We start from the raw sequence: 57,671 nt of genomic DNA, 5'->3' as shown, positions 1-57,671 counted from the left end.
TCTCGAGCGGCGTCGGCGCGCCCTTGGTGGCGGGCCGTTGGGCGGCCATCGGCGTGGCCACGAGGGTGGTCACGAGGGTGGACACACAAAGCGCCGGGAGCAGGGCCCCGGCGCGGTGCGACGTGCGGAAGGAACGCATGCAGGTCAGGAAGTGATCGTGAGCGTGCCGGCCGTGGCGTCGAAGGTAACCGCGAACTCGCGCAGGTTCGTCGTACGCTCGCCGCCCGTCCAGGTGCCGGAGCTATTGAAGGTGGCACCATGCTTCGAGCAGAGGAAGCCCGCCCCGTTGATCCCGACGCTCCCGGCCTCGTGGGGGCAGATGAGCGAAAAGGCCCGATAGCTGCTCGCGGCCGTCCGCACGACCGCGATGGGGGTGCTGGTCCCGCTCAGTCGGGCGATTCCGCCCACCGTCCCGAGCGCCGAGTAGTCCGTGAGCTTCACCGAGACGTTCACATTGCTCGGCCCGGTGGAGTCCGCGCTGGAGCACCCGGCGAGAAAGGCCGAGACGGCCAGCAGCGTACTGTTGGCGACGAAGGCACGACGGGACAGGCAGTGGGCGCAGTCGGACATGGGCGCGTTGGGGTGCGGGGGCAGACGAACAGCGCGAGCGGACGCGAACTCAGACTTTCACGACGGCGGCGGCCCACTTGGCCGGATCGACGTCACTCTCGAAGGCGACGTTCGGATCGACCACCACCAGGTTGCCTTCGCGGCTGATCTGCAGGCGGTCCATGTTGCGCGTCGCGCGGCCGCTCACGAAGGTGCCGTTGGGCTGGTACTTGGACTTGTGCCGCGGGCACTGAAAGCCCCCGTTCTTGGGAAGCGTCCGGAGCGCGGTGTTCTGATGCGGGCAGGAGAGCGCGAACGCGTACACTTCGGCGCCGTTGCGGCAGAGAATGACTTCGTTCGTCGCATCGATGGAGACGCCGTCGGCCGCCGGCAGCGGGTACTTCACGGCAGCGCCGGCGCGCCGCGGCTCGAGGGCCGCGAGCGCCTGCACCGGCCCAAGGGTGCTCAGGCCCGCGAGCACGGTGGCGGTGACGGCAGTGCGCAAGAACTCACGACGGGCACTGCACGACACGCAGGCCGGCGAGGGAGACTCGGAAGACATGACGATTCAGGGGCGAATGGAAATGGGCAACCGGCGACGCGCGGTCAGTTGTTGGTCAGCAGCACGCCCAGAAAGACCGTGACGATCCAGCCGGCTATGCTGATCCAGGCGGAGCGCCGCAGCGCGCCCCACGGCAGCGTGAGATCCGGCCCGACGACGGAAAATTCCATCGTGTTCTTCGCGGCGGTCACGACGCGGCCTTCGGTGCGGCGCATGAGCAGCCCGTTCACCATCAGCATGAGAAACGCGGCCATCTTCCCCCAGAACACCAGGGAGATCGCGAAGGTCCCGAGATCCGCCGCGGCGAGCAGCAGCCCGCTGATCACGATGAGCGCCAGGGAGCCAATCACGATCGCGTGCTGCGCCTTCAGGTCTTCTGCGACCGCACGGTGCGCTTCGGCCGTCCCCGGCGCGGCCTGCAGCACGCGACGGTCAGCGGCGACGGCAATCCCGCCACCGATGAACATCGACAACACGTGGGCGGCCACGATGCCCGTGGACAGCACGTGGCTGTCCCCGTATAGATCCGCCCACGGCTTGAACAGTGTCGTCAACGTCTCGAGCATCGGGATCAGCGACCCACGAGCATGATGAGCCAGCTCACCGTGGAGACGCCCATCGAGATCACCGCGCCGTTGCGGTGCACGTTCCGCTGCGATTGCCGCTCTTGCGCGTCCTCGGCGAGCTTGGTGCCCGTATAGGCGAAACCGCTGCTGGCGGCGATGAAGAGCGCACTGTGCAGATAGCGACGCACACGACCATTCGGATCATGACGGCTGTCCCAGAGATTCCAGCCGCCGGTGATGGTGTTGGCGCCGAAGAGCACCGCGGTGGCGCTGGCGGCCACCGGGTGAATGTTGCGCGCCCAATCGGGCGCCTCGCCGCCCTTCTTGATCAGCTGGTCCCCAGACACATACGAGACCGCGAACAACGGCAGCATGGCCCAGCTCAGCGTCTTGTGAATCGTGAGACGCGTGCCGTACGCATCGGAGTAGACGATGGCTTTGGGGCGCCTCCGCGGCACCGTATCGGACGTGACGGTCAACCCGGCCGGCCGGCTCTCGAGCAACGTGGCGGGCAAGACGGTATCGAGCGCGGGCGCCACGCGCGACGGCGTCGACCGTGTTGCCGCCAGCGAATCCGGCGTGATGCCCGTCACGGGCACGTCCCGCTGGGGCAGGGTATCCACTGGAAGCGGGCGCACGGCGCTGGTCGACGAGACCAGCAGCAGGGCCGCCGTCAGTCCGGGGAGCAACATCATGGAAGATCGGTCCGGGATCGGGTGAGCCAACGGGCAGCAATCTACCGGCTGCACATGAACTGCACGTAAACGGGACACGCGATACGGCGCGGCCCCCATGTCCCGGACGGTACGGCGCGGAGCGATTATTCCCTTGTGAAAACAGCGAATCGTGGTGCCGGCGCTGCGTTCGGATGCGGGAGGGGCGTTAAATTCGCCGCAATGCCCCGGGTCCCGATGTCGCTCCGCGTGGTCGTGCACCTGCTGCTGGCCATTGTGGTTGGCGGCGGGGCGACGCGTGCCGATGCCCAGCGTGTCGCCCGCTGCGGGCCGCCGGAGCGGGTTCGCGCCGTACGCTTCCGCGGCAGCCCGGCGTTCGACGAGCTCACTATGGCTGCCGCCATCGTGACGGCCGCGCCAGGGCTGGCCACCCGCTGGTTCCATATCGGCACGCCGCCCTGTCTTGATTCCCTCGAGGTTCGTCGCGACGCGTTGCGGCTGTCGATTCTCCATCGGCAGGCGGGATGGTTTCAGGCGTCGGTCGTACCGCGGCTGGAACGCCGTCGCGACGGCGTACGGGTGCGATTCGAGATCGCGCCGGGACCGGAACTCGCGATTGACACCATCCAGATCCGGGGGCTGCCGGTCGCGCCCGAGGGCCGCCGCGCCTTCGATGCGCCGTTGCGCAGCCTGCAAGGACACCGCCTCGATCGGACGCGGCTTGATACCACTGTCACGGCGGTGCTCGCGCGCCTGCGCGACGCCGGCTACGCCCGCGCGCGACTCGCGGACAGTCGCATCCGGATTGATACCCTCGCGGCCCGGGCCACGGTCGATCTGGCGATCGACGCCGGCCACGTCACCACCATCGGCGCCGTCCATGTGCGCGTGCAGTCACTCAACGCGGCGCGCCCGCAGGTCGACTCTGCCGATGTGGCCACGCTGCTCGATCTCGATCCTGGCGATCGCTTTCGGGCGTCCCGGCTCCTCGAGGCTCAGCAGACGCTCTATCGCTCCGAAGCCTTCCGGCTGGTGCTGCTGGATACGCTGACGCCAGCGCGCGGTGCCGACAGCACGCTCGATCTGCGCGTGTCGGTGGCCGAAGCGAAGACGCGCAGCGCGCGGGTTGGACTCGGCTGGGCCACCCAGGATTGCATCCGGGCGCAGGGGCGGATCAGTGACCGCGGTTTTCTGGGGGTCGGGCGCCGGGTGGAGCTGTCGGTGCGCGCGTCCAAGCTGGGACTGGGCGCCCCCGCGGATTTCGCACCGAGCCTCTGCTCGCCGGTGCTGCGCCGCGATTCGCTGAGTGCCAAGGTCAATTACTACGTGGGCACCACGTTCACCACGGCGCGACTCTTCCGCCGCGACATCGTGCCGCTGGTGTCCGTCTACAGTGAGCGGCGCAGCGAGGCGTTCGCCTATCTCCGCGAAACCGAGATCGGCTCGCTCGCCGAACTGTCGCAGCGGCTCACCGCGCGCACCACGCTCACCGCGGGCTTCCAGTACGAGAACGGCAAGACGATCACCGATCCGGCGGTCTCCTGCACGCGCTTCGGGCTCTGTCGCCCGGAAGACGTGGCACTCTCGCTCTTCGGGCGCGGCATCGGCATCGCCAGCGTCTCGGCCACGCACGATCAGTCCGACGATGCCGTGAACCCCACGCACGGCTGGCGCGTGCGGGCCGAGCAACGGTTCGGCAAGACGTCGTCGTCGTTCGACAACTTCGCCTTCTACCGGTCCACCGGTGAGGCGTCGGCGTACGGCAAGCTCTTTCGGGGCGTGGTGGCGGTGCGCGTGCAGAGCGCCGGGGTGTTCGCGCCGAGTGCATCGCTCGTGGATGGCACGCCGCTGATTCCGCAGCAGGAGCGCCTGTTCGTCGGTGGGCAGAACTCCGTGCGCGGCTATCAGCAGAATCTGCTGGGCCCGGTCATTTACGTCGTCTCCGATGTGCGGACCACCGTGAATCCGGATGGCAGTGCCGGCGTGGTCGTGAACGACGGCGCTCGTCCGCTCCGCCAGGTCCCGCGTGGCGGTACGGCGATGCTCGTTGGCAATCTCGAGTGGCGTCGCAGCTTCCGGGTGGTGTCGTCGCAAGCGCAGCTGGTGGCCTTTCTCGACGCCGGCACGCTGTGGGAGTCGCGCGGTCAGGCCTTTCACATGGGCGACCTGCGCACGACCCCTGGGGTGGGCGTGCGCGTCATCACGCCGCTCGGCCCCTTCCGCGTGGATGTGGGCTATCGCCCCTATGCGTCGCTCACCGGGCGTGCCCTGTACTTCGGACCGTCGGGGAGCGCGTTTGCGGGGGACATCCTCTGTGCAAGTCCGCGTACCATGGCGGGGGCTGACTACTCCGATCCGTTGACCTGTCCGGCGACCTATCGTCCGCCGGAGACGCGCAGCGTGCTCTCGCGTCTCGTCTTTCACTTCGGCCTGGGGCAGGCGTTCTGATGGTGCGCGTCATGACGCCGCGTCAGCGCCGCTTCTGGTGGGCGGTGGCGATCCTGCTGGGGGCCGGGGCGGGGCTGAGCTTCGCGTATCTGGTCGCCACGGGGACCGACGCCGGTCGCTCCTGGTTGCTCACAGCGCTCGTGCGCCGTGCGAACGGCGTCTTCAAGGGGCGCGGGTCGCTGCGCATTGGACGCCTTCGCTCGATCACGCCCGATCGTGTGGTGGCGGAAAATGTGGCGTTGGTGGATACCGCCGGGGTGCCGGTCGTGACGGCACAGCGGATCGAAGGGGCACTCAGCGTGAGCGGGCTGTTCAGCAAGGCTATTCGTATCCGCCGCCTCGCCGCGGAGGGGGTGACGCTCGAGCTGCAGCAGGACACCACCGGCCGGAAGTGGAACCTCGCCTACATCATCGCCGGCGATACCGCGAGCAAGACGCCACATGCCCCGGGCTTCGGCGACGATGTGCGCATCGATACGCTGGTGATTCGTGGCGGCGAGGTCCGCACGCGGGCCCCGTGGGCGCCACATCCGATGTTCACCGGGAGGCAGCGCGACAGCGTCATCGCGGTGCGCGACAGCGTGCACGATCTGGTGCGCACACCCACCGGGTTGCTGTTCGAGCGGCGTCGGATCGCGATCGGGGTCGCCCGGGCGCACGATGTGGTGGTGGTGGATGTGCAACGCCGCCCGGCGTCGCTGCAGCTCGATTCACTCTCCGGGGTCCTGTCGGATCCGCCGGTGACGATTCGCCACGCGCAGGGGCAGGTCGTCTGGACCTCGGATTCGCTGCAGCTCGCGCTCACGCACGTGGAGTTGCCGCACTCGCAGGGCTCGGCGGTCGGCACGGTGGCGTGGAATCAGCCTGGTCCGGTGCACTACGACGTGCAGGTGCGAGCCGACGCGGGGCTGGCCGACCTCGGGTGGATCTGGGATGTCCTGCCCACGGAAGGGCGGGGGCGCGCCCTCGTGCGTCTGCGCACGCTCGCCGACGCGTGGAACACGGAGTACACCCTCGATTCGCTCGACGTGGCCAGCGGGCCGTCGCGCGTGCGCGGACAGATTGCCATCACGTCGCGTCCCGCCGATCTGTTGCTGCATCGGGTCGATCTGACGTTCACGCCGCTGCACAGCGATCTCCTGCGGCGTCTGAGCTACGGCGCGGTGCCGGCGGCGGTGCAGGGCACGCTGGCGGGGCGTCTGGTGGCGCGGAGCGGCGGGCCGCTGACGGCGTTCAAGATCGATTTGCTCGACGCCTGCTTCGTGGACGCGACGGTCTCAACGCGTGGTGGGGCCGAGCCGGCCATCTCGAGCCTCACACTGCGCGGCATGGTGGCCATGGGTGCGCGGCCCCGCGCATGGGATCTCGTGGCGCAGGATGCGCGGCTCGATCTGCGCTCCGTGCGCGCGTTAGCGCCGGCCGCGCCCGCCGTCGACGGTCTGCTCACCGGTGGCCTCACGGTGCGCGCGGCGGACCTCGCGAGCGCTGACCTGTCGGCCATCGGCCTTACGTGGACCGACGCCGGCGGGAACGTCTCCACCGTGCGTGGGGCGGTGCGCATGCGCTATGACCGGACACCGCTTGCGCTCACGGCCGACCTGCAACTCGATCCGCTGTCGATGCGGGCGCTCGCGCGCATCGACACCACGCTCCCGGTGCGGGCGTCGCTGGCCGGTCGCGTGACGCTCGACGGCCGCCTGGACTCGCTGCAGTGGCGGGGGGTGTTGCATCCCGTGCTCCTGGGCGACTCGGCGGCGGTTGGCGGCACGCTGGCGTTGGAGGGCATCGCGGGGCTCACGGCCAGCGCGTGGCACGGCACGGCCGCGGGCACCCTCGACGCCTTCGATCTCGCCCAGTGGCTCGGGCGTCGCGACGTACCGGCGACGGCCCTCACTGGTACCGTGCGTCTGGCGGCGCAGGGGCCGCGCGAACCGACCCGCGACACGCTCCGCGGGCCGGCGGACTCCCTGGCGCGGCGGGCCATCGAAGGCGGTGGCGAGGTGGTCCTGCACCAGCTCGCGGCGGGAGAACGGCCGGCGTTCGATGTGGTGGCCAGCGCCACGCTCGGCCGAGATCGTCTGGTGGTGGATTCCGCCTCGGTGCTGCTCGGCGGTATCAGCGCCACCGCCCACGGTGCGCTCGGGCGCGACACTCGGCACGTGGATACGCTCGAGGTGGCCATTCGCGCCGACAGCATCGAGGCGGCGCGCCCCGAGCTGCGCCGTCTGGCCGCGATGCTTCAGCCAGTGGACTCGGCGTTGGCTGGCTCGCTGCGCCGCCTGGTGAGCGACACGTTGCGTGGCGATGCGTCGCTCTCCGGCTATCTCACGGGCAGCGTCGATCAGCTCGATGCCACCGCGGCGCTCGGCGCCCGCGAGGTGCAGGTGGGCGCGATCCGCATCGGCCGGATCGTGGGTTCGGCGCTGGCGCGCGACGTGACGCATCGCGCGGCCTTCGAGGGCGCGGCGTCGCTCGACGACGTGCGCGGGGTCGGCGCGGTCCGCATTCAGACCGCCGCCTTCCGGGTGGCCGACGCCAGCACCGACAGTGGCCGCCTCGTGCTCGATGTGAGCACCGATGAGGACGCGCATCTCGTCGTGCGTGGTGGCTACACCGCGGCCGGCGCGCGCACCGTCGTGCAGCTCGACTCGATCGGCCTCACCTACGATCAGGCCGCGTGGCGCGCGCCGCAGCCGCTGCGGCTGGTGACGGACGCCGGCAGTGTGCACCTCGATCCGGTGACGCTGCGCTCGAATCAGGGCGGGGAGCTCGCCGTCGAGGCGGATATCCCGAAGACCGGGGCCGTCACCGGCGCGGTGCGCCTCGTGCGCTTCCCGGTGGGCGAAGTCGCGGCACTGCTCGCCGGGACCGCGCCGTTCGAGGGCACCTTGAGTGGCACCGCGTCGCTCGCCGGCGTGCGCGACGCCCCGGTCATCGGCTGGAACATCACCGGCGATTCACTTGGTGTCATTGGCTACCGCTTGCCACCGGTGGTCACGACCGGGCAGTACGCGGATCGGCGCTTGGTGGCCAACGCGCTGCTGCGCGATTCCCTGGGCGGCGCGGTGCGTGCGCAGGGGCAGTTGCCGATGGATCTGCGACTCGCCACCGTCGAGAAGCGGTTGCTCTCCGATGTGATCACCGGCGAGGTCATTGCGGACTCGCTCCGTTTGCAGGCACTCCCGCTGCAGATCGACGGCGTGAGTCGCCTGCGCGGCGTGCTCACCGGTCGGCTCGGCCTGTCCGGGACGGTGGACCGCCCGGTGGCCGATGGCACCATGCAGCTCGACGGCGCGGGCGCCTCGCTCGATGCGCTGGGCATCACGCCAACCGACGGCCGTGTGATCGTGCGCGCGCGCGCGGATTCGCTGGTGCTGGAGTCGCTGCGCCTGCGGAGCGGCGGCGTCGCAGACACCCTCGGGGCGCAGGGCGTGTTGCGCTTCACGGCGAACCAGCCGATGCGCATCCAGATGGACGTCGCGGCCAACAACTTTGCCGCGGCGCGCCAGCGCGACGGCACCGAACTCACCATCGGTGGGCGCATGAGCGTTCGCGGCGAGCTGCAGCGTCCGGTGGTCAGCGGCGCGCTGGTCGTGCCGCGCGCCAACCTGGTGGTGAATCCTTTGGGCGCCCGCACGGCGCTCGATCTCAACACCGACGCGGCGCGCGCGCTGCTCGGCGCTGATGAGGTACCGGTCGCCGAGACGGCCGCCCAGTCCCTCTCGCGTTTGGGGGCGCTGGTGACCGTTGAGAATGCGCGGGTCGATCTCGGCCAGGAAGTCTGGGTGCAGACGCCCGAGGCGCGGGTGCGGCTGACCGGCGGGCTGGGGATCGCGATGAGTGGCGACCGCCTCGCCCTCGAAGGGGAGATCCTCACCAATCGCGGGCAGTATCGGCTCGATCTCGGCGTCGTCAACCGCAGCTTCAGTATCGACTCGGGGCGGGTGCGCTTCTACGGACAGGCGGCCATTCCCCCGACGCTTGACATCAACGCCACGAACGTGGTGCGCGCGACGGGCGGCAGCGAGATCCCGGTGCGGGTCCACATCGGCGGCACCTACGACGTGCCGGTGCTGACGCTCTCGAGCACCGATCCGCTGTATGCCAGTGCGCCCGAATCGGAGATCATCTCGCTGCTGGTCTTCGGCGCGCCGACGTTCGCGCTCGATGGGCAGCGCCAGAGCACGGTGCAGGCGGTGAGTGGCGTCCTGCTCCCCACGGTGGGCGGGCTGGCCGAAGGGAAGCTGCAGCAGTGGCTCCCGAAGCTGAGCACCCTCCAGATCCAGACGGGCAACGGCCAGGACCAGGCCCAGCTCTCGGCGACGCGGCTGCTCGACAATCTGAGCATCACCGCCGGGAAGCAGATCGGCGACAAGACGTTCCTGCGGGTGAATACGGGCGTCTGCCGCGGTACCGGCGATGTCACCGGGGGGAATCGGTTGTGGGCGGGTCTGGCGGCGGAGTACCGCGTCGGGCCCACCGTCTTTGCTCAGATCGGCGTGGACCCCGGGGCCGCGCCGTGTACCCGACTCGGCGGGGATCAGCTCCCGCGACGGCAGTTTGGCTTCGACCTGTTCAAGGAATGGATCTGGTGAGGCGTCGCCGCAACTGTGTGATGGACGCTACATGATATTTGAAGTTCGCCGCGACGAACTCACGCCTATCAAAGCGAGCGGGACTATTGCAAAGGCTTATTGAGTAAACACTTACGCGTTTGCCGCCAGAGTATGAAGGGGGATTAATTTTCTGGCATTGCGATTGCTTCATGGACGAGCGAGATGATGCAGCCTCTTCCCTAAATCTCCTCCCCGATGCGTAAGACACTCCTCCTCGCCTTTTCCCTCGTCGCCGCGGCATCGACGGCATCGGCGCAAGCCAAGGCCCCGGTACTCGGGAACGTCAAGTATGTCGGCGATGTGTCTGGAAATGGCACGGTCAATGGCTCGCAGGTCGGTCCCTACAAGGCCGACGTGAAGGACTTCCTGCCGCTGCTGGGCAATAACAACGAGCAGATCATCTGGTGCGTGGACTTCAATCACTTCGCACCCTCCAAGACGACCTACGACTCGTACTACGCCACCGCGTTCACCACCAACTCGGATCCGGTTCGCGGCGACGGGAACTGGACGCGGACGCGTGCTGGCGCCGAAGACAAGTACCTCAAGGCCGCGTGGCTCATCGAGCGCTACGATGCGTCGAAGGGAACGTCCACCGCCGCCGGCGTCTACAGCGCGGTGAACATTCAGGGCACGATCTGGAAGCTCTTCGACAGCAACTTTACCACGAGCGGCTACTCCAGCCTGCTGGGTTTCGTGCCGACGACGATTACCACCAAGGACTTGGCCAATAATTGGTTTGTTCTTTCGGATGATGTGTTGTCCTGTGGTCGTTACGACTACAACTGCGAATCGAATCAGGAGTTTCTGACGTCCGGCCCGGGCAAGGCGGTCGTGACTCCCGAGCCGTCGACCTACGCGCTCATGACGGCGGGCCTCCTCGGTATGGGTCTCGTGGCCCGTCGCCGTCGCAAGGCGTCGATCTAAGCACGCTCGCGACATAACGATCGGCCCCGTCCTCCTTCGGGAGGGCGGGGCCGTTTCGTAATGCGTTGGCATCACCCGCTCAGTTGAGCGACGGATCTCCCGGTGGCGCCGACCATCGCGCCTGGAGTTGTCGGCCGGCGCGTGAGAGCCACTGGGCGGCGGTGCCCGCCAGGGCACCGAGCGTCGCCGCGAAGGTCACGAGCGGCTCCCGCTTGCCATCGTCGCCCAGGAGCGCCGCCAGCAATTCGTTGCGCAGCCGCATGACGATGGGCGACGCGACGCGAATGCTGTTGAAATGCCGGTCGTACCGTGCGCCCACGCCTTCGATCAGGGCGGCGGTGCGCGCAAAGTAGACGAGTTCACCGGGGAGCACGATCGGCCAGTCGAAGAGTTCGCGCATGACGCGATCGGCGAGTACACGCGCGCGCTCCACCGTGCTCGTCTCGGCGTACGCAATCCCCAGCAGCACGTCCACGAGTTGATGCATGGTCTCCGGCGGCGTGCCCGGCGCCACCAACCCGAGGGCAAAGAACCCCGCCGACGTGCCCTCGGCATCGCGACGGATCGCGGCCACGATCGTGTCGAACAGCGCCTTGCGCGTGGCCACCGGCACATCGATCACCATGCCGAAGTCGAGCAGGATGAGACGCCCCTGCGCATCGACGAGCAGGTTGCCGGGATGGGGATCGGCGTGAAAGACGCCGTCGCGCAACATCATGCGCGCGTAGCTCTCGATGAGCGTTTCGACGAGCGTGCGCGGGGAGACGAGACCGCTCGCGATCTGCGCGTCGAGCTGATCGATGCGCGTGCCCTCGAGGTACTCCATGACGAGCACCTCGCGGCGGGTGAGCGCTGTCTCGATGCGCGGAATGCGGAGCCGTGGCTCATCGGCAAACCGCTCGCGCATGCGCATGCATTGCAGCGCCTCACGCTCGAAATCCATCTCCTCGCCTACGTGTCGGCCAAACTCATCGAGCACGACGCGGAAGCCCAACACGTGGTGGTGCGGCCAGCGCGCGTACATCCAATCCACGATCCGGCGCGCCAACCGGACATCGCGCGTCACGATCGCTTCGACCTGCGGGCGCAGCACCTTCACCACCACCTCGCGCCCCTGATACCGGGCGCGATGGACCTGGCCCAGCGAGCCGGCGGCCAGCGGCACCGGATCGAGCGCCTCCACCACCGACTCGGGGGCTGCCTGCCACGCCTGCGCCATCACCGGGCGCAACGCACTCCACGGCACCGGCGGCACGCGATCCGTGAGCGACACCAGCGCCGTGAGGTAGGGCTCGGGGATCAGATCCGCGCGGGTCGCAAAGATCTGGGCGAGTTTCACAAACGCCGGTCCGAGCGTGGCGATCTGCTCCACCAACCGCCGCGCGCGTCGCTCGTGAAAGGCCATGCTGCGCGGGACCGCCGGGCCGCGCGTGACCCAGCGATGCTGATCGCGCAGGAACGACACCACCAGCGGGACCGTGCGCCAGAGAATGACGGCCAACCGCGGGAGGTCTCGCCAGAGCGGCGGCGTCCGGTCGTTCGCGCGGCTCATCGGGTCACGGCAGCCGAGGCGTCGCGGATCATGGCGTCAGCGTCGATCTGCAGCAGCGCGGCCGTGCGCGTCCACAGCGCCTCGCGGCGCGCGGCGTCCTGCGCCACGCGCGACGGCGTCGTGCGCGTCCGCCGCACCCAGTAGGCGCCGGGGTGCGCCAGCGGTTCGAGGGCGCTGGCCAGCCACACGATCGTATCGGCCCCTTGCTCCGGCGTGACACTGCGAAGATCCATCAGGCGCCGCAGCACGCGCCCCAGGCGACCGTTGTTCGTCGCAAAGCGGGTGCGGACCACGCCGGGGTGCATGGCGTGCACCGACACGCGCGCGGCGTCCACGCGCGCGGCGAGCGCCTGCGTGAACCAGAGATTGAACAGCTTGGAGTTGGCGTACACGCGCCATCCACCGTAGCCCCGCGCGCTCTGCAAGTCGTCGAGGTCCGGGCGCGCGTTCCGATGCGCGCGGCTCGCCACGTTGATCACGCGCGCCGGCGCACCGGCTTCGGCGGCCGCCACGAGCGACGGCAGCAGGCGGAGGGCGAGCTGCACATAGCTCAGATGATTCAGCGCGAAGGTGCGCTCGAACCCGCCGCGCGTGACGCCCCGCTCGAGGAACATCGCCCCGGCGTTGTTCACGAGCACGTGCACGACCGGGTGACGCGCGCGCAGTCGATCCGCCAGCTCGCGCACCGCGTCGGGATCGGACAGATCGGCGATGTCCCACGTCACCGTGCGTGATCCGCTCTCCGACATGATCGCCCGTGCCGCCGCCGCGGTCTTCGCCTCGTTGCGCCCCACCATGACCACGTGCGCGCCCTGCTGCGCGAACGCGCGGGCCGCCGCTTTGCCGACGCCATCGCTGGCGCCCGTCACGACGACGACGCGGCCGGTCAGCGTCGTCGCGGGTGTGGGAGCGTCAGCAGCGGGGGGCATGGGCATCGATACGAAGGAAAAGCACCGCGCGTGTCAGCGCGCCATGGGAAAGACAAAACGGCCCGCGCGTACGCGGACCGTTTCGCCTCCTCCTCTACACACGGGAACCGGAGGTCTGTTCCCGCGGACTGCAGACATCGTGATGCGTGAACGCGCTTACTGCGCGACCGCCGAGATGATCACCGGGGCGATGTTGCCCGTCGTCGCCATGGCCACCTGCTGACCGGCGGTCGGGCCGAGCGTCCAGCGCACGGTTACCTCACCGAGGGCGTTCGTGACCGCGCTCTGGGGCGAGAGGGACCCGCCACCCGAGGTGATCGAGAACGCCACGGTCTGGTTCGGAATGGGCACGTTGTTCGTGCCGGTCACCCGAAGCACCAGCTGGACCGGCAGCGCCGTGCTCGGCTTGGCCACCTGGTTGTTGCCCTGGGCGATGATCATGTCCGAGGGGAGGATCCCCAGCGCGCTGATCGTGACGGGCTCGGCGCCGGCCGCGCTCCCGAGGACCGTCTGGACCTGTGAGCTCGGGCCGAGCGTCCACTTGGCCTTGACCTCACCATTGGCATCGGAGGTGCCGGTCGCGGGGTCCACCGTGCCGCCGCCGGCCACCACGCTGAAGCTGATCGGGATGCCGGAGACCGGCTTTCCATCGGTATCCAGCGCGCGCAGGATCAGCGGCGTGGGCAGCAGCGTACCTACCGCGGCCGTCTGGAGATGTCCCTGAACAATCGTCAGGCGCGACGCGCCGGCCGTTTCGGTGGCTTTGGTGCAGCCAGGAAAGGCAAGCAGCGTCGGGATCGCTACGAAGAGAGCAGCGAGCTGAATTGGACGTCGGGAACGCATACGGGTTTCGGTCGGGGTGCTCCTCTCCGAATGGGAGTGTCGGCGTTACACGGCGGGAACTTGAGCGCCGCTTTTCTCCCCCCTCTAGATTGGTAGGGCCATGACCGTCACTCCTCTGCACGCCCCCCGGCCCATCCGCCCCGCCGACGGGGCCGACCGGCCCACTGTCCGCTGGCCGTCCGGCCTCGCCCCTGACGAGCATCCGGCCCGGAATCCGGGCACGGCGCTCGACCTCGCGCTGGTGCGCGGCACCCGGGTGAACCGGAGTGCCGTCGAGCGCCGGGTGGCCGCCCTGCCGGCGCGCCGCACGGTCAAGAAAGAGTGGCAGGCCGCCTGGCTATTGCGGGCCATCAGCTGCATGGATCTGACCACCCTCGCCGGTGATGACACGGCGGGCAACGTCCGCCGCCTGTGCGCCAAGGCCCGCCATCCCCTGCGCGCCGATCTGGTCGAGGCGCTGGGTATCGGCGACCTCGGGCTCACCACCGGGGCGGTCTGCGTATACCACCAGTACGTCGCCACGGCGGTGGAGGCGCTCAAGGGCTCCGGCATTCCGGTCGCGGCCGTCTCCACGGGCTTCCCGGCCGGCCTCTCGCCGTTCGAGCAGCGTCTCGCCGAGATCCACGCCAGTGTGGCGGCCGGTGCGACGGAGATCGACATCGTCATCACCCGCGCCCACGTCCTCACCGGCAACTGGCAGGCGCTCTATGACGAGGTGAAGGCCTTCCGCGAGGCGTGCGGCGACGCGCATCTCAAGACCATTCTGGGCGTCGGCGAACTGGCCACGCTGACCAATGTCGCGCGCGCGAGCCTCGTGGCCATGATGGCCGGGTCCGATTTCATCAAGACGAGCACCGGCAAGGAGACGTCGAACGCGACGCTCCCCGTGGGGCTCGTCATGACGCGCATGATCCGCGAGTACGGCAGCCGCACCGGCCATGAAGTGGGCTTCAAGCCGGCCGGCGGGATCCGCACCGCCAAGCAGGCGCTCGACTGGCTCATCCTCATGAAGGAAGAACTCGGCGATCGCTGGTTGCGTCCGCATCTCTTCCGGTTCGGCGCCAGCGGATTGCTCACTGACGTCGAGCGACAGCTCGAACACTTTGTGACGGGTCGCTATGCCGCGGCCCATCGCCAACCGATGGTCTGACGCGAGGCACCATGGCAACCACCACTCCTCCTGTGTCCACGGTGCGCGCGCTGTACGACGAGATGAGCTACGGGCCGGCGCCGGAGGGCGATGCCCCGGTGCGGCAGTGGATCGCGCAACACGGCGGCACGTTCGGGCACTACATCAACGGCCAGTGGGTCGCCGGCGCATCGACGTTCGATGTGCACGAGCCGGCCACTGGCGCGGCGCTTGCCAAGGTCGCGCAAGGCACCAGCGCCGATGTCGACGCGGCCGTGGCGGCCGCCCGCGCCGCATTGCCCGCCTGGCAGGCGCTCGACGATCACGCGCGCGCACGCTGGTTGTACGCGTTGGCGCGCGGCATCCAGAAGCACGCGCGGCACTTCGCGGTGCTCGAAACGCTCGACAACGGCAAGCCGATTCGCGAGACGCGCGATATCGATATCCCGCTCGTGGCGCGGCACTTCTACCACCACGCCGGATGGGCGCAACTGCTGGAGCGCGAGTTCGCCGGCTACCACGCGTATGGCGTCGTGGGGCAGGTGATCCCGTGGAACTTCCCGCTGCTCATGCTGGCGTGGAAGGTCGCGCCGGCGCTCGCCGCGGGAAACACGGTGGTGCTCAAGCCCGCCGAGTACACGCCGCTCACGGCGCTGCGCTTCGCGGAACTCGTGCACGAAGTCGGATTGCCGCCCGGCGTCTTCAACCTCGTCACGGGAGACGGCGCAACCGGCGCCGCCATCGTGGATCATCCCGGCGTGGACAAGATCGCCTTCACCGGCAGCACCGAAGTCGGGCGCGCGATCCGGAAGGCCACGGCCGGGACCGGCAAGGGGCTCTCGCTCGAACTCGGCGGCAAGAGTCCGTTCGTCGTCTTCGAAGATGCCGATCTCGACTCCGTGGTCGAAGGCGTCGTCGATGCGATCTGGTTCAATCAGGGGCAGGTGTGCTGCGCCGGCTCGCGCTTGCTCGTGCAGGAGGGCGTCGCCGATCGACTCCTCGCCAAGCTGCGCGATCGCATGGAGACGCTGCGGGTCGGTGCGCCGCTCGACAAGGCCGTGGACATGGGCGCCATCGTGGCGCCGGTTCAGTTGGAGCGCATTCGCGCGCTCTGTCAGCAGGGCATCGACGAAGGCGCCACCTGCTGGCAGCCGTCGTGGGCCGCCCCGAAGGACGGGTGGTTCCATCCGCCCACGCTGTTCACGAACGTCGCGCCGAGTGCCACGATCGCACAGGTCGAGATCTTCGGCCCCGTGCTCGTCAGCATGACGTTCCGCACTCCCGAAGAGGCGGTGGCACTGGCGAACAACACGCCGTTTGGCCTCGCCGCGAGCGTCTGGAGCGAGAACATCAACCTCGCGCTCGATATCGCGCCCAAGCTCAAGTGCGGCGTGGTGTGGATCAACAGCACGAACCTCTTCGATGCCGCGGCCGGGTTTGGTGGCTATCGCGAATCCGGCTTCGGGCGGGAAGGCGGCCGCGAAGGGATGTGGGAGTACCTCAAGCCGGTGCACGCGCATGACGCGGCGCCGCTGCCCGTGATGCCGGCGCCGAAGGCGGCGGCGAGTGCAACCGGTGGGACCCCGGCGCTGCCGGCCATCGATCGCACCCCGAAGCTCTTCATCGGCGGCAAGCAGGCACGCCCCGATTCTGGCTACACGATCACGGTTCGCTCGCTGAGCGGTCACGCCGTGGGTGAGGTCGGCGACGGCAATCGCAAGGACCTGCGCAACGCCGTGGAAGCCGCGCGCGGGGCGTCGGGCTGGTCAAAGCTGTCGGGACATCAGCGCGCGCAGATTCTTTACTATCTGGCCGAGAACCTGGCGGTGCGCGCCGGGGAGTTTGCTGCGCGCATCGTCTCGCTCACTGGCGATCCGCTGAGTGCGGGCGAGGCCGAGGTCAACGCCGCGATCTCGCGCCTGTTTACCTACGCGGCCTGGGCCGACAAGCACGATGGGGCGGTGCACGACGTACCGCTGCGGGGCGTCGCATTGGCGATGCACGAACCGATCGGTGTCGTTGGCGTGGCCTGTCCGGACCCGTATCCGTTGCTGGGGCTCGTGTCGCTCGTCGGTCCGCTACTGGCCACGGGCAACCGGGTCGTCGCCGTCCCCTCGGAGCGCTTCCCGCTTCTTGGAACGGATTTCTACAGCGTGCTCGAGACGTCCGATGTGCCGGCCGGGGTCGTCAATCTGGTCACCGGCCAGCGCGATGCCCTGAGCAAAGTGCTCGCCGAGCACGACGATGTTGAGGCAGTGTGGTACTTTGGATCACAATCGGGGGCGGCTGCGGTGGAGAAGGCCTCGGCGGCCAACCTCAAGCGGACGTGGACCGAATGGACCGGCCGTGAGTGGCTCGACCCGCGCGTCGGCGAGGGGAGGGATTTCCTGCGCCGGGCCGTCCAGGTCAAGAACATCTGGATCCCCTATGGGGAGTAGCACCCGGTTCCGACGCCAGCGGTCGCGTCTGGGACGAGACGAATGACACTGCGGCGACGCGTGTGCCCAATCCTGTAGCATGTCCGACACTCCCAACTCGATGATCGATCTCCCGGCCTCTCCCGAGGCTTTTCGCGACGCTGCGTGGGACGACGTTCTCCCGTGGTACGACGCCCTTGCGGCGGCTCCTCTCCCGGGGCCGCACGGGGTCGAAGGATGGCTCGCCACCTGGTCCCGCCTCGATACGCTCGTAGGCGAGGCCGGGACCTTGGCGATGATCGCCTATACCGGTAACACCGCCGATGCCGCGGCCGAGCAGGCGTATCTCCGCTTCTCGATGGAGATCTTCCCGAAGCTCGAGGAGCAGCAGGTGCGGCTGGCCAAGCGCCTCCTCGATCTCGGGTGGACCCGTGACGATCTCGAAACTACGCTGCGGCGCTTCCGCACCGATATCGAGATTTTCCGCGAGGCCAACGTCGAGCGCTTTGCGCAGATCGAGGAGCTCTCCGCTGGCTATCAGAAGCTGACCGGTGGGCTCAGCGTGCAGTGGGATGGCGAAGCCAAGACCATTCCGCAGCTCCAGCCGTATCTCAAGGCCAACGATCGCGCGACGCGGGAACGCGCCTTCCGGCTCGGCGCCGACGCGTACATGACGAAGCGCGACGAGCTCGCGGATCTGTTCGACAAGATGTACGCGCTGCGCGTGGCCGTGGCGAAGGAAGCCGGCTTTGCCGACTACCAGCAGTACTGCTTCGCCGCCAAGCACCGCTTCGACTATACGCCCGCCGACACGGCCCGCTTTCACGAGGCGGTCCGGGCGACGGTCACGCCGGCGGTCGAGCGCCTGATGCAGCACCGCCAGCGGGTCCTCGGCGTGGATACGCTGCGCCCGTGGGACGTGAGTGTCGATCTCGACATCACCGAGCCGCTCAAGCCGTTCGATACGGTGGAGACGTTTGTCGCGCGTGCGCGTACGGTGTTCTCGCGCGTCGACCGCGAGTTGGGCGCGCAGTTCGACCTGATGGCAAACGAGCAGCTGCTCGATCTCGAGAGCCGGCCCGGCAAGGCGCCCGGTGGCTATTGTACCGATCTCGCCTTCCGCGGCCGTCCGTTCATCTTCATGAACGCGGTGGGCGTACCCGACGACGTGCAGACGCTCGTGCACGAGGCGGGCCACTGCTTTCACGACTTTGCCACGCACGGCCTGCCGTTCACCTGGCAGCGTCGCACTGGGCATGAGGCCGCCGAGCTCGCGTCGATGAGCATGGAGCTGCTGGCCATGCCGTACCTCGTGCAGCCCGATGGCTATTACAGCCGCGAGGATGCCCGCGTCGCGTGGCTCGAGCATCTCGAAGACGTGCTGGGTGCGCTGTCGCACATCGCAAGCGTCGATGCCTTCCAGGCCTGGATCTACACCGACCCGGCCGGCGCGGATCGCGATGCCCGTGATGCGAAGTGGCTCCAGCTGCGCGCGGACTTCGAGCGGGGCGTGGATTGGTCCGGACTCGATCGCGAGCGCAAGGCGCGGTGGTACCGCCAGCTGCACATCTTCGAGCTGCCGTTCTACTACATCGAGTACGGCATCGCCCAGCTGGGGGCGTTGCAGGTATTCCGCAATGCGGTGCGCGATCCGCAGGAGGCGGTCGCGAACTACAAGCGCTTCCTGGCGCTGGGTGGCACGCGCTCGCTCCCGGAATTGTACGCGGCGGCGGGGGTGAAGCTGGTATTCGATGCCGAGACGATGGCTGAGCTGGTCGCGTTTACCGAAGAGCGCATCGACGCGCTGCGGGCTGGCGCGGATGCACCATTCCACGGCGTGGTACCGAACACGGCCGCGCTGGCCTCGTGACCGTGAGCGCTATGCGCGACACCCGATCGTGAACTTCCGCCGCGGGGCGGTGTCCGAAACCGGGCATCGCCCCGTCGCGTAGTTCGCGGTGGAGCTGAAGGTGCAGGTGCAGGCCCGTAGTATCCCGCAGGTCCCAACGCGAAGGACTCAACCCAACCGGAGTTGCAATGCGTCGAGTGATGCAGGCGGCAGTCGCCGCTGTGATGGTGATGGGCGCAGTGCGCGCGGAGGCGCAGTTGCCGACCGCGCAGCAGGTGTACGACAAGTACGCGCAGGCCGTGGGTGGCCGTGAGGCGTGGGCGAAGGTCACCGGCCGCACGGAGAAGGGCACGGCGGACATCACGTTCGCCGGCATCTCGGGCTCGTACGAGCGGCACGCCGCGCTCCCGAACAAGATGCGCATGATCATCGACCTGCAGATGGCCAAGATCGACCAGGGCTTTGACGGCGAGAAGGGGTGGATGGACCAGGGGATGGGCCCGCAGCGCATGCCGGCCGAGCAGGAGAAGTCGCTGGCGGAGCCGAGCGCCAACGGCGCGGCCTTCCTGGATGTCTCGCGCTATGCCAAGGCGACGGTCGAGGCCAAGGAAACGGCCAATGGCGTCGAGTGCTACAAGCTGGCTATCACCACCAAGGGTGGTCAGGAGTCGCTGGAGTATTTCGAAGTCGCGACGGGGCTGCGCATCATGACCATCGGCAAGACGCCGATGGGCGAACAGAAGATCATGTACCAGAACTACAAGGATTTCGAAGGCAAGAAGATCGCCACCAAGGTGGTGCAGGCCACGCCGCAGGGTGATGTGGTCATCAACATCCAGACGGTGACCTTCGGCGCGCCCGACGCCGCGCTGTTCAAGGCGCCGGACTCGCTCAAGTAAATCCGGTCAGTCGTCGCGTCCGGTGTGCGAACCGGACGCGAGCAACGCCTCGATGCGCGCCTCGAACCGGCGCACATCGAGGCGTTTGGCATGGTCGGCGGTGGAGCGCGGGCGCACCGTGCCGATCACCGGCTGTTCGGGCTGGAACGGGCGATCGAACTGCCCCAGGCACCAGAGCAGCCCGCCGTAACTCGCCGGGTCGCGGCCGTCGAGCGCGTAGCGATGGTTGAGATCCACGAGCTTGTCCCACGCATCGGCGGCATTCGCCGACCAGTGCAGAATCGCCTTGCCCCACGTCATGCGCACATTGTTGTGCAGCTCCCCCGCCTCGCGGAGTGATCGCTGCGCCGCGTCCCAGAGCCGGTCGCCCGTCTCGCCACGCGCGAGCACCTCCAGCGGCAGGACACGGCGCGGATCGCGCTCGTGGGCGCGCAGGGTCTCGAGTGCCCAGCGTGGTACGGCGTCGAGCGTGGTCGGCGCCTCGTGCCAATAGCAGAAGGCGTAGGCCACCTCACGCCACACCAGCAATTCGTCGAGATACTTCTCCGGCCCCTCGCCCGGGCGCGACGCGCAGTCGCGCGCGAGGCGCAGCGGTGACACCATGCCGTAGTGCAGGTACGCCGACATGCGGCTCACGGCATCGAGCGTGGCATCGTTCCGCTTCGCCGCGTAGCGGGCCAGTCCGCCGGTGGCGATGAACGTCTCCCACCGCGCATAGCCGGCGCGCGTGCCACCGCGTGAATGGTGGACGGCTGGCACCGTATGGTCGATGGCACAGCTGGCCACCAGCGCCGGAATGTCGGCGTGCGCGAGGTCCACCGGTTCGAAGGGCAGGCGATCGGGCACGAACGGCGCGTGCGCGGGCGCCACGTCCACCCACGGGCGTTCGAGGCGATCCCGGCGGAGTCGCGCCGTGGCGTCGCGAAAGCCATACGCTCGCGTATGCGCCTCACCCACGAGCGGCATCGGCACGACGCACGCCGTATCCACGCTCCACACCGGACACGGCGCCTGCTCGGCCAGGCTGTCCGTGAGCCAATCGAGCGGCGGCACCGGCATCGTTTCGGTGACCACCACGGCGGCACGCGCACTCAGCGCGGCCAGCGCCTTGGCGCGGTGCCCGGGGCGCTCGAGATGGAAGGCATACCCGATACCGCGGGCCGCACACTCCGCCTGGACATCCACGGCGCCCTGGAGAATGAACGTGTGGTGCCGGTCGTTCGCGTAGGGATACCGCTCGGAGAGCGCGTGATACACGAACACCGGTAACCCCAGCGCGCGCCCCACGGTCAGCGCGACGTCGAGCGCGGGGTTTTCGTGGGCACGCACCGCGGTGCGCATCCAGTACAGGACGAACTCGCCACGCACGGTGGTGGCGTCGTCGGTGGCCGAGTGATCGGTGACGCGCTCGGCGAGGGGCTCGGGAAGGTGGTCGATAGCAAACACGCGGCGTCAACGTCTGACGCCGCGTGCTGGATCCCGACGTGGGGAGAATCGTGGAACCGCGCTTACCGCCGGACGACCGTCCCCCCCTTCATCACGAACTTCACGGTGCGCAGCGCGCCAATTGAGGCCGTGGGATCGCCCTGTACCGCCACGAGATCGGCCAGCAGCCCCGGGGCGACGCGGCCGAACTCATTCTCGCGGTGCAGGATCCTGGCGTTCACGCTGGTCGCGGCTTTGAGCGCGTCGATCGGCTTCATGCCGTACTCCACCATGAGCTCGAGTTCGATGGCGTTCGTGCCGTGCGAGAACACCCCCACATCACTGCCGTTGCAGATCGTCACGCCACTCGACAGGGCGAGTTTGAACATCGCCTTCTTGTTGGTGATGCCGGCCGGATCGGGATCGACCCCCTTCTTCCACCCGCGATAGCGCGTGGTGCTTTCGGTCGCGGCGAGCGTGGGGCAGAAGGCCACGCCCCGTTCCTTCATGAGGGCGAAGGTTTCGGCCGTCGCGGCATCGCCGTGCTCGATGGTTTCCACACCCGCGAGCACCGCCCGCCGCACGCCTTCGTCGGTACTGGCGTGCGCCACCACCGGCCGGCCGCTCGAGGTCGCGGTTCGCACGATGGCCGTCCACTCCTCGGTCGTGAAGGTGGGGCGGGCCTCGCCGCGCGGCCCCCAGCGATAGTCGGCGTAGATCTTGATCCAATCGGCACCGTGGCCGATCTGGTCGCGCACCACGCGCGTCACCCCTTCGACGCCATCGGCCTCTTCGGCGCCCTGCGGTACGCCGATCTCCGCGCCGAAGCCCTTCGGACCGTAGGAACCCGTCGCGACGATCGCCTTGGTCGTGACGAACAAACGGGGGCCCGGCACGATCCCCTGATCCACCGCCTCCTTGAGCCCCACATCGGCGTAACCGGCGCCTTCGGTGCCCAGATCGCGCAGGGTCGTGAAGCCGGCGTCGAGCGTGGCCTTGAGATGATTCACGGCGCGCGCCGTGCGCAGGGCCAGCGACTCACGGAGCACCTGATCGTTCCAGGGCGTCTCGTCATAGGGATGCAACAGCACATGGCTGTGCAGGTCACTCAGCCCGGGCAGCAGCGTCGTGCCGGGCAGGGCAATCCGCTCAGCATCCGCAGGCACCTGCAGCGAGGCCAGTGGCCCCGCCGACACGATGCGCGCCCCGCGCACGAGTACGGCCCATCCCTTCTGGGCGGGCGCGCCGGTGCCGTCGAACACGGCATCGGGGACGAGGAGCATCGGCCGCGCGGCCGGCGTGGTGCGCGGCGCGGCGGGCGCCTGCGCCCCCGCCGAGAACGCGAGCATCGGCAGCGTGAACGCGGCGCAGCAGGAGAGGGCGAAAAGTCGGCGCATCGGGAGGGAAGGGAGGAGGGAGAACACGTCAGCTGCGCGGGAGGCGTACGGCGGCAAACTCGCCCGTGGACTGCGACGCCGGTACGAGCCCGGACACGCCACCGGAGACCACGAACGCCATCGCATCTGCGCTCGTCACGTCGATCGGCTCGACGTGCGCCGATGGGACCACGTACAGCTGGCCCGAAAAGTTGTAGGAATGCGGACAGTACACGGCCACGTGCGAGGAGAGGCCGAGGTGGACCAGCGACTCCTGCGTCAGGAAGCCGACCAGCCGCACGCTGCCGTCGGTGCTCACCTTCACCAGCACCGGCTTGTCAAAGCGGCGCTTCTCCCCGACGAACGCGTTCAACAGATCCTTCGTCGAGCCGTAAAGCAGGCGGACGAACGGCAGGCGGGCCATGATGGCCTCGAGCGCGCCCACGGCCGATCGGGTCAGCAGGTTCGAGCCGAGAAAGCCGACCAGCGTGATCAGGACGATCGTGGCGAGGAATCCCGCGCCGGGAATCGGGAGCCCCAGCCACCCATCCACGCGGGTAAAGACCAGCCAGCAGATCCAGATGGTCACCGCCAGGGGGGCGAGCAGGACCAGCCCCCTCGCGAAGTAGCCAACCAACCGTCGCATCGCACTCCTTGGGCATCTGTTTGGCCGGCGCACTGCGTCGGCCCCTCCACGAAGCTCGCGGAATCAATAGCATTCTACCGCAGACGCGGGGCTCCCGGCGACGGGCGCGGCCGGGTCGTCACTTTCTCCCTCCTTCTCCCCGTCATGCGAACTCCCTCGTTGCGCACCGCCCTCCGCGTCTGGTTGTCGTGCGCCGCGGCCGGTTCGGTCGCCGCCTCCGCCCTTGGCGCGCAGGGTACGCCCGCCAATCCGTACACGGCGGTGTCCCGTTGGACGCCACCGGCTCTGCCGGCCGGCAAGAAGCCGATCACGCAGGACACCTACGACGAGTGGCGCAGCATCGCCGGCGGTGCCACGCTCTCCAACGACGGCAAGTGGGCCGTCTACACGGTGAGCCCGGTGGTGGGCGAAGGGGAACTGGTCGTGCGCGCGACGGCCGGCAACACCGAGTACCGCGCCGCGCGCGGCTACACCGGCCGGCCGCAGCTCCAGCCCGCCGCCGACTCGGCGGCCCGGTTCAGCGCCGCGCCGGCGCAGGTGAGTGCCGACTCGCGCTTCGTGGTCTTCGTGACGTATCCGCCCAAGGCCGATGTGGAGCGCGCCCGCATGCGGCGCGGCACGCCCCAGCCGCGCAACGGGATGGGCATCCTGAATCTCGCCGACGGCACCGTGACCCGCGTGCCAAACGTGCGGAGCTTCCGCCTCGCCCGGAATGGCGGGCGCTTTCTGGCCTATCAGCTGGAAGACACCACGGCCGCGGCTGGGCGTGGCGCGGGTGGGGCCAACGGTGCCGGCGCGGCCGGAGCGAACGCCGCCCCCGCCGGGCCGCGCCGCGACTACGGCACCACGCTCGTGCTGCGTGATCTGGCTGCTGGCACCGACACGCGCATCGAGGGCGTAACCAACTTCACCTTCGACGAGAACGAGAAGGTGCTCGCCTACACGGTGACCACGCGCGACGGGGCCAACAACGGCGCATTCGTGCGTACCCTCGCGTCGGGCGCGGTCACCACGCTGCTCGCGGGGACCGGGACCTACCGGAGCCTCACAATCGATCGCGCCGGTGCGCAGGTGGCGTTCCTCTCGGACAATGGCGATACCACGCGCACGCCCAAGATGTCGGTGTACTACGCGTCGCTCACGCCCGCCAAGGGCAAGACGGTCGCCGCCCGCACCCTCGTCGCGGCCAAGGACGCGCCGGCCGGCCTGATGATTGCCGATCGGGGCGCGCTGAGCTTCACCCGCGAAGGGACGGCGGTGCTCTTTTCGCTCGGGAACCCGCCCCTGGACTCCATTCCGGCCGACTCGCTCATCGACAAGGCCGTGTATGACCTGTGGCACTGGAAGGACGCGGCCATCATGCCGCAGCAGAAGCTGACCGCGGCGCGCGATCGCAACCGCACCTACACCGCGATCTACACGCTCGCCGCCAACAAGTGGACGCAGCTCTCGAATGACTCGCTGCGCGTAACTGTGAGCCCCGACGGCAAGCGCGTGCTCGCGGTGAACGCCTTGGAGTACGCCATCCCGCAGTTCTGGGGCGAAGGCGCGAGCGATGTGTTCCTGATCGATCCGCTCACCGGCGCGCGGACGCCGGTCGTCAAGAAGATCGACGGCAATGCGCAGCTCTCACCGACCGGGGCGTACGTCACCTGGTTCGCGGACGGGCACTGGCAGTCGTACAACGTGGCGACGGGCAAGACCGTGAATCTCACGGCCAAGCTGCCGGTCAAGCTGATGGAGGAGGACTTCGATTCTCCCGACATTCCGCCCCCCTACGGCGTCGGGGGCTGGACGAATGGGGATAAGCGCTTCCTCGTCTACGATCGCTTCGATGTCTGGGAGCTCGATCCGGCGGGCGTCGTGGCGCCGCGCAATCTCACCGAGGGCGAGGGCCGTCGCGCCGGGATGACCTTCCGGGTCGTCGACCTCGATCGCGAGGAGCCCGGGCTCGATCCGGCGCAGCCGCTCTATCTGCGCGCCGTGGATACGCTCACCAAGGCCAGCGGCTACTGGCGCGACAAGCTCGGCGTGGAGAGCAAGCCCGAGAAGATTGTCATGGCCGACAAGGCGCTCAACGGGCTGCAGAAGGCGCGCAACGCCGAGCAGTACCTCCTCACGCAGAGCACCTATCGCGAGTTCCCGGATCTCTGGACGGGGACGGCGATTGCGAGCACGACGAAGATCTCCAACGTGAACCCACAGGAGTCCCAGTATCCGCGCGGCACGGTGGAACTCATGAGTTGGACCAACGGCGACGGCATCCCACTGCGCGGCATGCTCTACAAGCCCGAGAACTTCGATCCGTCGAAGCAGTGGCCCATGGTCGTCTACTACTACGAGAAGCTCACCGACGGGCTGCATGGCTACGTGGCGCCGACCGGGCGCAATGTCGTGAACCCGATGGTCTACAACAGCCTCGGGTATCTCGTCTTCGAGCCGGACATCATCTACACCGAAGGGCAGCCCGGACTGAGCGCCGCGAAGGCGATCATTCCCGGGGTGCAGGCGCTCGTGGCGAAGGGCTTCGTGGATCCCAAGCGCATCGGCATCACCGGCCAGTCGTGGGGCGGCTACCAGACGGCGTACCTCATCACGGTGACCAACCTGTTCGCCGCCGCCGTGCCCAATGCGACCGTGGTGAACATGACCAGCGCCTACGGTGGCATCCGGTGGGAGTCGGGGCTCGCGCGGACCTTCCAGTACGAGCACACGCAGAGCCGCATTGGCGGGTCGCTCTGGCAGTATCCGGAGCGGTATATGGAAAACTCGCCGCTCTTCCACCTCGACCGGGTCACGACGCCCGTGCTGTTCATGGCGAACGACAATGACGGGGCGGTACCATGGTACCAGGGGATCGAGTTCTACGTCGCCATGCGCCGCCTGCAGAAGGAGGCCTACATGGTGTCGTACAACGGCGACGGGCATAATCCCACGAAGACCGCCAATCAGAAGGACATCGACAAGAAGATGCAGGAGTTCTTCGGGGTGAAACTCCTCGGGCAGGATCCCCCGTCATGGATGGTGCGCGGCATCCCGTTCCTCGAGAAGGGCCGCGATCAGGTGAAGATGACCACACCGGCTCCGCGCGGCACGACGCCCGCGGGCCCTACCGGAGGCAAGTGATGGCGGCTGACGAAATCGACTACCAGATCATTGGCGATGACCTGCAGGCGGTAATCGTGACCCTCGACCCCGGCGAGGCGGTATTCGCCGAGGCCGGCGCGATGATGTTCATGCGCGAAGGGATCACGATGGCCACCACGCTCGATCCGAACGCGCGCAGCGGCTCGCTGTTCGACAAGCTGGTGGGCGCCGGCAAGCGCGTCCTGGCCGGTGACTCGTTCTTCGTCACGCTCTTCGGCAACAGCGGTGCCCGCCGCGCCGATGTGGCCTTCGCCGCCCCGTATCCGGGCAAGATCGTGCCCCTCAACCTCCGGGATTGGGGTGGCACCGTGATGGCCCAGAAGGACAGCTTCCTCTGCGCCGCCCGCGGCATCGACATCTCGGTGGCCTTCACCCGGAAGATCGGCGCCGGCTTCTTTGGCGGCGAAGGCTTCATCCTGCAGAAGCTCACCGGCGATGGCCTGGCCTTCCTGCACGCCTCGGGGACGCTCCATGCGATCGATCTGGCGCCGGGGGAGACGTTGCGGGTGGACACCGGTTGCCTGGTGGCCTTCCAGCCGACGGTGGACTACGACATCCAGCGCGTGCCGGGGATCAAGACGGCATTGTTCGGGGGCGAAGGATTGTTCTTCGTCCAGCTCACCGGCCCGGGCCGCGTGATCCTCCAGACGCTGCCGTTCTCGCGCCTGGCGGACCGGATCATCGCCGCCGCCCCCCGCGCCGGCGGGCGCTCGCGCGAGGAAGGGTCGGTGCTGGGCGGGCTGGGCGCGCTCCTGGACGGCGACAACTAGCCCGGCGGCCGGGCGCCACCGTCACAATTTCGGACAAATCCAGACGGTTCGCGCCGGCGGCTATCTCCGCCGGCGCGAACCGTCTAGCTTTTTCTCCCTTATGGCTACCCGTATCCAGCCCATCGTCGCGCCGCCTGTGAGCGAGCCCTGGTCCGTTGAGTCCGCCCGCACTCTCTACAACGTGGAGGGGTGGGGCGCCGGCTATTTCGACGTCAACGACCGCGGGCATGTCATTGTGCGCCCCGATCCGGATCATCCGGAGCGCACGATGGATCTGCGCGTCCTCGCCGAAGATCTCGAAGGGCAGGGCATCCAGTTGCCGGTGCTGCTGCGCTTCTCCGACATCCTCAAGTCGCGCATCGAAACGCTCAGCGAGCGCTTCGCGCAGGCGATCAAGGAGTTCGACTACACGGGCGGGTATACCGCCGTGTATCCGATCAAGGTGAACCAGCAGCGGCATGTCGTCGAAGAGATCGTGCGCTTCGGCAAGACGCACGGCGTGGGGCTCGAGTGCGGCTCCAAGCCGGAATTGCAGGCGGTGCTGGGGCTCTCCGAAAGCACCGAGCACCTGATCGTCTGCAACGGCTACAAGGACCACGAGTTCATGCGCCTGGCCCTCATGGGGCAGAAGCTCGGGCACAAGGTCTTCATCGTGCTCGAGCAGGTCAGCGAACTCGATGTGCTGCTCGAGGTGGCCGACGAACTGGGCGTGCAGCCGTGCGCGGGCGTGCGCATCAAGCTCGCGAGTGAGGGCGCCGGTCGCTGGGCCCAGAGCGGCGGCGAGAAGAGCAAGTTCGGCCTCAGCTCGGCCGAACTGATCAAGCTGATCGACAAGCTGCAGGCCGCGAATCGCCTCGACATCCTCAAGCTGATCCACTTCCATCTCGGCAGCCAGATCACCGACATCCGCTTCATCAAGTCGGGGCTGCAGGAAGTGGCGCGCTTCTATCTCGAGTTGCGCTCGCTCGGCGTGGACATCTCCCACGTGGACGTGGGCGGTGGCCTCGGTATCGACTACGACGGCACCAACTCCACGAACAATGCGAGCGTGAACTACACGCTGCAGGAGTACGCCAACGACGTGATCTATACGATCGCCGAGGCGTGCCGTGAAGCCGAGCTCCCGATGCCGCACATCATCAGCGAATCGGGGCGCGCGCTCACGGCGCATCACGCGCTGCTGTTGCTCAAGGTGATCGATGTGGAGTCGCTCGCCGAGCAGCCCGTGCCGGCGCTGCACGACGACGATCACTCGCTGTTGCACGAAATGCACGAAGACTGGCGCACGCTCACCGAGCGGGAGCCCAAGACCCGCAAGGTGCTGGAAGTCTTCCACGATGTGTCGTACGACAAGGAGCGGGCGCGGCAGTACTTCAACTCCGGCGTGCTCAACTTGCGCGGTCTCGCGAAGGCGGAGGTGCTCTGGCTCGCCAGTATGAATGCGATCTATCGCATCGCCAAGGCGGACCCGGACACCTACGAAGACATTCTCCCCGAGCTCGAGTCGAGCCTCGTGGACCGATACTTCTGCAACTTCTCGCTCTTCCAGTCGCTCCCCGACAGCTGGGCCATCGACCAGCTCTTCCCGATCATGCCGATTCACCGGCTGCTCGAAGAGCCGGTCCGGCGCGGCACGCTGCAGGATGTGACCTGTGACTCCGACGGCAAGATCGATCGCTTCGTCGGGGACAAGAACGGTCGCCCGAGCCTGGAACTGCACGAATTCCGGGACGGGGAAGACTATATCCTCGGCATCTTCCTGACCGGCGCGTACCAGGAAATCCTTGGTGACCTCCACAACCTGTTCGGTGATACGAACGCGGTGCACATTCGCCTGAACGACAAGGGCGGCTACGACATCACCGACCTCGTGGAAGGGGACACGGTCACCGAAGTCCTCAACTACGTCCAGTTCGGGGCCTCGCAACTCCTGGCCACGTTCCGCCGTAAGGTGAACGGCACGAACACCATTTCGCGCGAGGAGGCCAACACCTTCATCGCCGAGTTCGTGGCGGGTCTGGAAGGGTACACCTATCTCGAAGGAGAGGCTGCGCGATGAACCGACCGACGATGACGCCCCCGAGCTTGGGCAACGTGTTCGAAGACATGCTCGAAGTCCTCTGGGCGCCATCGACGGTATTCGAGCGGTCGCAGTATCGGACGTTCGGGAAGTACATGCTGGTGATCTTTCTGGTGTGCGCGGTGGTCACGGTCATCGCCGCCAGGCTGACCGGACCATGGCTCGACGCCATGTTCGACTTGTCGATGCAGCAGGCGGCGGCGAGTGGCCGGAGCATTCCGCCGGAGGCGATGGCCTCGGCGCGGAAGTTCGGCAGTATCGGCTTCTATTTTTCGCCGCTCTTTGTCGTGGTGTTGGGTGGTTTCTTCAGCGGCCTGATGCTGCTGCTCGGCAGCAAGATCGTGCAGGCGCCGGTGGCGTATGGTCAGGCGGTCCTCATCGCCGTGCTCGGTTCGATGCCGCGCATCCTCGGGCTGCTCTCCTCGGCGGTCATGGGCCTCGTGCTCGATGGCGACAAGGCGCGGTCGTTGTACGACCTGTCCATCGGGCCGGCGCGCTTCCTCGATCCGACGAAGGTCTCCCCCGTCCTGATGCAGCTGCTGGCCGGCGTGGATCTCTTCAACCTGTGGCAGCTGGTGATCTTTGGCGTGGGCATCTCCGTCGCCGCGCGGGTGGCACGGTCGACCGGTTTCGTCGCCGCCCTGGTGGCCTGGGTGCTCGGAACGGCCCTGCCGATCCTGCCGACCTTGCTGACTCGCTGACCGCGCGCGATTCTCTGCGGCGTCCATAACGCCGCCGGCTGTTCCCACCTCCCCCATCCCCGCGCATGCAACTCGACGCCAAGCAGTGGCTGCTTGGAGGGCTCGCTTTGATGACCCTCTACCACATCGCGACGCTCTGGGCGGGGCTCAAGGGGAAGGCTGATGCCCGGCCCACGCCGCTGCTCATCGGCATCGGCTTCGTGACGAACTTCTTCGACACGCTTGGCATCGGATCCTTCGCCACGACCACGGCACTCTTCCGCGCCACGAAGACGGTGCCGGATGACGAGATCCCGGGCACGCTGAATGCCGGCCACACCATGGCCACGCTGGTGCAGGCGCTGATCTTCACGCAGGCGGTGGATGTCGAGCCGGTCACCCTCATCGGCATGATCGCCGCCGCGGCCGCCGGCGCGTGGGTGGGAGCCTCGTTCGTCGGTCGGTGGCCCATCCAGCGCATCCGCCTCGGCATGGGCATCTGTCTCCTCGGCGCGGCCGCGATGTTCCTCGCGCAGGCCCTGGCCATCCTCCCAGGCGGCGGCGTCGCCACTGGGGTCACCGGCCTCAAGCTCGCCATCGCGCTCGGCGTGAACTTCGGGCTCGGTGTGCTCATGACCATCGGCATCGGCCTCTACGGCCCCTGCATGCTGCTCGTCAGCCTGCTCGGCATGGACCCCAAGGTCGCCTTCCCGGTCATGATGGGGAGCTGCGCCTTCCTCATGCCCACCGCGGCCACGCAGTTCATCAAGCTCGGGCGCATTCACCGCCCGGCCGTCCTCAGCATGATCGTCGGCGGCCTGCCGGCCGTGCTCATCGCGGTCTACGTGGTGAAGTCCATGGACATCTCCACGGTGCGCTGGCTGGTGGCGGCCGTGGTGACGTATACGGCCATCACGCTCCTGCGCAGTGCGAGGACACCCGCACCGGAGGCGGCAATAGCGTGAGGGAAAGATCGCTCGACTAGTGGTCGAGCGTCACTCGCGAATTGGTGCCGGTCACCGGCACCGCATTTCAGGAACCAGGGGGAAGGACAGAGGGGGGAGTGCCGCCGAGGCACTCCCCCCTGAATTCTTCCCCCTGGCTCCTAGAGAACGGTGCGAGTTACGAGCACCGCCCCGCGGGTGACGCTCGACCAGAGGTCGAGCGATCTCAACCGAACCGCTTCGCCACTTCACTCCAGTTCACGACGGACCAGAATGCGCTGAGGTAATCCGCGCGCCGGTTCTGGTACTTGAGGTAGTACGCGTGCTCCCACACGTCCACGCCGAGGAGGGCGTGCTTGCCTTCCATGAGCGGGTTGTCCTGGTTCGGCGTGCTCATGATCGACAGCGCGCCGTCGTTGCCCTTCACGAGCCACGCCCAGCCGGAGCCGAAGCGACCCATGCCGGCCGCCTGGAACTGCTCCTTGAACGTGGCGAACGAGCCGAACGCCTTCGTGATCGCGTCGGCGAGCGCACCCGTCGGCTCACCGCCGGCATGCGGTGCCATCAGCTGCCAGAAGAGCGAGTGGTTCCAGTGCCCACCGCCGTTGTTGCGCACCGCGGTGCGCACCGCCTCCGGCACCTCGTTGATCTTGCGGCACAGATCGTCGAGCGACCACGACGCGAGCTCCGGCGCCTTCTCGATGGCGGCGTTGAGATTCGTCACGTAGGCCTGATGATGCTTGCCATGGTGGATCTGCATCGTCTGCGAATCGATATGCGGCTCGAGCGCTTCGGGCGCGTACGGCAGCGCGGGCAGGGTATGGGCCATCTGGGGCGTCTCCGGTGTGTTGAATGACTGAGGAACTGACGAAAGGTACGCCGACCGCCGCCGAATGCGCAGGCGGGCCGTCGTGCACGGCGAGGTCGACTACGCCGAGGGGGCCGCGCGGCGTCGCTCCTTGAGCCAGGCAATGATGCCGGGCAGGATCGACAGGAACACGACCACGAGAATCACCTTCTCCACGTGCTTGGCCACGGCCGGGACCGTCCGGGCCAGCGCAAAGCCGATGAGCAGCATGCTCCAGATCCACGCCACGCCGCCCACTACGTTGTACATGAGGAACGAGCGGTAGTTCATGCGCCCCACCCCGGCCACGACCGGGGCGAAGGTGCGCACGATGGGCATGAACCGGGCGAGGATGATCGTCTGGCCGCCGTGCTTCTCGTAGAACGCCTGGGCTCGCAGCAGGTGCTTCTTGTTGAAGAGCAGGGAGTCTTCGCGCGTGAAGATGCGCGGTCCGGTGGCCTTGCCCACGTTGTAGCCCACCGTGTCGCCCACGATCGCCGCCACGGTGAGAATCGCCCCGAGCAGCCACACATTCAGCCCAAAGCTGGGATCGGCGGCGAGGAGGCCGGCGGTGACAAGCAGGGAGTCGCCCGGCAGGAAGAAGCCGACCAGCAGCCCCGTTTCGGCGAAAATGATGGCCGTCAGCCCAACGTATCCCGCCCACTGTACCAGGGCGGGGAGATCACGCAGGCGATGGATGAACTCGGTCAGAAATTCCAAGCAAACGTCCAGGCGGGAGGAGGTCGAGCAATCGGCGTGAAAGCTCGGCACCCCTCTGGTCAGGGTCAACCGGCTGGCCAGCCTGGTGACGCGGGCGGTAGCTTCTGGCTCGTGAGTGATTCCCGGCCCCCGCTCCCGGACGCCCGTCCCCTTGAGACCGTGTGTGTGGTCTCCCACACGCACTGGGATCGCGAGTGGTACCACGGGCACGCGCGCTTTCGGCAGCGGCTGGTGGCCCTGATCGACGCCCTGCTGGCTGATCCCGGACCGGGCCCGTTTCTCCTCGACGGGCAGACCATCGTGCTGCGCGACTATCTCGCGGTGCGTGAAGATCGCGCCGAGGCGCTGGGCGCCGCGCTGCGCAGCGATCGTCTGGAGGCCGGGCCGTGGTACGTCCTCGCCGACAACCTGATCCCCTCGGGCGAAGCCATCATCCGTAACCTCGAGGCCGGGCGGCGGTACCTGGCGCGCCTCGGCGCGGCCGCGCCGCGGGTGGCCTACTGTCCCGACACGTTCGGGCATCCCGCGGCGCTGCCGATCATCGCCGCGGGATTCGGCCTACCGGTGGCGGTGGTATGGCGCGGCGCCGGTGGCACGGCGCATCCGCGGAGCGATGCCTTCTGGTGGCGGGCGGCGAACGGCAGTCGTGTGCTCACGTATCATCTCCCCCCGGATGGCTACGAGTTCGGGAGTGCACTCCCCACCGAATGGGGCGCGGTGCGTGCGCGATGGGCCTCGTTGCGCGCGCTCTTCGACGCGCGCACCCGCACTGGGGTCGCGTTGCTGCTCAACGGCGCCGATCACCACGCGCGCCAGCACGCGTTGGGGCACGCGCTCGAGCAGCTGCAGGCCACCGCCGGGACCGTGCGCATCGCGCCGTCGTCGCTGCAGGCCTGGTCGGAGGCGTTCGCTGATGCGGCCGCGTCGGTGGCGCTGCCGACCGTGGAGGGCGAACTGCGCAACTCCTACGGGTACACGTGGACCCTCGGCGGTACGCTCGCCACGCGGGCTCATCAGAAGCGGCGCAACGCACGCCTCGAACGGGGGCTGCTGCGCGACGTGGAGCCATGGTTGGCGTTGGTGCGGTTGCACGATCGCACCGGGGCAACGGCGGCCGTGGACGGCGCGGCGCGCCTCACCATGGCACAGCTCCCGACGCTCCTGCAGCGGGCGTGGGAGGATCTGCTCGAGACACATCCACACGATACGCTGTGCGGCTGCTCCACCGACGACGTCGCCCGCGCGATGGACGCGAGACAGGATGCCGTGGCGGAGCAGGGGCGCGGGCTCCGCGAAGCCGCGCTGCAGCTGGCGCTCCAGCATGACCCGGTGCACGCACGGGAGCGCCGCCCACACGGCGACCCGGCACGACTCGTCCTGCGCAATCGCGCCGCGCGGGACCGCGGCGGTGTGGCCCATCTGCTCCTGCGTGAATGGGTCGGCGATATCGCCGTCGGGCCGGCCAGCGCGGGGGCCGTAGCGCCGCAACGGCCGCCGGGGCGCGCGCTGCCGTCGCTCGGGGCGTGGCCGTTGCAGCGACTCGCCACGCCGCGCGTGGTGGCCTATCGGCGCGAGTCGCCGCAGCACTATCCGGATAACGACGCGATCGTGGAGCATCGTGTCCTGGCGTGGGTCCCGCCGGTTCCGGCGTTCGGCGTGCGCACGGTGCAGGGCATCGCGCACGAGCCGCCCACGGCGGGTCCTGATGCCGCCGTGCGCGTCCACGTCGAAGACCACGTCGCGCATCTCGACAACGGCCACCTCCATGTCACCGTCGACGCGAATGGCCGGGTGACCATCGTGAGCGGGGATCGCCTCGTGCATCGCGCCCTCTCGGTGATCACCTGCGGTGATGAAGGCGACAGCTACACCCCGAAGCCGTTGGTCAGCTTCTCCTTCGACGTCGTGAAGGTCGACGTGCGTGAGCATGGGCCGTTGCGCGGTGCGATTGCCATCACCTGGGCCGCCCCGGAGCTCGATCCGCGCGATCGCGACGAAGGGCCGGTGCGCGTGACGACGACGCTGCGGTTGACTGCGGGGGTGCCGTATCTTGAATGCACCGTGCGCGGGCGCAATGCGCGCACGAATCATCGCCTCCGTCTGGTGTGGCATACCGACGTGGAGCGCGGGCGCGTCACGGCCGACGCCGCCCTTGGGCCCGTGCGTCGAGCTCCCATCGATGCGCCACCGGAGAGCGCCGAGCGCGTTCCGGATGGGCAGCCCCTGCATCGCTGGATCACCGTCGCCAATGCGGAGGTCGGCGCCACGATGTTCAGTGACGGGCTCGCGGAAGCGCATGTGGACGGCGATACCGTCGCACTCACGCTGCTGCGCGCCGTGGGCGAACTCTCCAAACCCGCGCTGGCCACCCGGCCCGGACATGCCGGCTGGCCCGTCGCGACGCCCGACGCGCAATGTCTCGGCGACTTCGAGGCGCGTTGTGCCCTCCTGTTGCACGGGCCGCTCACCAACGCGGTGCTCGCCAGTATCCGCGACGCCGCCGATGACCTGCTCGTGCCGCTGGTCGGGGAGACGTGGATCGATCTCGACGGGAGTGCCACTGCACCAACGGTTCGTGGTGTGGCGCTCGAGGGCGAGGCATTCGAGGTGTCCGCGGTGACGGTGTCGCAGCAGGATGCGCACGCGGTGATCCTTCGCGCCATCAACCTGACCGGGATGACCGCCCAGGGGGCATGGCGTCTCCCCGACGACGGGCCGTGGCGCGCGGAACGGGTATGGCTCGACGAGACGCCCCTGGAGGCCGCCGCCGCCTATACGGAAACCTTGCCGTTTACGGCCGATCCGCACGAAGTCGTGACGTACCGCGTGCGTCGGCATCTCCAATCACACTGAGCTGTCCAAATGACGTCTCGTCGTGAGTTTCTGCACACCGGGTTGCTCGCCACCGCCGGGGCCGCGTTCCTGCCACGCATGGTCGGCGGCACACCGGCGCAGCCCGCATCGGCCCCACTCACCTTCGATCTGCATACGCACCCGGGGATGTTCCCGAACCACGGGAAGCCGGGCTATGTGGTCGATTCATTTGCGGGGACCGTGCGCGGCATGAACACCGGGCACCTGTCGGGCGCGTTCTTCAGTCTGGTGGGTGATGCGCCGCTGATCGAGTCGACGCCCAAGGGGGTGCAGGTGCGTGGCGCGTACGCCGCCGGCGAGGCCCGCGCGGAGTATCCGCGCCAGCTGGCGCTGGTGAAGGCGCAGATTCGCGAGACGAATGCCTTTTTGGCGCTGCGCGCCGACGATCTGGTGCGCGCCCAGCGCGAACAGAAGGTGGCGGCCTTTCTGGCCTGCGAGGGCGGTGAGTTTGTGGACGGCGACCCGGAGCGCGTCGATCTCTTTCATGCCGACGGACTGCGCTCACTCCAGATCGTGCATTACGTACCCAGCGCCCTCGGCGATCTGCAGACGCAGCCCGCGCAGCACCACGGGCTGTCGGCGCTCGGGAAGGCGGTCGTGAAGCGCTGCAACGCGCGTCGGCTGCTCGTCGACGTGGCGCATGCGTCGTTCGAGACGGTACGGGATGTGGTATCGCTGACGACAGCGCCGATCATGCTGTCGCACAGTATCCTGAATCGCGGGGATCCCTCGCGCCTGCTCGCCGCGCGGTCCATTTCGGAGGAGCACGCCAAGTTGGTCGCCAGCACGGGGGGCGTCATCGGCGCGTGGCCGAGCGGCTACAACACGAGCTTCGAGGAGTTCGTCGACAACACGAAGCGGTTGATCGATGTCGTCGGCATCGATCACGTCGGGCTGGGCACCGATATGGACGGCAATCTCAATCCCGTCTTCAGCGCCTATACCCAACTCGCGCAGTGGGGGGACGCCCTGATGCAGCGCGGATTGCGGCGCGACGAGGTCAACAAGGTGCTCGGCGGCAATATGCTCCGGCTGCTGCGCACGGTGATCGGCTAGGCGTCGTCTCGGGCGGCGCGAAGGCCCTCGCCCAGCAGCGTGCACGCCACCACCGTGGTGATCAGCAGCGCTCCGGGGAGCAGGGCAATCCATGGGGCCACCAGGAGCCACTCGCGTCCGCCGGCAATCATGTTGCCCCAACTGGCGGCGGGAGGCTGCACACCGAGGCCCAGGAAACTGAGGCCACTTTCGAGCACGATCGCGTTGCCCACCCCGAGCGTCATGGCCACCGTCGCGCCCCCCAGCGCATTGGGCAGCACGTGGCGCAGCACGGTGCGCCAGGCGGGTACGCCCAGGGCGAGTGCGCCCTCCACGTAGGGCAACGGGCGCACGCCAAGCACCTCGGCGCGCACCAGGCGCATCACCGCCATCCAGCCGGTCACGCCGAGCACCACCACGACCGTGGAGACCCCCGGCCCCCACAGCGCCGCAATCACCAGCAGCAACACGAGGCGTGGCACGGCAAGCATCGTGTCGCCGAGCGCGGTCACCGCCCGGTCGATCAGGCCGCCCCGCCAGCCGGCGAGCGCGCCGAGCAACACACCGATCATCCCCGAGAGCACCGTCCCCGCCACACCTACCAGGAGCGACAGGCGCGCCCCGACCCAGAGGCGGAGCGCGAGATCACGCCCGAAGGCATCCGTCCCGAGCAGGTGAAAGACGCCGCGTCCATCGTGCGACAGGGGCGGCGTGAGTCGCGTGGCGAGGACATCCCCGATCGCTGCCTGCTCGGTCGGGGCGCGAAGGGGAACCACAATGGCGAGGGCGAGCATCAGCAGCAGCACGCCAACACCACCGGTGACGCGCCAGTCGCGCGCGCGCGACGCGCCGTTCACGAGGGGCTCCGGCGGCGCGGGTCCAGCCACCACAGGGCGACATCGGCGAGCAGGTTCGCACCGATCACGGTCGCGCCGTAGATGAGCGTGAGGCCCAGGACCACGGGATAGTCGCGGCCCGCGATCGCCGAGAGCAGGGCGCGACCGAGGCCGGGCCACGCAAACACCTGTTCCACAAACACCGAACCGGCCACGATGCCGGGGAGCGTGAGCCCAAAGAGCACGACCAGCGGCGTCAGCGCGGTGCGCAGGATGTAGCGCCACTCGACACGCGCCCGCGAGAGTCCGCGCGCGAACGCCGCCTGCACGGCCAGCGACCCACGCGCATCGCGCAGGGTTTCGCGGGCGTAACGGGCCACCCCGGCAGCGCCGGGGACCGTGAGCACCAGCAGCGGAAGCATGGCATGACGCCAGCGATCCGCGAGCGACGGATCAGCGCCCGCATCGGGCGATTGCATGCCGAACGCCGGGAGTCGCAACCACGCCGGGAGGCCGAGCCAGACCGCTCCCGATGTGAACAACGCGACCAGCGCGAGCGCCAGCCAGAAGCCCGGCGCTGCGAATAACACCGTGGCCAGTACCGAAGCGGTCCGATCGCCCAGCGTGCGGGCGCGGAGCGCCTGCCAACCGCCCAGCCCGATCCCGATTACGAAGCTGAGAAGGAGCGAGACGCCCCCAAGAAAGAGGGAGATCGGCAACGCGTCACCGATCACGTGCGTCACCGGCCGCGACGTCACCAGACTCGTGCCGAGATCCCCCCGCAGCACGGCACCGATCCACCGGCCATATTGCACACCGAGCGGTGCGTCGAGTCCGAGTCGCGCCCGCAACTCTGCCGCCTCGGCTGCCGTGGCAGTCGGGGCAATCAACAGCGTCGCCGGATCACCCGGCGCCAGATGGACCAGCGCGAAGGTGAGGGTGGTGACGAGCCAGAGCAGGACGAGCGCGTCCACGACGCGCAGCGAGACATGGCGCACGGAGGGATGATGCCCCGCGGAACCCCCGCGTCAACCCGTCGGCGCGTGCGGCGGGCCCTCCACGCGCTGCTGGCGGTGCTGCTGAGCGCCTGCCAGCCCAGCGCGCGCGCGCCGGGGACGGTCGTGATGGCGTCCGGTACCGATCTGGAATCGGGGAATCCGCTGGTCACCGTGCACACCCTGTCGCGGCAGGTGCAGCGGCATGCCCTGTTCGTCACGCTCGTTCGCCTCGACAGCCTGCTGCAGCCGGAGCCGTACTACGCGCGCGCCTGGACGTGGTCCCCGGACCATCGCGCGGTGACCTTCCACCTCGACAGCGCGCTGCGCTGGCACGATGGCGCGCCCACCACGGCGCGCGACGTGGCCTTCACCTACCGCATGGCGCGAGACTCGGCCTTGGGGTCGCCGCGCCGCGGTGAGGCCATGGCGATCGATTCCGTCGTCGCGACCGATGCGTACACCGTGCGCGTCGTGCTTGCGACGGCCCGGGCCACACTCCCGCCGGTGCTCGCCGAGCTGCCGCTGGTCCCCGCGCATCTGCTCGACTCGGTGCCAACCGCGCGGTGGCGGCAGCACCCGTTCGCCACCGCGCCCGTCGGCAACGGGCCGTTCCGCTTTGCGAGTCGGCTCGCCGGCCGGCAGTGGCGCTTTGTGCGCAATGCGGATTTCCCGGCGTCCATGGGTGGTCCGCCGGCGCTGCGTGCGCTGGTGGTTGCCGTGGTGGACGAAGCGGCCACCAAGTTCGCCGGCCTCGTGAGCGGCGAGCTGGATCTCGCGGGGGTCTCGCCGACCATGGCGCGTCTGGTGCAGCGCGATTCCACGCTCGCGCTCGAAACACCCCCCGCGCTCTTCTCCACGGTGCTGGCACTCAATACCACGCGCGCGCCGCTCAACGAAGCGCGGGTGCGTCAGGCCATCGCGTTGTGCCTCGATCGGGCGCGCATCGTCGCGGCGGCGGTGGCGGGATTCGGGACACCCGCGATCAGCAGTTTGCCGCCCGGGCTCCCGGTGTCACCGTCACCGGCCACCGAAACGGCAGCCGACCGCGCCGCCGCCAATCGACGGGCGGACAGCTTGCTGGATGCCGCTGGCTGGCTCCGCGGTCCCGACGGCGTGCGGGTGCGCGACGGGCGGCGCCTCTCGCTCGAACTGCTGACTGTCGGGAGTGGCGAGATGGCGATTGAGCAGCTGGTTCAGGCCGATCTCGCCGCCCGCGGCATTGGGCTCACGCTGCGCGTCTTGGAGCTCGCGACCTTCCTCTCAACGGTGCGCGCGCCGCAGAAGACCTTCGATCTGGCCATCACCGGGATTCCCGGCGACATCGCGCTGGGGCACCTTTCGGCCATGTTCAGCACGGAGCAGCGCGGCGGCGCCCTCGACTACACCGGCTTTCACGCGGCGTCGCTCGATACGGCCCTTGCCACGGCCCGCGGTGCGGCGCCCACCGAGGCCGCCGCGGCGTGGGCACGAGTCGATCAGCGGTTGCAAGCCGACGCCCCAGTCGTGTGGATCTACCACGCCCGGGGCGTGCAGGGGCGCTCGCGCGCGCTGCAGGGCGTGCGGATGGATCTGCGCGGTGAGCTGACCACCGTGGCGCGCTGGACGCGGCCATGAGTCTGCCGCTGGTGCAGGGCGCCAACGCGCTGCTGCCACTGGATCTGGAGCAGCGCCGTCGCGACACGGCACCGGGGACGTCGCTCGGCGCGTTGGCCGACGCGCTCGCCGCGGAACTGGTCCCGGTGAGCACCGCCGATCTGGACGCGATCATTCCGCGCCGGAAGGCGCGCCTGACGCGCGTCGGTGGGCGCTGCCCTCAGCACGGGATCTACCTCGAGTTCGATCCGTGGCAGCCGCATCGGCATCGCTGCCGGCTGTGCGCCGCCGACTACGTCGCACCCGAGCACGACGACTGGTGGGCCATGGGAGCGCAGCTGTGGGTGGCTGAACGGGCCGTGCATGCGGCCGCGTTGTATGCCCTACGTGGCGACACGTCCCACCGCGCGCTGGCCGAGCGCCTCCTCGCGGCGCTCGCCGAGCGGTATCCCACGTATCCCAATCAGGACAACGTGCTGGGGCCCACGCGGCCGTTCTTCAGCACGTATCTCGAGAGTTGTTGGCTGCTCAACATCTGTCAGGCGGTGTCGCTGCTCGAGCAGGTCGGTGCAAGCACCGTGGGTGGGACGGTCCGTGACGCGCTCATCGCGCCGAGTGCCGCGCTCATCGCGGGGTTTCACGAAGGGCGTTCCAATCGGCAGGTGTGGAATGGCACCGCGAGCTTGGTCGCCGCCGTCCTCCTCGGGGAGGCGAACGCCGCGCTCGACGCGCTGCATGGTCCGGATGCTGTGACCGCCTTGCTGCTGTCGGGCCTCGGCGCCGACGGCGGCTGGTACGAGGGCGAGAACTATCACCTCTTCGCGCATCGGGGCTTCTGGCATCTGGTGCAGGCCCTCACGGCGCAGGGCGTATCGCTCGAGGCGGAGGCAGCGCGGCGCTACGCGAACGGCTTCGCCTTCCCATTCTCGGGGCTCCTCCCCGACGAATGCTTTCCATCGCGCAAGGATTCGCAGTATCGCGTCTCTATCCGGCAATGGCGCATCGCCGAGTATCTGGAACTCGGCTACGCGGCTACGCGCGCACCCGTGCTGGCGGGGTTACTCACGCGCGTCTACGACGGGCGCATTGCCACGGTGAGTGATGCGCGCGCCCGCTCCACCGGTGAGGCCGAGCGCAACGAACCGGCCATGGCGCTTTCACGTGCCAGCCTGTCGTGGCGGGCGCTGCTCTTCGCGACGCCCGAGTCGGCACCGACCACGACATGGACGCCGGTGAGCGCCCGGCGGGAGCAGGAGGGGCTCGCGGTGTTGCGACGCGACCAGGCGCGGGTATTCGTCGGGCTCGAGGGGGGCGGTGACGCACGCGGTCACGGTCATCCCGACGCCCTGACGCTCACGCTCCAGGCCGAGCGCGCCCGTCTGCTCGAAGATCCCGGTACCGGCAGTTACGTCGACCGGTCGCTCTTCTGGTATCGCAGCACGCTGGCGCATCATGCGCCGCTCGTGAACGGGTCGTCGCAGCGCGCAGAACCGGCGGTCGTCCTCAATTTCGAGGAGCGCGGCGGTGCGGGGTGGATGCGCAAGCGGGTGCAGCTTGCGCCCGATGTGACGTGCACGCGCTCGGTGGTTGTCCTCGATGGATATCTCGTGGACGTGCTCGAATGGAGTGCGCCGCAGGCGGTGACGCTCACACTGCCGATCGGGGCCGCAGTCGCGCGCGACGCCATCGGCGGGCATGGCGCGTGGCGCCCGGCGGCGCCGCGCGGAGCCGGCGGCGAAGCGGACGGCTTCGACTTCCTGCACGCGCTGCACGAGGCACCGCTCACCGGTCGTCACGTGACGTGGGCGGCGGTCCAGGAAGGGCGGGCCGCGCATGCGTGGTACAGCGCCACGGGCACGCCGCTGGTGTTGCATGCCGCCTGTCCAGGCGCGCCCGGTCTCCCCGACACGACCCGGCTGCTACTCGAAGCGCACGGGGCATCCGGGCGCATCGTCGGTGTGTGGACGTGGGCAGCGCCCGACGACACGGCGGCCGTCGACACGGTCGCGCTGACACCCGACGACCCGATCGTGGCGGCGGTGACGACGCATTGCGGCACACGCGCAGAGCATGGCGCCGCCGAACACGGCTGGCATATCGCGCTGCACGCCGGTGGTGCGCGGAGCAGCATCGATCTCGAGGGGGCCGTGTCACCATGGCCACGGGCGGTGGCGCGCCCCGCCAACGCGACGTCGGTGCGCGTCCATGACGCCCCCATCGCGCTGGTGCTCGACCGCGCGCACTACCTGGCGACCGAAGAGCCGTATGGCGGCGAGAATGCCCCCACCGCCCAGATCCGGATCGAGCGCACCGCCGACGCGGTGCGCATGGCCGTGCGCGTGCAGACGGGGCATGCACTGGTGAGTGTGGGCGGCACCCCCGAAGCGCCGCCCGAGAATCCGTTGGATAACGAGCCGGTGGATGTGAACGCCGATTCGCTGCAGTGGTATCTGGGCGAGGCGGCCTCGGATCAGTGGGCGGCAGCGGGGCTCGCGGCACTCTTGCCCGATGGGCGGGTGCGGACCACGCCGCTGGTCACGCAGTGGTCGGTCACGCCGCTGGTGTCCGCGCGCGCGCACGCCGATGGCTGGCAGATGGAGCTCCGCTTTCCCCTTGCCGCGCTCCCCGACGGGCCGCTTCGCGTCTCCCTCACGATCAACGAGCGCCCGGCGTGGCGGGAGCGGCGGCGCGGCCAGCTGCGGATGGCCGGTGGCGGGTTCCGGCGGTACATCGCCGGTGCCCGCGAGGATGCGGCCGCCTGCCCGGACCTCCTGCGCTAGATTCCGGCCATGTCCGAGAGTCTTTTGCATCAGGTCACGGTCGTGCTATATGAGTCGCAGGACCCCATCAACATCGGCGGCGTCGTCCGCGCGATGAAGAACATGGGCGTCCGCGATCTGCGGCTCATCCGTCCCTGTCCGTACGATCCCAATCGCATCGAGCAGATCGCGCACGACACGCGCGATCTTGCCGAGCGCATTCAGCATTTCGAGACGATCGACGACGCCATCGCCGATTGCGTGTACGTGGTGGGTTTCTCCGGGCGCCCGCAGGCCACGCGCTGGGCGCGGCATACCCCACGGTCCGCCGCTGTGGAGCTGCTCGACCATGCGCCCGAAGGGCGCGTGGCCATCATGTTCGGCCGGGAAGATCACGGGCTGCCGAACGAAGCGATCGATCGGTGCCACGCCGTCGCCACGATTCCCACGACCGAGCACTTCTCGCTCAACGTGGCCCAGGCCTGCCTGCTGGCCCTGTACGAGTTGCATCTCCTCGCTGGCGACGCCACGCGGCGCCTGCAGAAGCCGCGCCACGACAAGGGCGCGCCCACCAAGGAGATGTTCGAACGGACGTTCGAGGACATGCGCCAGGCGCTCGACGCGATCGCCTACTTCAAGACGCGCAACGAAGAACTGATCATGCGCACCATGCGCTCGCTCGTCTTCCGCGCGCAGCCCGATCAGCGCGAACTGCTCATCCTGCGCACCGCGTCCATCGAGGTGTTGCGCACGATCGAGCGCGAGAGCCGCCTTGCCGTGGAGCGCGCGCTGCAGGCGGCGCCCACGGGCACGCCGGCGAGCGAGTAGCGACCGCATGACCGCCGAGTGGCGCGCCCGCGCCGCCCAGCATATTCCCGGTGGCAGTTCCACCGGTAGCAAGCGCCCGGATGCGCTGTACGGCACGCGGGCCAACGACGGTGCCGTACCCACGCACTTTGAACGGGCGCAGGGGTGCACGCTCGAGACGCCCGATGGGCGGCGCTTCATCGATTGCGGGATGGCGCTGGGGGCCGTCGGGATCGGGTATGCCGATCCGCTGGTGACGCGCGCCGTGGTTGCTGCCGCGCAGGCCGGGAACGTGTCGGCACTGCCGCATCGCCTCGAGGTGGACGTGGCGGAGCGGTTGCAGGCGGTGATGCCGAGTGCGGAACAGGTCCGGTTTCTGCGCACCGGCGCCGAGGCGACTGCGGCGGCGGTGCGCATCGCCCGAACGCTCACCGGGCGCGAACGGGTCGTCGCGAGTGGCTACTTCGGATGGCTCGACTGGTGCAGCGACGCGCGCGGCGTCCCGGCGGCGGACCGGGCGCTCATCACGTGGACCCCGTTCGACGATCTGCTGGCGCTCGAACAGGCCGTGGAGCAGGGGCCCGCGCCGGCCGCGATCATCCTTGAACCGCTGGTGCACGATATCGCGAGCCATGCCTGGCTCACCGCCGCGCGTCGGTTGGCCGACCGCGTGGGCGCGGTCTTGATCTTCGATGAGATCAAGACCGCCTTTCGCGTACGGTCCGGTGGCGTCCAGGTGTATCACGACATTGCGCCCGATCTCACGACCATTGGCAAGGCGTTCGCGAACGGGTATCCGCTCGCGGCGGTCTGTGGTCGGCGCGAGGTGATGCGGGCGGCGACCGAGACCTGGATCTCCTCGACGGCCGCCACTGAAAGCACCGGATTGGCCGCGGCACAGGCGGTGCTCGACTGGCACACCCGCACCGATGTCTGCCAGCAGATGGCCATGGCCGGCAGTCGCCTGCAGGAGATCATCGGCGCGTCGCTGGTCGATGCGCCGTGGGTCGGTGTGCGGGTGGATGGACCGCCGATGATGTGGCGGCTCGTCGCCGACGTGGAGGAGCAACTCGACGCCCTCGTCGCCGCCGCGGCGCATCACGGGGTACTGCTCAAGCGCGGTGCCTATCAGTTCGGTGCCGTCGCGCACGACGAGGCGGCACTCGATGAGGTGGCGCGTGCCATGCCCGCCATCATGAACGCGCTCCGGCCCGGCCCGCGCCGGGTCCGCTGATTACCGGGTGAACCAGATGACCGAGCTCCCGACGCCTCCCGTGCTGCTGGGCGGTCCCGATCCGCTGATCGATCCGCATGCACACTTCCACACGCCGTACACCAACCGGGCCGATTGGGCGCGGTACAACGCGTCGCGGCTCACCGATGGCGCCCGGATCGGCATCCGGTGTCACGTCGCCTCCATTCTGGGCTCGTGGGGGCACACGTCGCCGACCTACTTCGCGTCGCCGGCCGATCAGACGCGCGCCAACGACTTTCTATACGATCTGGTGGAGGCGGCCGCGCCACGGGTGAAGGCCTTTGTGGCGGTGAATCCCAACTTCACTGCCCATGCGCTGGCCGAAATCGCGCGCGGCATGGCGCGAGGCGCGGTGGGAATCAAACTCGCCGCCGGCCGTCGGGCCGACGATGCACTGCTCGATGACATCGGCGCCGCCGCGGCGCAATACGGCGTGCCCGTGCTCCAGCACATCTGGCAGCATCGCCGCCGGGACTGGGGCAATCAGGATGCCTCGGATGGTGTGGAGCTCGCGCGTCTCGCGGCCCGCCACCCGACGGTCACGTTCATCCTCGCGCACATCGGCGGTGGGGGCGATTGGGCCCACACCAATCCGGCGGTCCTCGAGCACCCGAACATCGTCATGGATCTCTCCGGCAGCGGGATCGATCGGGGCATGATCGACGAAGCACTACGCTGGGTCGGCGCGTCGCGACTCCTTTGGGCCTCGGATCTCACCCTGTGCACCGGGCTCACCAAACTGCGCGCGCTCGCGTACACCGGTGCATCGGCCGACGAGATCGCTGACATGCGGTGGCGCAATGCCGTGCGGATCTTTCCGGCAGGAACGTTCGACGCGGCACTCCGCATGCCGTTCGCGGAGGTCGCGGCATGACCAGCGCGAGCGCCACGAGCCGAGATCCGCGTCCGGTGGATGTGACCACCTGGATCGGCGGCTATCCGTTCCGCGACATCCCGCATCCGGATCCTGAGGTCCTCGTGCGGGTGCTCGACCGCGAAGGCTTTGGCGGGGGATGGGTTGGCCATCTGCCGGGCGCGTTCCATCGCGATCCGGTGCCGTCCAACCGGACGTTGTACCAGGCGCTCGCGCCGCACCGGGCGTGGCTGCAACCGGCCCCCATGGTGCGTCCGGACTGGCCGCGCTGGCAGCCGATGCTGGCCACGGCCCGGGACGAGGGGGCGCCGGTCATCCGCGCCTACCCGACGCTCTGGGGCCTTGGCGGTGCCGGCGCCCTGAGCGACCTGGCCTACGCCTGCGGCGAGGCCGGCATCGTATTGCATCTCACGGTGCGCTTTGAGGATCTGCGCCAGCGTCATCACCTCGATACGGCCGGCGACCTGACCGCGGCCGTGGTTCGGCATCTCGCGCGCCTGCCGGAGTCCCGCTGCCATCTGGTCGTCGCCGGCGCGGGCCGAGAACTGCTGGAGGAGATCCACTGGGGGCTGACGACCGCCGAGCAGGCGCGGGTCTGGTATGACTGGCACTGGCTCTGGGGCCCGCCCGAAGACCACTTCGCGCACCTGCTCCGCACGGTGGGCGCCGAGCGGCTGGCGTGGAGCAGCTGGTGGCCGCTCCGTCTCACCCAGCAGGCCCGCGCGCTGGTCGATCTGCTCCCGGCCGATCTCACGAGCGATCCGCTGCCCTTCGCCGATGGGCGGTCGATTGCCGCGGTGGCGCAGGCGGCCGCGCCGGCGACGCGCTGACCCCCCGCAAAAATTTGCCGGGAACCACAGGACTTTCTGTCCGTTCTTGCTCTGGGCGCGAAGGTCCGTGACAGTACCAAGGACGTTGTACTAGTTGCACTTGCGTACAAATTCGGGGCTGGCGATACTTCGCGCTTGCAAAAAACGCGTTGACAGCGACTTACGAGGCTGAGACCGCTCGTTCCACCGGGTATGGGACTGAGTATGGCGCACCTCGGGCGTTTCGCCCCTCACGATGCCCCTCGCATCGCGTGTGTCGCCGTACAGCACGGCCCCTCACGCCTTCCCGGCCCCCAAGTCGATGACGGTCAAGAAGAAGTGGACGGTGATCCCCGGGTTCCTTGCACTCGCGGCGGCGGCAGGTCTCCTGTCGGCGTACAGCGGTGCGTCGACGTCGCAGGGTGCGCGCGTCGAGCAGCCCGTCAAGTTCGTCCATGCGCCTCACGTGGCGAAGGCAGGCATGAACTGCCTCTACTGCCACAGCGCCGCCAATAAGTCCCCTGATCCGGGCAACGCGTCGGTTTCGACGTGCATGGGCTGTCACCTCATCGTGAAGGGCCAGTCGGCCCAGATCAAGAAGGTGGCCGAGTACTACAACAAGGGACTGCCGATTCCGTGGAATCGCGTCCACAAGGTGCCGGACTACGTCCAGTTCCCGCACATGCGCCACGTCAATGCCGGGGTGACCTGCCAGACGTGCCATGGCAAGATCCAGGAGCAGGGCGCGCAGGGGCCGGACACGAACTACGTGCCCGTGCAGCAGGTGAACTCGCTCAACATGGGCTGGTGCATCAACTGTCACGTGAACGGCTACAAGCCGGCCGAAGGGGCGCGTCTCGCGGGCCAGAAGGTCACGCCCGAGCTCGAAGCGATGCCCGCGAAGAAGGCGCGTTATGACTGCGCCGTCTGCCACTACTGATCATCGACCCTCCATCACGATGAGCACAGAAGCGGGGACCGGCGTCAAGCGCCGCGAATTCCTCAAGATCCTCGGCGCCACGGGCGCCACGACGGCCGTGGTGGGCTGCTCCTCCGAAAAGGTGGGGAAGCTCATTCCGTACGTCGCGTCGCCGGACAACACCGTGCCCGGCGTGTCGCAGTACTACGCGACCACCTGCCGTGAATGCGCCACCGGCTGCGGCGTGCTCGCCGAAGTCCGCGATGGTCGCCCCATCAAGCTCGAAGGCAATCCTGAGCATCCGATGAACCGTGGCGCCATCTGCGCGACCGGTCTGTCGGCGGTGCAGGGGCTCTACAATCCCGATCGCTATCGCTCGCCGATGGTGCGCGAGGGCAATGCCCTCAAGCCCACGACGTGGGAAAAGGCGCTCGGGTTGCTCGCGCAGAAGCTGGGCGAGGTGAAGAGCAAGGGGCAGGCCGGCAACGTCGTGTTCGTGAATCAGCACGAGAGCGGCACGTTCCCGGGCTTCCTCGATGCGTGGCTTGGCGCGCAGGGCATGCCGGCGGCGCTCAGCGTCGACAGCACCGCGCCGCTCGCGACCATCGCCGCCAACCAGAAGGCGTACGGCGCCGCCTGGCCCGCCCTCGACTTTGGCGCGGCCAAGCTCGTCGTGAGCTTCGGCGCCGACTTCCTCGATGGCTGGGGCCATGGCGTGCCGCAGCAGCTCGACTGGGCCGATGCGCGCTCCAAGTACGACACCGCGCCGCGTCTGGTCTATGTCGGTGCGCGGCGCTCGCTCACCGGTCTCAACGCCGATCAGTGGATCGCGGCGAAGCCGGGCAGCGAGATGGCCATCTGCAACTTCCTGAACGGCACGGGCGACGCGAAGACGGCGTCCGATGCGTCGGGCGTGCCGGCCGCCACGATCGAGGCGCTGGCCGCCGCGATCAAGGCCGCGGGTTCGGGGGTGATGGCGATCTGTGGCGTGACCGGCGCCGACGCCGTGGAGTGCGGCGTGATGGTGGCCGACATCAACAAGAAGGCGGGCTCGGTCGGCACCACGATCAAGCCGGCGGCGGGCCATCAGGGGTACAACGGCCTGTCGTCGTACGCCGATCTGGCGGCGGCGGTGCAGAAGATGGGCGCCGGCAGCGTGCCCCTCGCGTTCGTGCGCGGCGCCAACCCGGCGCACACGATGCCCAAGTCGGCGGGCTTCGCGGCGGCGTTTGCGAAGGTCGGCTTCAAGGTTTCCTTCTCGCAGGTCCCCGACGAAACGTCGCAGCTCTGCGACCTCGTCCTCCCCGACAACCACTGGCTCGAGAGCTGGGGTGACGCGGTGACGACGAGCGGCCAGCTCGGCCTGCAGCAGCCGACGCTTGAGCCGGTGTTCGATACGAAGGCCACGACCGATGTGCTCATCGAGCTGGCCAAGAAGGATCAGGCGCTGGCGGCGAAGTACAACGTCGCCGACTACCGCACCTGGTACATCAGCAAGTTCCCGGGCGGCGGCGCGGCATATGCCAAGGCGCTGACGCAGGCCACCGTGAGCGGCGCGCCGCTCATGGCCACCACGGCCCGCACGCTGAGCGCCACCGCGGCGCCGGCGCCCGCCGGTCAGGGCGACTTCTTCGTCCACGTCTCGTTCAGCCCCACGCTGGGCGACGGCACGGGCGCGAACAAGCCGTGGCTCCAGGAACTCCCGGATCCCGTCACGAAGATCTGCTGGCAGTCGTGGGTGGAAGTGCACCCGTCGACCGCCAAGAAGCTCGGTATCAAGGAAGGCACGCACCTCACGGTGGAGACGGCGGCGGGCAAGATCACCGCGCCGGCCTACATCTACATGGGCGTGCGTCCGGACACGGTCGCGGTGTCGCTCGGCCAGGGTCACACGGCGTACGGCCGCTTCGCGCAGAACATCGGCGTGAACGCGTACGACCTCGTGCCGGCTGGATTCGATGCGGCGGGTGGTCTCATCCTCGGTGGCCTCAAGGGCAAGGTCACGGTGAGCGAAGACAGCTCGCCGCTGGTCACGACCGAAGGCTCGGCGCGTCAGCACGGCCGCGGTATCGGTCAGGCGATTCCGATCGGGGTGCTCCTCGGCACTGAAAAGGAAGAGGAAGAGCACGAGCACGCGATTCCGGGCCTGCCGTCGCAGGACTTCCAGACGGGCCTCAAGTCGCCGGTGGCCGCCGACGCGCAGGGTGAGTTCGCGAACCCGGAAGCGAAGGACAAGGGCATGTACGCCCCCGACCACGTGCAGAAGATGGAGAAGCGCCGCTGGGCGATGACCATCGACCTCGCGCGCTGCACCGGGTGCTCGGCCTGCGTCACGGCCTGCTACAGCGAGAACAACATCCCGACGGTTGGCGCCCCGTACCAGGGTCGCGCCCTCAGCCCCACGCAGTGGGATGAGCGTCCGGGTGCGAACATCATCAAGGGCCGCGAAATGTCGTGGCTCCGCCTCGAGCGCTACTACGAAGGCAACGAGAACACGGAGAACGAGTTCTCGCCCGACTTCGACACGCGCTTCGTGCCGATGATGTGTCAGCATTGCGGCAACGCGCCCTGCGAGCCGGTGTGCCCCGTGTACGCCACGTATCACTCGCCGGACGGCCTCAACGTGCAGGTCTACAACCGCTGCGTCGGCACGCGCTACTGCAGCAACAACTGCCCGTACAAGGTCCGCTACTTCAACTGGTTCGGCTACGGTGAGCCGGCCCGCCGCCAGTACGCGTGGCCGGAGCCGATGCACTGGTCGCTCAATCCCGACGTCACCGTGCGTGGCAAGGGCGTCATGGAGAAGTGTACGTTCTGCGTGCAGCGCATCCGTGAAGCCGAGCACCGTGCGCGCGCCGAAGGGCGTGAGGTCAATGCCGACGAGTTCACGACAGCCTGCGCGCAGGCCTGTCCGTCGCGCGCCATCGTCTTCGGTGACGCGGCCGACGAGAACTGGACGGTCGCAAAGCTCGCCTATGACCGCCGCGCCTACCACGTGTTCGAGGAGCTGAACACGTACACGGCCGTGGTCTATCTCAAGAAGGTCAACTATCCGGCGCCGGCTGCACCGGCGAAGGCCTGAGGACAGCGCGCATGGCATCCGTCGCACATCCGGTGCGGGAGGGGATCCGTGGGCCGAACATCGCGTCGGCCGACGTCCAGCTTCCGGCAGTCCGTGATTACGAGCAGGTCGATCGCGATATCATCGCGACGCTCGGCTTTACCAAGAAGTGGTTCCTGGGCCTGAGCATCGCGGTCATCGCGATGCTCTGCGGCGCCTCGGCCTGGATGTACCAGATCTATTGGGGGCTGGGTCAGGCCGGTTACGAACCGCCGGTGATGTGGGGTAACTACATCATCACGTTCGTTTTCTGGGTCGGTATCGGCCACGCCGGTACGCTCATCTCGGCGATTCTGTACCTCTTCCGCGCCGGCTTCCGTACCTCGATCTACCGCGCCGCTGAGGCGATGACGGTGTTCGCGGTTATGACGGCCGGTCTGTTCCCGATCATTCACATCGGGCGCCCGTGGAAGTTCTTCTGGTTGCTCCCGTATCCGAACTGGCGTCTGCTGTTCCCGAACTTCAAGTCGCCGCTCGTGTGGGACGTCTTTGCCATCTCGACGTACCTCACGATCTCCACGACGTTCTTGTTCATCGGCTTGATCCCCGACTTCGCGGTGCTCCGCGACAAGGAGACCAACCCGACGCGCAAGCGGATCTACAGCATCCTCTCGCTCGGCTGGCGCAACAGCGATCGCGAATGGCGTCACTTCGCGAAGGCGTACCTGTTCCTCGCCGCCTTCTCGACGCCGCTCGTGCTCTCCGTGCACTCGGTCGTTAGCTTCGACTTCGCCATGGCGCTCACGCCGGGCTGGCACGCCTCGATCTTCCCGCCGTACTTCGTCGCCGGCGCCATCTTCTCCGGCTTCGCCATGGTGTGGACCATCGCGATCCCGATGCGGAAGTGGTTCAAGCTCGAGCACTACATCACGCTCAACCACCTCGACGCCACGGCCAAGGTCGTGCTCTTCACCTCGATGGTGGTCGGCTGCGCGTACCTGATTGAGTTCTTCATCGCCTGGTACAGCGGTGTCCGTCCGGAGCAGGAGTTCTTCTGGAACCGCGTGTTCGGCCAGTGGTGGTGGGCCGCGTGGATCATGCTCCTGTGCAACATGGCGCTGCCCATGTCGCTCTGGTCGCAGAAGCTCCGCCGCAATCCGACGTGGCTGTTCGTCCTGTCGCTGTTCATCAACCTCGGCATGTGGTTCGAGCGCTTCGTCATCGTGGTGCCGTCGCTCTCCCACGAGTTCGAGCCGTGGCAGTGGGGCAGCTACACGCCCAGCTGGATTGACATGGCGTTCCTCGTTGGCTCGTTCGGCTGGTTCTTCATGTGGTTCCTGCTCTTCGTGAAGCAGATGCCCGTGATGGCCATCATGGAGCTCAAGGAAATCGTCATCCCACGCACCAAGCACGCGCATCATGGGCATGGCGTGGATACGGCCGGCCACCACATGCCGTACGGGATCGAAACGCCGGGGGAGAACGACTGATGCAAGGTGTACTCGGTGTATTCCATCACCTCGACACGACCGTTGAGGCGATCGAGGACCTCAAGAAGAAGCGGTTGGGCGATGTCACGGTGTACTCGCCCACCATCCGCCATGAGCTGGAGGATGCCATCGCGGCGCCCGTCAGCGTGGTCCGCCGCTTCACGCTCATCGGCGGTCTCCTCGGCGTGAGCTTCGGCTACTGGGTCGCGGTGTGGTCGTCGAACTACTGGCCGCTGGTCACCGGCGGCAAGGCGATCGCCTCCTGGATCCCGTACACGATCATCGGCTTCGAGGTGATGGTGCTCGTCGGCGCCCTCTCCACGGTGGCCGGCATGTTCATCAACTCGCGCGTCCCGCGTCTCACCAGCACGACCGGGTACGACGACCGCTTCTCCGCCGGGCACTTCGGCGTCTTCGTCGCCTGCGACGCGAACACCGCGTCGAAGGCCGAGGAACTCCTGCGCCAGCACGGCGCGGAGGAGGTGCGGCGTGAAGCGTAAGCCTGCATCCACTTCTGTCATGATGCCTGCCGTGTCCCGCGCCCTGCGCGCGGCGGCGGTGGTCACGCTGCCGGTCGCCTTCGGCGCCTGCTCGTGGTTCACCGACTTCAAGCGCCAGCCTTCGATCGAGCCGTGGGAACCGGTGTCGCAGAGCGATGCCGACTCCACCACGCCGCCGCGCGGGCAGCCGAAGTACAGTGTGCCCATTCAGGGCGTCACGGTGGCGGCCTGGCAGATCGGCTATCAGCCGCTCCCCACGGTCATCGACTCCTTCACGCCGATCCCGAACCCGACGCCCAGCTCGGAGGCGTCGCTCGCGAATGGCAAGAAGTACTACCAGATCAACTGCGCCGTCTGCCACGGCGCGGCGGGTGATGCCAACGGTGGCCTGAAGAAGGTCAATCCGGCCTACGGCTTCGCGCCGAGCCTGATGACGGAGTCGGCGAAGGGTCGCTCCGACGGCTACATCTGGGGCGTGATGCGCAATGGCCGCGGCGTCATGCCGAGCTACAACCGCATCGAAGAGCACGATCGCTGGGATGTCGTGAACTACGTGCGCGCGCTGCAGAAGGGCACGGCCGACACGACGCTCATCGGGTACCCGGGCCAGAACGGCACCACGGTGCCGGGGCCGACGCTCACCGCGCCGACCAAGCCGGCCCCGTACCTCAAGCCCACGCAGCAGCCCACCCCGGGGTCGCCGAACATCAATTCCGGCACCTTCAAGGGGCTCAACGAGCGCGACAAGATGCGCGAACTCCATGGCTCGTCGCACGAAGCCAAGGGTGGCGCTGAGAGCAAGGAGAAGCACGAGTGAGCCAGCACTACCACTACCCGTCGCGCGAGGAATTCGCCAAGCGCCTGCAGGGCAAGACGGTGCCGGGCGGCATCAAGACCGCCGCCCTCATCGCTGCCCTTGTCGGTCTCGGCGTGTTCATCATGGGGCTCTTCTCGAACCCCGATCGCGCCTGGCAGGCGCTCCAGTACAACTGGACGTACTTCGCCGTCATCTCCACCGCTGGCGCCGCGTTCGCGTCGGTCCAGCGCATCGTGACGGCGCGCTGGTCGCGTCCGATCGTCCGCTTCGCCGAGGGCTTCTACGCCTTCGTGCCGGTGGCGTTCATCATCCTGGTCGCCATGCTGCTCTTCAGCGGCGATCACATCTACACCTTCCGCGGCCGTGAGGCGATCCCGTCGGCGGAGAAGGCCACCTACCTCAGCAACGGCTTCTTCGTGCTGCGTGGCCTCTTCTTCTTCGGCGCCATCACGATCCTGCAGGGCCTGTTCGTCTGGAACTCCGTCAAGATGGATGTGGCGGTGTTGCCGGAAGGCGGCGCCAAGTGGGCGGCGGGGCTGCGCGCCAAGATGCGCGCCGCCTGGTCGGGCGATGAGCGTCGCGAGCTGCACAACCAGCACTCCACGCAGGGGAAGCTCGCCGTCGCGGTGTGCATGGCGTTCGTGATCGGCTGGTGCTTCATGGCGTGGGACTACTCCATGAGCATCTCGCTGCACTTCCAGCAGACGATGTACGCCTGGATTGTCTTCATGACCGGGTGGGTCAACATGGTCATGCTGCTGTCGCTCCTCACCATGTGGTGGCGCAATCAGCTCGACATGAAGGACGTGGCGACCATGGACCAGCTGTGGGACCTGGGCAAGCTCGGCTTCGCCTTCACGGCGTTCGTCGGCTACATCAGCTTCTCGCAGTACCTGGTGATCTGGTACGGCAACATGCCGGAAGAAACGCACTTCTATCGCCTGCGGCTCTCGGGCGTGTGGAAGCCGGTCACGCAGCTCATCCCGATCTTCGGCTTCGTGCTGCCGTTCTTCGGCCTGATCTCGAAGGCCGCCAAGATGTATCTGCCGACGTTCGTGCTCTTCGCGATCTGCAGCCTGATCGGCGTGTACCTCCACCGCTACATCGAGATCTACCCGAGCATCTACGGTGAGGCCACCAGCCTCCCGTTCGGGCTCCAGGAGATCGGTACCACGATCGGCTTCATCGGTCTCTGGGCGTTCTGCTACTTCAGCTTCATGGATGCCTTCCCGAAGATGCGCGTGTTCATGATGACGACGCCCTACCGCGACGAAGTGCAGGTCCCGGTGGACGTGAAGACGATGGAACCGCTGCCCGCCCACGAGTAGTCGGCTTCGCAGGACAGCGTTCGAGGTTCGGGACAACCCACGAAGATCATCGCGATCTTCGTGGGTTGTCTTGCTTCAGCCCCCCTTCCGCATGACACTCGACGATCAGGTCGCACGGCTCTTCGACGACAATGAGTCGACCGCCATCGGCTCCGGCTGGTTGAGCGGTACGGTCTCGGTCTTTCTGGGGGCGCTCTCAATCGGCGCGGTCGCGTGCTTCTACTGGCCGGCGCTGCTGACGAGCCCCGACGTGCGGGCCATGTTGCCAATGCCCGCCGTTCGCACGCTGCTGCAGGTGGTCATCGGTCTCGCCTTTCTCTTCGGACTGATCAGCGCCCTCTTGCGCCAGCGAAAAGTGCTCGGCCTGACCGGCATGGGCTGCGCGCTGATCGCGGGGCTCGCCGGAGGGGGCAACATTCCGGTGGATGGCGCGGTGCCCAAGGTGCCCGTGTATCTCGGGCTCGATTGGTTTCTCCTCAACATCCTGCTGCTCGCGGTGCTGTTCATCCCGCTCGAGCGCCTCTGGCCGCTGCGCCCGCAGTCGGTCTTTCGGCCCCAGTGGACCACGGATGTGCTCTACTTCTTCGTGAGCCATCTGCTGGTGCAGCTCTCCACGCTGCTCACGCTCATGCCATCGCAGGTGCTCTTCGCATGGGCGGTGCATCCCGCCGTTCAGGGCGCCATACGGTCACAGCCGGGCGCGCTGCAGTTTCTCGAATGCGCCATCGTGGCCGACCTCGCCGAATACACGGTGCATCGGATCTTTCACACCACGCGGTGGCTGTGGCCCTTTCATGCCGTGCACCATTCCTCGACCAGCATGGACTGGATTGCGGGCTCTCGGTTGCACGTGCTCGATGTCGTCCTCACTCGCGGCATCACGTTCGTGCCGCTGTTCGTGCTCGGTTTCGACACCGGCCCGCTCTACGCGTACCTCGTCTTTGTCTCGGTCCACGCGGTGTTCATTCACGCCAACGTGTCGTGGCGCTTTCCGCGCTGGGTCGAAGCGTGCGTCGTCACGCCGCGCTTCCACCACTGGCATCACGCGATTGAACACGAAGCGATCGATCGCAACTTCGCCGTGCACTTTCCCTGGATCGATCGCTTCTTTGGGACCTACTATGGCCCCGACGGCCAGTGGCCGAGCGGGTATGGCATTGAGGGCCATCCGGTGCCGGATGGATTCGGCCGGCAGCTCGTGTATCCCCTGCGACCGCCGCGCTCGCAGCCGTAGCCGGTCAGCGAGTCACGGCGGTCCGCCCTCGTCAGAAGTCCGCCAATCCGGCGTCATCTGTCTGGTCCCCGCCGGTGACCTGGGTGGAGGCGAAGACATCTGCACGGCGTCCGGACGCGGCCATCACGGGCAGGCGGTCGCCGCGCGCGGCGCGCCCACTCGAAGCCGCCATACGTCGCGGCGGTGTGGTCGCCTGCGCCTTGCCGCCGCGCGCCGCTGAGGCGGCAAGCCGGGCCGTGCTGCCCGGCGAGGTATTCGTAATCTCGAACTCGGCGACCATTGCCCGGAGCTGCCCCGATTGGCCCGCCAGCTCCTCGGATGCGCTCGCCGACTCCTCGGCATTGGCTGCGACCTGTTGCGTGACCTCGTTGAGCTCGGTGACGGCGCGGTTGATCTGGCGCACGCCCTCACTCTGCTGCTCGCCGGCGCTCGCGATATGCGACACGGCCTCGTTGACCTGGCGTACCTGATGGTTGATCTCGTGCAGGCGCTGCAGGACCTCGCTGTTGAGCGCGACGCCCCGTTGCGTGTTGGACACGGAATCCTCGATGAGGGCCGTCGTATTCTTGGCCGCTTCGGCGCTGCGGATGGCAAGGCTCCGGACCTCCTCGGCCACGACCGCAAACCCCTTTCCGGCATCGCCGGCACGCGCGGCTTCCACCGCGGCGTTCAGGGCGAGCAGGTTCGTCTGGAACGCGATTTCATCAATGGTCTTGACGATGCGGGCGGTCTGGTCGCTGGACTGCTTGATCTTGTCGATCGCGTCGGTCAACCGCTCCATGCTCGCGGTTCCCTGCGCGACGGAGTCGCGCGTGCTCTCGGCCAGCGCCCGCGCGTCCCGGGCGCTATGCGCCGTCTGCACGGTGGACGACGTCATCTCCTGAAGGCTGCCGGAGATCTGCTCCAGCGCCGCGGCCTGCTCCGACGAGCCTTGGGCCAGTGCCTGACTGCCGGAGGCGATCTGCTCGCCAGCCGATGCGACCTGCTCGGCGGCGAGGTTCACCTGCAGCATTGCCTGGTTGAGCGTATCTGCGGCGGTATTGATGCTGTGCTTGATCAGGGCGAAGTCGCCGGCATAATCGCCGTTCATGCGAACGGTGAGATTTCGCGCCGCGATCTTCTCCAACACGCTGGACGCTTCCGTGATCGGCTGCACCACCGCGTCGAGCGTGTCGTTGATCCCCTGCACGAGTTCGCGATAGGCACCGGTGAACTTCGTCGCCTCGCCGCGCGTGTTGAGGCGGCCAGCCTTCGCCGCAATGACCAGGGCGCTGGTCTCGCTGATCATCCCGTGAATGGCCGAGCGGAGCGCAATGAACGCCTGGCCGAGGGTATCCTTGTCGCTCCGCGCCTGCATCTGTACCGACAGATCGCCGGCGCTGATCGCGGCCGCGCCCTGCGCCATGCGCTGCTGCGCGTGCACCATGTCCGTGAACGACCGCGCCAGATCGCCGATTTCATCGCGGCTGGCGACATCAACGGTAATGTCGAGCTCACCCCGCGCGAGTGCTTGTGAGGCGGTTGTCAGGGCAGTGACCGGGCGAGCAATCATCCGGGCGACCAACACGGCCATGACAAGTCCCAGCAGCACGCTGCCGACGATGATCGCGATCAGCGTCCAGCGGCTGTTGGCATAGACCACGTCGCCGTATGCGCTCGCGTCTTGCCCTCCCTTCCGATTCAGGTCGACCAGCGAATCGAGTTCAAGGGAGGCTTGATCGAAGAGCGCCCGACCTGTGCCGGCGAGCAGTGCGCGAGCTTCGTCCGTGCGATTGGCGCGTGACAGCGGCTGTACCTGGTTCCACACGGCCTGAAGCGCCCCGGGTTTGATGGAGGCTCCCCGCTTTGAGAGATTGGGAGCATGGCACGAGACAAAGGGATTGGTCG

At 68.1% G+C, this 57,671-nt stretch carries 42 protein-coding genes and 1 pseudogene (1 of these 43 running past the window's edge); 27 read left to right on the top strand and 16 right to left on the bottom strand.

The window, feature by feature from the left end; translation table 11 throughout:
• The 5 genes in view from K2R93_19590 to K2R93_19570 are tightly spaced (at most 49 nt apart) and all read right to left on the bottom strand, a layout consistent with a single transcriptional unit that may run on beyond the window.
• Nucleotides 1-139, bottom strand: partial view of a M20/M25/M40 family metallo-hydrolase gene (locus K2R93_19590; protein MBY0492054.1) — the start only. Its footprint begins 1,190 nt before the window's first position; 139 of the gene's 1,329 nt are visible here — the first part of the coding sequence; the start codon lies at nucleotides 137-139; the stop codon falls past the left edge of the window.
• 5 nt (nucleotides 140-144) lie between these two features.
• Nucleotides 145-570, bottom strand: coding sequence for a Rieske (2Fe-2S) protein (locus K2R93_19585; GenBank protein ID MBY0492053.1), 426 nt, complete (start codon nucleotides 568-570; stop codon nucleotides 145-147).
• 49 nt (nucleotides 571-619) lie between these two features.
• A complete protein-coding gene (locus K2R93_19580; protein ID MBY0492052.1) occupies nucleotides 620-1,111 on the bottom strand; it encodes a Rieske (2Fe-2S) protein in 492 nt (163 codons plus the stop codon).
• A 44-nt stretch (nucleotides 1,112-1,155) separates the two neighbouring features.
• Entirely contained in the window at nucleotides 1,156-1,677 is a 522-nt protein-coding gene (locus tag K2R93_19575; GenBank protein ID MBY0492051.1) for a hypothetical protein, read from the bottom strand.
• A 5-nt stretch (nucleotides 1,678-1,682) separates the two neighbouring features.
• Complete coding sequence (locus K2R93_19570; protein ID MBY0492050.1) at nucleotides 1,683-2,372, bottom strand: hypothetical protein; 690 nt, start codon at nucleotides 2,370-2,372, stop codon at nucleotides 1,683-1,685.
• Between the two features lie 201 nt (nucleotides 2,373-2,573).
• Here K2R93_19570 and K2R93_19565 point away from each other — a divergent pair, with 201 nt between their 5' ends.
• The 3 genes from K2R93_19565 to K2R93_19555 all read left to right on the top strand — a co-directional run bounded on the left by K2R93_19565 (nucleotide 2,574) and on the right by K2R93_19555 (nucleotide 10,342).
• Nucleotides 2,574-4,799, top strand: coding sequence for a BamA/TamA family outer membrane protein (locus K2R93_19565; protein ID MBY0492049.1), 2,226 nt, complete (start codon nucleotides 2,574-2,576; stop codon nucleotides 4,797-4,799).
• An 11-nt stretch (nucleotides 4,800-4,810) separates the two neighbouring features.
• Entirely contained in the window at nucleotides 4,811-9,394 is a 4,584-nt protein-coding gene (locus K2R93_19560) for a translocation/assembly module TamB domain-containing protein (protein ID MBY0492048.1), read from the top strand.
• A 216-nt stretch (nucleotides 9,395-9,610) separates the two neighbouring features.
• A complete protein-coding gene (locus K2R93_19555) occupies nucleotides 9,611-10,342 on the top strand; it encodes a PEP-CTERM sorting domain-containing protein (protein ID MBY0492047.1) in 732 nt (243 codons plus the stop codon).
• A gap of 79 nt (nucleotides 10,343-10,421) precedes the next feature.
• Here K2R93_19555 and K2R93_19550 read toward each other — a convergent pair whose 3' ends face one another.
• The 3 genes from K2R93_19550 to K2R93_19540 form a co-directional block, all read right to left on the bottom strand.
• The gene (locus K2R93_19550; GenBank protein ID MBY0492046.1) at nucleotides 10,422-11,894 is read right to left on the bottom strand and encodes a hypothetical protein; all 1,473 of its coding nucleotides are present in this window, start codon (nucleotides 11,892-11,894) and stop codon (nucleotides 10,422-10,424) included.
• Nucleotides 11,891-12,829 (bottom strand): SDR family NAD(P)-dependent oxidoreductase, encoded by a 939-nt coding sequence (locus K2R93_19545; GenBank protein ID MBY0492045.1) that lies wholly within the window; start codon nucleotides 12,827-12,829, stop codon nucleotides 11,891-11,893. The genes K2R93_19550 and K2R93_19545 overlap by 4 nt, the downstream gene beginning before the upstream one ends.
• 150 nt (nucleotides 12,830-12,979) lie before the next feature.
• Complete coding sequence (locus tag K2R93_19540) at nucleotides 12,980-13,666, bottom strand: Ig-like domain-containing protein (protein MBY0492044.1); 687 nt, start codon at nucleotides 13,664-13,666, stop codon at nucleotides 12,980-12,982.
• Between the two features lie 238 nt (nucleotides 13,667-13,904).
• Between K2R93_19540 and deoC the strand changes: the two genes are divergently transcribed.
• The 4 genes from deoC (at nucleotide 13,905) to K2R93_19520 (ending at nucleotide 19,960) form a co-directional block, all read left to right on the top strand.
• Nucleotides 13,905-14,816 carry a deoxyribose-phosphate aldolase gene (deoC, locus tag K2R93_19535; protein MBY0492043.1) on the top strand — a complete coding sequence of 304 codons (912 nt, stop codon included), beginning with the start codon at nucleotides 13,905-13,907 and terminating at the stop codon, nucleotides 14,814-14,816.
• 11 nt (nucleotides 14,817-14,827) lie between these two features.
• On the top strand, nucleotides 14,828-17,233 hold the full coding sequence (locus K2R93_19530) for an aldehyde dehydrogenase family protein (GenBank protein MBY0492042.1): 2,406 nt from the start codon (nucleotides 14,828-14,830) through the stop codon (nucleotides 17,231-17,233).
• 79 nt (nucleotides 17,234-17,312) lie between these two features.
• The gene (locus tag K2R93_19525; GenBank protein ID MBY0492041.1) at nucleotides 17,313-19,082 is read left to right on the top strand and encodes a M3 family oligoendopeptidase; all 1,770 of its coding nucleotides are present in this window, start codon (nucleotides 17,313-17,315) and stop codon (nucleotides 19,080-19,082) included.
• A 167-nt stretch (nucleotides 19,083-19,249) separates the two neighbouring features.
• Nucleotides 19,250-19,960: a hypothetical protein gene (locus tag K2R93_19520; GenBank protein MBY0492040.1), complete on the top strand. Its 711-nt coding sequence runs from the start codon at nucleotides 19,250-19,252 to the stop codon at nucleotides 19,958-19,960.
• A gap of 6 nt (nucleotides 19,961-19,966) precedes the next feature.
• On the opposite strand, the gene K2R93_19515 is transcribed toward K2R93_19520, so the two are convergent.
• The 3 genes from K2R93_19515 to K2R93_19505 form a co-directional block, all read right to left on the bottom strand.
• Nucleotides 19,967-21,406, bottom strand: coding sequence for a deoxyribodipyrimidine photo-lyase (locus K2R93_19515; GenBank protein ID MBY0492039.1), 1,440 nt, complete (start codon nucleotides 21,404-21,406; stop codon nucleotides 19,967-19,969).
• Nucleotides 21,407-21,468: 62 nt separating this feature from the next.
• The gene (locus tag K2R93_19510; GenBank protein MBY0492038.1) at nucleotides 21,469-22,734 is read right to left on the bottom strand and encodes an amidohydrolase family protein; all 1,266 of its coding nucleotides are present in this window, start codon (nucleotides 22,732-22,734) and stop codon (nucleotides 21,469-21,471) included.
• A 76-nt stretch (nucleotides 22,735-22,810) separates the two neighbouring features.
• Nucleotides 22,811-23,407, bottom strand: a complete 597-nt coding sequence (locus K2R93_19505; protein ID MBY0492037.1) for a DUF502 domain-containing protein — start codon at nucleotides 23,405-23,407, stop codon at nucleotides 22,811-22,813.
• Between the two features lie 144 nt (nucleotides 23,408-23,551).
• Between K2R93_19505 and K2R93_19500 the strand changes: the two genes are divergently transcribed.
• The 5 genes from K2R93_19500 to K2R93_19480 all read left to right on the top strand — a co-directional run bounded on the left by K2R93_19500 (nucleotide 23,552) and on the right by K2R93_19480 (nucleotide 31,049).
• Nucleotides 23,552-26,533 (top strand): prolyl oligopeptidase family serine peptidase, encoded by a 2,982-nt coding sequence (locus K2R93_19500; GenBank protein ID MBY0492036.1) that lies wholly within the window; start codon nucleotides 23,552-23,554, stop codon nucleotides 26,531-26,533.
• Complete coding sequence (locus K2R93_19495) at nucleotides 26,533-27,324, top strand: TIGR00266 family protein (GenBank protein MBY0492035.1); 792 nt, start codon at nucleotides 26,533-26,535, stop codon at nucleotides 27,322-27,324. Before K2R93_19500 ends, K2R93_19495 begins: the two co-directional genes overlap by 1 nt.
• A 100-nt stretch (nucleotides 27,325-27,424) precedes the next feature.
• On the top strand, nucleotides 27,425-29,383 hold the full coding sequence (gene speA / locus K2R93_19490; GenBank protein MBY0492034.1) for a biosynthetic arginine decarboxylase: 1,959 nt from the start codon (nucleotides 27,425-27,427) through the stop codon (nucleotides 29,381-29,383).
• Nucleotides 29,380-30,105, top strand: coding sequence for a YIP1 family protein (locus K2R93_19485; GenBank protein ID MBY0492033.1), 726 nt, complete (start codon nucleotides 29,380-29,382; stop codon nucleotides 30,103-30,105). Before speA ends, K2R93_19485 begins: the two co-directional genes overlap by 4 nt.
• Nucleotides 30,106-30,170: 65 nt before the next feature.
• Nucleotides 30,171-31,049 (top strand): sulfite exporter TauE/SafE family protein, encoded by an 879-nt coding sequence (locus tag K2R93_19480; GenBank protein MBY0492032.1) that lies wholly within the window; start codon nucleotides 30,171-30,173, stop codon nucleotides 31,047-31,049.
• Between the two features lie 205 nt (nucleotides 31,050-31,254).
• Here K2R93_19480 and K2R93_19475 read toward each other — a convergent pair whose 3' ends face one another.
• A complete protein-coding gene (locus K2R93_19475; protein ID MBY0492031.1) occupies nucleotides 31,255-31,857 on the bottom strand; it encodes a superoxide dismutase in 603 nt (200 codons plus the stop codon).
• Nucleotides 31,858-31,956: 99 nt separating this feature from the next.
• On the bottom strand, nucleotides 31,957-32,664 hold the full coding sequence (locus K2R93_19470) for a VTT domain-containing protein (GenBank protein ID MBY0492030.1): 708 nt from the start codon (nucleotides 32,662-32,664) through the stop codon (nucleotides 31,957-31,959).
• 42 nt (nucleotides 32,665-32,706) lie between these two features.
• On the opposite strand from K2R93_19470, the gene K2R93_19465 reads away from it, so the two are divergent.
• Nucleotides 32,707-35,448 (top strand): hypothetical protein, encoded by a 2,742-nt coding sequence (locus K2R93_19465; protein MBY0492029.1) that lies wholly within the window; start codon nucleotides 32,707-32,709, stop codon nucleotides 35,446-35,448.
• 9 nt (nucleotides 35,449-35,457) lie between these two features.
• Nucleotides 35,458-36,525: a membrane dipeptidase gene (locus K2R93_19460; GenBank protein ID MBY0492028.1), complete on the top strand. Its 1,068-nt coding sequence runs from the start codon at nucleotides 35,458-35,460 to the stop codon at nucleotides 36,523-36,525.
• On the opposite strand, the gene K2R93_19455 is transcribed toward K2R93_19460, so the two are convergent.
• Both K2R93_19455 and K2R93_19450 read right to left on the bottom strand, forming a co-directional pair.
• A complete protein-coding gene (locus K2R93_19455; GenBank protein ID MBY0492027.1) occupies nucleotides 36,522-37,361 on the bottom strand; it encodes an ABC transporter permease in 840 nt (279 codons plus the stop codon). The two genes, K2R93_19460 and K2R93_19455, sit on opposite strands and share 4 nt — an antisense overlap.
• The gene (locus K2R93_19450) at nucleotides 37,358-38,338 is read right to left on the bottom strand and encodes an ABC transporter permease (GenBank protein ID MBY0492026.1); all 981 of its coding nucleotides are present in this window, start codon (nucleotides 38,336-38,338) and stop codon (nucleotides 37,358-37,360) included. Before K2R93_19450 ends, K2R93_19455 begins: the two co-directional genes overlap by 4 nt.
• A gap of 45 nt (nucleotides 38,339-38,383) precedes the next feature.
• Here K2R93_19450 and K2R93_19445 point away from each other — a divergent pair, with 45 nt between their 5' ends.
• The 13 genes and pseudogenes from K2R93_19445 to K2R93_19385 all read left to right on the top strand — a co-directional run bounded on the left by K2R93_19445 (nucleotide 38,384) and on the right by K2R93_19385 (nucleotide 55,784).
• Entirely contained in the window at nucleotides 38,384-39,952 is a 1,569-nt protein-coding gene (locus K2R93_19445; protein ID MBY0492025.1) for a peptide ABC transporter substrate-binding protein, read from the top strand.
• Nucleotides 39,949-42,711, top strand: a complete 2,763-nt coding sequence (locus K2R93_19440; protein MBY0492024.1) for a heparinase II/III-family protein — start codon at nucleotides 39,949-39,951, stop codon at nucleotides 42,709-42,711. Before K2R93_19445 ends, K2R93_19440 begins: the two co-directional genes overlap by 4 nt.
• 9 nt (nucleotides 42,712-42,720) lie before the next feature.
• A complete protein-coding gene (locus K2R93_19435; protein ID MBY0492023.1) occupies nucleotides 42,721-43,518 on the top strand; it encodes an RNA methyltransferase in 798 nt (265 codons plus the stop codon).
• Nucleotides 43,519-43,525: 7 nt separating this feature from the next.
• Complete coding sequence (locus tag K2R93_19430; GenBank protein MBY0492022.1) at nucleotides 43,526-44,731, top strand: aminotransferase class III-fold pyridoxal phosphate-dependent enzyme; 1,206 nt, start codon at nucleotides 43,526-43,528, stop codon at nucleotides 44,729-44,731.
• 16 nt (nucleotides 44,732-44,747) lie between these two features.
• Entirely contained in the window at nucleotides 44,748-45,626 is an 879-nt protein-coding gene (locus tag K2R93_19425) for an amidohydrolase (GenBank protein ID MBY0492021.1), read from the top strand.
• Nucleotides 45,623-46,456, top strand: coding sequence for a hypothetical protein (locus tag K2R93_19420; GenBank protein MBY0492020.1), 834 nt, complete (start codon nucleotides 45,623-45,625; stop codon nucleotides 46,454-46,456). Before K2R93_19425 ends, K2R93_19420 begins: the two co-directional genes overlap by 4 nt.
• A 235-nt stretch (nucleotides 46,457-46,691) precedes the next feature.
• The gene (locus K2R93_19415) at nucleotides 46,692-47,375 is read left to right on the top strand and encodes a cytochrome c family protein (protein MBY0492019.1); all 684 of its coding nucleotides are present in this window, start codon (nucleotides 46,692-46,694) and stop codon (nucleotides 47,373-47,375) included.
• Nucleotides 47,376-47,394: 19 nt separating this feature from the next.
• Entirely contained in the window at nucleotides 47,395-50,436 is a 3,042-nt protein-coding gene (locus K2R93_19410) for a 4Fe-4S dicluster domain-containing protein (protein ID MBY0492018.1), read from the top strand.
• Between the two features lie 11 nt (nucleotides 50,437-50,447).
• Nucleotides 50,448-51,842, top strand: a pseudogene (gene nrfD / locus K2R93_19405) (polysulfide reductase NrfD).
• A 62-nt stretch (nucleotides 51,843-51,904) separates the two neighbouring features.
• Nucleotides 51,905-52,405 carry a DUF3341 domain-containing protein gene (locus tag K2R93_19400; protein MBY0492017.1) on the top strand — a complete coding sequence of 167 codons (501 nt, stop codon included), beginning with the start codon at nucleotides 51,905-51,907 and terminating at the stop codon, nucleotides 52,403-52,405.
• 19 nt (nucleotides 52,406-52,424) lie between these two features.
• Nucleotides 52,425-53,222 carry a cytochrome c gene (locus tag K2R93_19395; protein ID MBY0492016.1) on the top strand — a complete coding sequence of 266 codons (798 nt, stop codon included), beginning with the start codon at nucleotides 52,425-52,427 and terminating at the stop codon, nucleotides 53,220-53,222.
• Nucleotides 53,219-54,550: a hypothetical protein gene (locus K2R93_19390; protein ID MBY0492015.1), complete on the top strand. Its 1,332-nt coding sequence runs from the start codon at nucleotides 53,219-53,221 to the stop codon at nucleotides 54,548-54,550. Before K2R93_19395 ends, K2R93_19390 begins: the two co-directional genes overlap by 4 nt.
• A gap of 91 nt (nucleotides 54,551-54,641) precedes the next feature.
• Entirely contained in the window at nucleotides 54,642-55,784 is a 1,143-nt protein-coding gene (locus tag K2R93_19385; protein ID MBY0492014.1) for a sterol desaturase family protein, read from the top strand.
• 31 nt (nucleotides 55,785-55,815) lie between these two features.
• On the opposite strand, the gene K2R93_19380 is transcribed toward K2R93_19385, so the two are convergent.
• The coding region (locus tag K2R93_19380) for a HAMP domain-containing protein (GenBank protein MBY0492013.1) at nucleotides 55,816-57,671 on the bottom strand (1,856 nt) is incomplete at its 5' end.

This window comes from Gemmatimonadaceae bacterium, assembly GCA_019752115.1.
Lineage (GTDB): Bacteria > Gemmatimonadota > Gemmatimonadetes > Gemmatimonadales > Gemmatimonadaceae > Gemmatimonas.
This window is presented reverse-complemented; position numbering and strand designations above follow the sequence as displayed.

Bases quoted from the DNA above. Each gene is read 5' to 3' on its own strand.
- K2R93_19585 (MBY0492053.1), bottom strand. From the start codon at position 570: ATGTCCGACTGCGCCCACTGCCTGTCCCGTCGTGCCTTCGTCGCCAAC.
- K2R93_19580 (MBY0492052.1), bottom strand. From the start codon at position 1,111: ATGTCTTCCGAGTCTCCCTCGCCGGCCTGCGTGTCGTGCAGTGCCCGT.
- K2R93_19575 (MBY0492051.1), bottom strand. From the start codon at position 1,677: ATGCTCGAGACGTTGACGACACTGTTCAAGCCGTGGGCGGATCTATAC.
- K2R93_19570 (MBY0492050.1), bottom strand. From the start codon at position 2,372: ATGATGTTGCTCCCCGGACTGACGGCGGCCCTGCTGCTGGTCTCGTCG.
- K2R93_19565 (MBY0492049.1), top strand. From the start codon at position 2,574: ATGCCCCGGGTCCCGATGTCGCTCCGCGTGGTCGTGCACCTGCTGCTG.
- K2R93_19560 (MBY0492048.1), top strand. From the start codon at position 4,811: ATGACGCCGCGTCAGCGCCGCTTCTGGTGGGCGGTGGCGATCCTGCTG.
- K2R93_19555 (MBY0492047.1), top strand. From the start codon at position 9,611: ATGCGTAAGACACTCCTCCTCGCCTTTTCCCTCGTCGCCGCGGCATCG.
- K2R93_19550 (MBY0492046.1), bottom strand. From the start codon at position 11,894: ATGAGCCGCGCGAACGACCGGACGCCGCCGCTCTGGCGAGACCTCCCG.
- K2R93_19545 (MBY0492045.1), bottom strand. From the start codon at position 12,829: ATGCCCATGCCCCCCGCTGCTGACGCTCCCACACCCGCGACGACGCTG.
- K2R93_19540 (MBY0492044.1), bottom strand. From the start codon at position 13,666: ATGCGTTCCCGACGTCCAATTCAGCTCGCTGCTCTCTTCGTAGCGATC.
- K2R93_19530 (MBY0492042.1), top strand. From the start codon at position 14,828: ATGGCAACCACCACTCCTCCTGTGTCCACGGTGCGCGCGCTGTACGAC.
- K2R93_19525 (MBY0492041.1), top strand. From the start codon at position 17,313: ATGTCCGACACTCCCAACTCGATGATCGATCTCCCGGCCTCTCCCGAG.
- K2R93_19520 (MBY0492040.1), top strand. From the start codon at position 19,250: ATGCGTCGAGTGATGCAGGCGGCAGTCGCCGCTGTGATGGTGATGGGC.
- K2R93_19510 (MBY0492038.1), bottom strand. From the start codon at position 22,734: ATGCTCGCGTTCTCGGCGGGGGCGCAGGCGCCCGCCGCGCCGCGCACC.
- K2R93_19505 (MBY0492037.1), bottom strand. From the start codon at position 23,407: ATGCGACGGTTGGTTGGCTACTTCGCGAGGGGGCTGGTCCTGCTCGCC.
- K2R93_19500 (MBY0492036.1), top strand. From the start codon at position 23,552: ATGCGAACTCCCTCGTTGCGCACCGCCCTCCGCGTCTGGTTGTCGTGC.
- K2R93_19495 (MBY0492035.1), top strand. From the start codon at position 26,533: ATGGCGGCTGACGAAATCGACTACCAGATCATTGGCGATGACCTGCAG.
- speA (MBY0492034.1), top strand. From the start codon at position 27,425: ATGGCTACCCGTATCCAGCCCATCGTCGCGCCGCCTGTGAGCGAGCCC.
- K2R93_19485 (MBY0492033.1), top strand. From the start codon at position 29,380: ATGAACCGACCGACGATGACGCCCCCGAGCTTGGGCAACGTGTTCGAA.
- K2R93_19480 (MBY0492032.1), top strand. From the start codon at position 30,171: ATGCAACTCGACGCCAAGCAGTGGCTGCTTGGAGGGCTCGCTTTGATG.
- K2R93_19475 (MBY0492031.1), bottom strand. From the start codon at position 31,857: ATGGCCCATACCCTGCCCGCGCTGCCGTACGCGCCCGAAGCGCTCGAG.
- K2R93_19460 (MBY0492028.1), top strand. From the start codon at position 35,458: ATGACGTCTCGTCGTGAGTTTCTGCACACCGGGTTGCTCGCCACCGCC.
- K2R93_19440 (MBY0492024.1), top strand. From the start codon at position 39,949: ATGAGTCTGCCGCTGGTGCAGGGCGCCAACGCGCTGCTGCCACTGGAT.
- K2R93_19435 (MBY0492023.1), top strand. From the start codon at position 42,721: ATGTCCGAGAGTCTTTTGCATCAGGTCACGGTCGTGCTATATGAGTCG.
- K2R93_19430 (MBY0492022.1), top strand. From the start codon at position 43,526: ATGACCGCCGAGTGGCGCGCCCGCGCCGCCCAGCATATTCCCGGTGGC.
- K2R93_19425 (MBY0492021.1), top strand. From the start codon at position 44,748: ATGACCGAGCTCCCGACGCCTCCCGTGCTGCTGGGCGGTCCCGATCCG.
- K2R93_19420 (MBY0492020.1), top strand. From the start codon at position 45,623: ATGACCAGCGCGAGCGCCACGAGCCGAGATCCGCGTCCGGTGGATGTG.
- K2R93_19415 (MBY0492019.1), top strand. From the start codon at position 46,692: ATGCCCCTCGCATCGCGTGTGTCGCCGTACAGCACGGCCCCTCACGCC.
- K2R93_19410 (MBY0492018.1), top strand. From the start codon at position 47,395: ATGAGCACAGAAGCGGGGACCGGCGTCAAGCGCCGCGAATTCCTCAAG.
- K2R93_19400 (MBY0492017.1), top strand. From the start codon at position 51,905: ATGCAAGGTGTACTCGGTGTATTCCATCACCTCGACACGACCGTTGAG.
- K2R93_19395 (MBY0492016.1), top strand. From the start codon at position 52,425: ATGATGCCTGCCGTGTCCCGCGCCCTGCGCGCGGCGGCGGTGGTCACG.
- K2R93_19385 (MBY0492014.1), top strand. From the start codon at position 54,642: ATGACACTCGACGATCAGGTCGCACGGCTCTTCGACGACAATGAGTCG.